The 54,709-nt window shown below is 61.2% G+C and carries 60 protein-coding genes (2 of these 60 only partly in view); 20 read left to right on the top strand and 40 right to left on the bottom strand.

Annotated features, from left to right (window positions below):
• From tolA to ruvA, 10 genes are all read right to left on the bottom strand, one after another.
• A protein-coding gene (gene tolA, locus AB5Y81_RS09270) for a cell envelope integrity protein TolA (protein WP_017765796.1) crosses the window boundary here: on the bottom strand, window positions 1–862 show its 5' portion. It extends 296 nt beyond the left edge of the window; the window shows 862 of its 1,158 coding nt (coding positions 1–862); its start codon is at window positions 860–862; its stop codon lies beyond the left edge, outside the window.
• Between the two features lie 5 nt (window positions 863–867).
• On the bottom strand, window positions 868–1,314 hold the full coding sequence (gene tolR, locus AB5Y81_RS09265; protein ID WP_005304918.1) for a protein TolR: 447 nt from the start codon (window positions 1,312–1,314) through the stop codon (window positions 868–870).
• The gene (tolQ, locus tag AB5Y81_RS09260) at window positions 1,314–2,003 is read right to left on the bottom strand and encodes a protein TolQ (protein WP_005304921.1); all 690 of its coding nucleotides are present in this window, start codon (window positions 2,001–2,003) and stop codon (window positions 1,314–1,316) included. Before tolQ ends, tolR begins: the two co-directional genes overlap by 1 nt.
• Window positions 1,993–2,400, bottom strand: a complete 408-nt coding sequence (gene ybgC / locus AB5Y81_RS09255) for a tol-pal system-associated acyl-CoA thioesterase (RefSeq protein ID WP_005304924.1) — start codon at window positions 2,398–2,400, stop codon at window positions 1,993–1,995. Before ybgC ends, tolQ begins: the two co-directional genes overlap by 11 nt.
• A 105-nt stretch (window positions 2,401–2,505) precedes the next feature.
• On the bottom strand, window positions 2,506–2,817 hold the full coding sequence (locus AB5Y81_RS09250; protein WP_041203211.1) for a cyd operon YbgE family protein: 312 nt from the start codon (window positions 2,815–2,817) through the stop codon (window positions 2,506–2,508).
• Entirely contained in the window at window positions 2,804–2,920 is a 117-nt protein-coding gene (cydX, locus tag AB5Y81_RS09245; protein ID WP_005304933.1) for a cytochrome bd-I oxidase subunit CydX, read from the bottom strand. The genes AB5Y81_RS09250 and cydX overlap by 14 nt, the downstream gene beginning before the upstream one ends.
• 14 nt (window positions 2,921–2,934) lie before the next feature.
• Entirely contained in the window at window positions 2,935–4,071 is a 1,137-nt protein-coding gene (cydB, locus tag AB5Y81_RS09240; RefSeq protein ID WP_279485272.1) for a cytochrome d ubiquinol oxidase subunit II, read from the bottom strand.
• Between the two features lie 12 nt (window positions 4,072–4,083).
• Entirely contained in the window at window positions 4,084–5,640 is a 1,557-nt protein-coding gene (gene cydA / locus AB5Y81_RS09235) for a cytochrome ubiquinol oxidase subunit I (RefSeq protein WP_005304948.1), read from the bottom strand.
• Between the two features lie 935 nt (window positions 5,641–6,575).
• Entirely contained in the window at window positions 6,576–7,586 is a 1,011-nt protein-coding gene (ruvB, locus tag AB5Y81_RS09230) for a Holliday junction branch migration DNA helicase RuvB (RefSeq protein ID WP_005304949.1), read from the bottom strand.
• An 8-nt stretch (window positions 7,587–7,594) separates the two neighbouring features.
• On the bottom strand, window positions 7,595–8,209 hold the full coding sequence (ruvA, locus tag AB5Y81_RS09225; RefSeq protein WP_005304953.1) for a Holliday junction branch migration protein RuvA: 615 nt from the start codon (window positions 8,207–8,209) through the stop codon (window positions 7,595–7,597).
• Window positions 8,210–8,446: 237 nt separating this feature from the next.
• Here ruvA and AB5Y81_RS09220 point away from each other — a divergent pair, with 237 nt between their 5' ends.
• Together AB5Y81_RS09220 and AB5Y81_RS09215 are read left to right on the top strand one after the other, a co-directional pair.
• Window positions 8,447–10,456, top strand: coding sequence for a methyl-accepting chemotaxis protein (locus tag AB5Y81_RS09220; RefSeq protein ID WP_279485271.1), 2,010 nt, complete (start codon window positions 8,447–8,449; stop codon window positions 10,454–10,456).
• 135 nt (window positions 10,457–10,591) lie between these two features.
• A complete protein-coding gene (locus AB5Y81_RS09215) occupies window positions 10,592–12,316 on the top strand; it encodes a proline--tRNA ligase (protein WP_017787582.1) in 1,725 nt (574 codons plus the stop codon).
• 92 nt (window positions 12,317–12,408) lie between these two features.
• On the opposite strand, the gene AB5Y81_RS09210 is transcribed toward AB5Y81_RS09215, so the two are convergent.
• The 3 genes from AB5Y81_RS09210 to AB5Y81_RS09200 all read right to left on the bottom strand — a co-directional run bounded on the left by AB5Y81_RS09210 (window position 12,409) and on the right by AB5Y81_RS09200 (window position 14,318).
• A complete protein-coding gene (locus AB5Y81_RS09210) occupies window positions 12,409–13,089 on the bottom strand; it encodes an SDR family oxidoreductase (protein WP_005304962.1) in 681 nt (226 codons plus the stop codon).
• Between the two features lie 65 nt (window positions 13,090–13,154).
• The gene (locus tag AB5Y81_RS09205; protein WP_010636188.1) at window positions 13,155–13,784 is read right to left on the bottom strand and encodes a TIGR04219 family outer membrane beta-barrel protein; all 630 of its coding nucleotides are present in this window, start codon (window positions 13,782–13,784) and stop codon (window positions 13,155–13,157) included.
• Between the two features lie 93 nt (window positions 13,785–13,877).
• Entirely contained in the window at window positions 13,878–14,318 is a 441-nt protein-coding gene (locus AB5Y81_RS09200) for a copper chaperone PCu(A)C (RefSeq protein ID WP_010636187.1), read from the bottom strand.
• An 89-nt stretch (window positions 14,319–14,407) separates the two neighbouring features.
• On the opposite strand from AB5Y81_RS09200, the gene AB5Y81_RS09195 reads away from it, so the two are divergent.
• Complete coding sequence (locus AB5Y81_RS09195; RefSeq protein ID WP_043171424.1) at window positions 14,408–15,157, top strand: enoyl-CoA hydratase-related protein; 750 nt, start codon at window positions 14,408–14,410, stop codon at window positions 15,155–15,157.
• A gap of 3 nt (window positions 15,158–15,160) precedes the next feature.
• On the opposite strand, the gene AB5Y81_RS09190 is transcribed toward AB5Y81_RS09195, so the two are convergent.
• On the bottom strand, window positions 15,161–15,589 hold the full coding sequence (locus tag AB5Y81_RS09190; RefSeq protein WP_279485270.1) for a DUF2753 family protein: 429 nt from the start codon (window positions 15,587–15,589) through the stop codon (window positions 15,161–15,163).
• A 290-nt stretch (window positions 15,590–15,879) separates the two neighbouring features.
• Between AB5Y81_RS09190 and AB5Y81_RS09185 the strand changes: the two genes are divergently transcribed.
• Window positions 15,880–16,539, top strand: a complete 660-nt coding sequence (locus AB5Y81_RS09185) for a CatB-related O-acetyltransferase (RefSeq protein WP_195879701.1) — start codon at window positions 15,880–15,882, stop codon at window positions 16,537–16,539.
• Between the two features lie 40 nt (window positions 16,540–16,579).
• On the opposite strand, the gene AB5Y81_RS09180 is transcribed toward AB5Y81_RS09185, so the two are convergent.
• Window positions 16,580–17,287, bottom strand: coding sequence for a ParB-like protein (locus AB5Y81_RS09180; RefSeq protein WP_054543487.1), 708 nt, complete (start codon window positions 17,285–17,287; stop codon window positions 16,580–16,582).
• Between the two features lie 172 nt (window positions 17,288–17,459).
• On the opposite strand from AB5Y81_RS09180, the gene AB5Y81_RS09175 reads away from it, so the two are divergent.
• Both AB5Y81_RS09175 and AB5Y81_RS09170 read left to right on the top strand, forming a co-directional pair.
• Window positions 17,460–19,064 carry an ABC transporter substrate-binding protein gene (locus AB5Y81_RS09175; protein ID WP_279485269.1) on the top strand — a complete coding sequence of 535 codons (1,605 nt, stop codon included), beginning with the start codon at window positions 17,460–17,462 and terminating at the stop codon, window positions 19,062–19,064.
• A 120-nt stretch (window positions 19,065–19,184) separates the two neighbouring features.
• Complete coding sequence (locus tag AB5Y81_RS09170; protein ID WP_279462357.1) at window positions 19,185–19,496, top strand: hypothetical protein; 312 nt, start codon at window positions 19,185–19,187, stop codon at window positions 19,494–19,496.
• Between the two features lie 63 nt (window positions 19,497–19,559).
• On the opposite strand, the gene AB5Y81_RS09165 is transcribed toward AB5Y81_RS09170, so the two are convergent.
• From AB5Y81_RS09165 to AB5Y81_RS09145, 5 genes are read right to left on the bottom strand one after another with little or no spacing between them, the layout of a single operon-like run.
• On the bottom strand, window positions 19,560–19,979 hold the full coding sequence (locus tag AB5Y81_RS09165) for a DUF4426 domain-containing protein (RefSeq protein ID WP_005304995.1): 420 nt from the start codon (window positions 19,977–19,979) through the stop codon (window positions 19,560–19,562).
• A gap of 18 nt (window positions 19,980–19,997) precedes the next feature.
• Window positions 19,998–20,297: a DUF167 family protein YggU gene (gene yggU / locus AB5Y81_RS09160; RefSeq protein WP_005304998.1), complete on the bottom strand. Its 300-nt coding sequence runs from the start codon at window positions 20,295–20,297 to the stop codon at window positions 19,998–20,000.
• Window positions 20,297–20,848 carry a YggT family protein gene (locus AB5Y81_RS09155; RefSeq protein WP_279485268.1) on the bottom strand — a complete coding sequence of 184 codons (552 nt, stop codon included), beginning with the start codon at window positions 20,846–20,848 and terminating at the stop codon, window positions 20,297–20,299. The genes yggU and AB5Y81_RS09155 overlap by 1 nt, the downstream gene beginning before the upstream one ends.
• Window positions 20,849–20,888: 40 nt before the next feature.
• Complete coding sequence (gene proC / locus AB5Y81_RS09150; RefSeq protein ID WP_279485267.1) at window positions 20,889–21,713, bottom strand: pyrroline-5-carboxylate reductase; 825 nt, start codon at window positions 21,711–21,713, stop codon at window positions 20,889–20,891.
• Between the two features lie 60 nt (window positions 21,714–21,773).
• Complete coding sequence (locus tag AB5Y81_RS09145; RefSeq protein WP_279462358.1) at window positions 21,774–22,475, bottom strand: YggS family pyridoxal phosphate-dependent enzyme; 702 nt, start codon at window positions 22,473–22,475, stop codon at window positions 21,774–21,776.
• A gap of 39 nt (window positions 22,476–22,514) precedes the next feature.
• On the opposite strand from AB5Y81_RS09145, the gene tapT reads away from it, so the two are divergent.
• From tapT to yaaA, 3 genes are read left to right on the top strand one after another with little or no spacing between them, the layout of a single operon-like run.
• The gene (gene tapT / locus AB5Y81_RS09140) at window positions 22,515–23,549 is read left to right on the top strand and encodes a type IVa pilus ATPase TapT (protein WP_005305010.1); all 1,035 of its coding nucleotides are present in this window, start codon (window positions 22,515–22,517) and stop codon (window positions 23,547–23,549) included.
• Between the two features lie 28 nt (window positions 23,550–23,577).
• On the top strand, window positions 23,578–24,687 hold the full coding sequence (tapU, locus tag AB5Y81_RS09135) for a type IVa pilus ATPase TapU (protein ID WP_010636179.1): 1,110 nt from the start codon (window positions 23,578–23,580) through the stop codon (window positions 24,685–24,687).
• 31 nt (window positions 24,688–24,718) lie between these two features.
• Entirely contained in the window at window positions 24,719–25,492 is a 774-nt protein-coding gene (gene yaaA / locus AB5Y81_RS09130) for a peroxide stress protein YaaA (protein WP_010636178.1), read from the top strand.
• 176 nt (window positions 25,493–25,668) lie between these two features.
• On the opposite strand, the gene srmB is transcribed toward yaaA, so the two are convergent.
• Window positions 25,669–26,892, bottom strand: coding sequence for an ATP-dependent RNA helicase SrmB (gene srmB / locus AB5Y81_RS09125; protein WP_279485266.1), 1,224 nt, complete (start codon window positions 26,890–26,892; stop codon window positions 25,669–25,671).
• A gap of 128 nt (window positions 26,893–27,020) precedes the next feature.
• Between srmB and AB5Y81_RS09120 the strand changes: the two genes are divergently transcribed.
• The 3 genes from AB5Y81_RS09120 (at window position 27,021) to brnQ (AB5Y81_RS09110) (ending at window position 30,897) form a co-directional block, all read left to right on the top strand.
• The gene (locus AB5Y81_RS09120) at window positions 27,021–27,731 is read left to right on the top strand and encodes a tRNA1(Val) (adenine(37)-N6)-methyltransferase (protein ID WP_042007904.1); all 711 of its coding nucleotides are present in this window, start codon (window positions 27,021–27,023) and stop codon (window positions 27,729–27,731) included.
• Window positions 27,732–27,921: 190 nt separating this feature from the next.
• Window positions 27,922–29,229, top strand: coding sequence for a branched-chain amino acid transport system II carrier protein (gene brnQ, locus AB5Y81_RS09115; RefSeq protein WP_005305030.1), 1,308 nt, complete (start codon window positions 27,922–27,924; stop codon window positions 29,227–29,229).
• A gap of 390 nt (window positions 29,230–29,619) precedes the next feature.
• Window positions 29,620–30,897, top strand: coding sequence for a branched-chain amino acid transport system II carrier protein (gene brnQ / locus AB5Y81_RS09110; protein WP_279462361.1), 1,278 nt, complete (start codon window positions 29,620–29,622; stop codon window positions 30,895–30,897).
• 64 nt (window positions 30,898–30,961) lie between these two features.
• On the opposite strand, the gene AB5Y81_RS09105 is transcribed toward brnQ (AB5Y81_RS09110), so the two are convergent.
• Genes AB5Y81_RS09105 through zur form a run of 3 tightly spaced genes read right to left on the bottom strand, consistent with a single transcriptional unit; the run spans window position 30,962 to window position 32,103 of the window.
• Window positions 30,962–31,189: a hypothetical protein gene (locus tag AB5Y81_RS09105; RefSeq protein ID WP_005305036.1), complete on the bottom strand. Its 228-nt coding sequence runs from the start codon at window positions 31,187–31,189 to the stop codon at window positions 30,962–30,964.
• A gap of 4 nt (window positions 31,190–31,193) precedes the next feature.
• On the bottom strand, window positions 31,194–31,655 hold the full coding sequence (locus AB5Y81_RS09100; RefSeq protein ID WP_005305039.1) for a chemotaxis protein CheX: 462 nt from the start codon (window positions 31,653–31,655) through the stop codon (window positions 31,194–31,196).
• Window positions 31,645–32,103, bottom strand: a complete 459-nt coding sequence (gene zur / locus AB5Y81_RS09095) for a zinc uptake transcriptional repressor Zur (protein WP_005305041.1) — start codon at window positions 32,101–32,103, stop codon at window positions 31,645–31,647. The genes AB5Y81_RS09100 and zur overlap by 11 nt, the downstream gene beginning before the upstream one ends.
• A gap of 138 nt (window positions 32,104–32,241) precedes the next feature.
• Between zur and dusA the strand changes: the two genes are divergently transcribed.
• Together dusA and AB5Y81_RS09085 are read left to right on the top strand one after the other, a co-directional pair.
• Window positions 32,242–33,228 (top strand): tRNA dihydrouridine(20/20a) synthase DusA, encoded by a 987-nt coding sequence (gene dusA / locus AB5Y81_RS09090; RefSeq protein ID WP_024943335.1) that lies wholly within the window; start codon window positions 32,242–32,244, stop codon window positions 33,226–33,228.
• A 2-nt stretch (window positions 33,229–33,230) separates the two neighbouring features.
• A complete protein-coding gene (locus AB5Y81_RS09085) occupies window positions 33,231–33,380 on the top strand; it encodes a hypothetical protein (RefSeq protein ID WP_005305049.1) in 150 nt (49 codons plus the stop codon).
• 75 nt (window positions 33,381–33,455) lie between these two features.
• On the opposite strand, the gene AB5Y81_RS09080 is transcribed toward AB5Y81_RS09085, so the two are convergent.
• The 3 genes from AB5Y81_RS09080 to AB5Y81_RS09070 all read right to left on the bottom strand — a co-directional run bounded on the left by AB5Y81_RS09080 (window position 33,456) and on the right by AB5Y81_RS09070 (window position 34,499).
• Window positions 33,456–33,881, bottom strand: coding sequence for a hypothetical protein (locus tag AB5Y81_RS09080; protein ID WP_005305052.1), 426 nt, complete (start codon window positions 33,879–33,881; stop codon window positions 33,456–33,458).
• Window positions 33,882–33,982: 101 nt separating this feature from the next.
• On the bottom strand, window positions 33,983–34,255 hold the full coding sequence (gene hupA / locus AB5Y81_RS09075) for a nucleoid-associated protein HU-alpha (protein ID WP_005305063.1): 273 nt from the start codon (window positions 34,253–34,255) through the stop codon (window positions 33,983–33,985).
• Between the two features lie 58 nt (window positions 34,256–34,313).
• Window positions 34,314–34,499 (bottom strand): hypothetical protein, encoded by a 186-nt coding sequence (locus tag AB5Y81_RS09070; RefSeq protein ID WP_279485265.1) that lies wholly within the window; start codon window positions 34,497–34,499, stop codon window positions 34,314–34,316.
• Window positions 34,500–34,596: 97 nt separating this feature from the next.
• Between AB5Y81_RS09070 and AB5Y81_RS09065 the strand changes: the two genes are divergently transcribed.
• Window positions 34,597–35,082 (top strand): Rsd/AlgQ family anti-sigma factor, encoded by a 486-nt coding sequence (locus AB5Y81_RS09065; protein ID WP_005305066.1) that lies wholly within the window; start codon window positions 34,597–34,599, stop codon window positions 35,080–35,082.
• Between the two features lie 101 nt (window positions 35,083–35,183).
• Window positions 35,184–35,564 carry a PilZ domain-containing protein gene (locus AB5Y81_RS09060; protein WP_005305070.1) on the top strand — a complete coding sequence of 127 codons (381 nt, stop codon included), beginning with the start codon at window positions 35,184–35,186 and terminating at the stop codon, window positions 35,562–35,564.
• 77 nt (window positions 35,565–35,641) lie between these two features.
• Here the strand turns inward: AB5Y81_RS09060 and radA are convergent, their stop codons facing one another.
• Window positions 35,642–37,006 (bottom strand): DNA repair protein RadA, encoded by a 1,365-nt coding sequence (gene radA, locus AB5Y81_RS09055; protein ID WP_005305075.1) that lies wholly within the window; start codon window positions 37,004–37,006, stop codon window positions 35,642–35,644.
• A 100-nt stretch (window positions 37,007–37,106) separates the two neighbouring features.
• Between radA and AB5Y81_RS09050 the strand changes: the two genes are divergently transcribed.
• The gene (locus tag AB5Y81_RS09050; protein ID WP_279485264.1) at window positions 37,107–39,485 is read left to right on the top strand and encodes a PilZ domain-containing protein; all 2,379 of its coding nucleotides are present in this window, start codon (window positions 37,107–37,109) and stop codon (window positions 39,483–39,485) included.
• A gap of 114 nt (window positions 39,486–39,599) precedes the next feature.
• Here AB5Y81_RS09050 and AB5Y81_RS09045 read toward each other — a convergent pair whose 3' ends face one another.
• Window positions 39,600–40,505, bottom strand: coding sequence for an alpha/beta fold hydrolase (locus AB5Y81_RS09045; RefSeq protein ID WP_017765771.1), 906 nt, complete (start codon window positions 40,503–40,505; stop codon window positions 39,600–39,602).
• A 50-nt stretch (window positions 40,506–40,555) separates the two neighbouring features.
• Window positions 40,556–41,566: a phosphoserine phosphatase SerB gene (gene serB, locus AB5Y81_RS09040; protein ID WP_279485263.1), complete on the bottom strand. Its 1,011-nt coding sequence runs from the start codon at window positions 41,564–41,566 to the stop codon at window positions 40,556–40,558.
• Between the two features lie 120 nt (window positions 41,567–41,686).
• Here serB and AB5Y81_RS09035 point away from each other — a divergent pair, with 120 nt between their 5' ends.
• Entirely contained in the window at window positions 41,687–42,295 is a 609-nt protein-coding gene (locus AB5Y81_RS09035) for an AhpA/YtjB family protein (RefSeq protein WP_005305087.1), read from the top strand.
• Between the two features lie 60 nt (window positions 42,296–42,355).
• Window positions 42,356–44,602 (top strand): PAS domain S-box protein, encoded by a 2,247-nt coding sequence (locus AB5Y81_RS09030; RefSeq protein ID WP_279485262.1) that lies wholly within the window; start codon window positions 42,356–42,358, stop codon window positions 44,600–44,602.
• A 69-nt stretch (window positions 44,603–44,671) separates the two neighbouring features.
• Here AB5Y81_RS09030 and deoD read toward each other — a convergent pair whose 3' ends face one another.
• The 7 genes from deoD to AB5Y81_RS08995 all read right to left on the bottom strand — a co-directional run bounded on the left by deoD (window position 44,672) and on the right by AB5Y81_RS08995 (window position 51,866).
• Entirely contained in the window at window positions 44,672–45,388 is a 717-nt protein-coding gene (gene deoD, locus AB5Y81_RS09025) for a purine-nucleoside phosphorylase (RefSeq protein ID WP_279485261.1), read from the bottom strand.
• A gap of 77 nt (window positions 45,389–45,465) precedes the next feature.
• Entirely contained in the window at window positions 45,466–46,674 is a 1,209-nt protein-coding gene (locus AB5Y81_RS09020; protein WP_117405563.1) for a phosphopentomutase, read from the bottom strand.
• Window positions 46,675–46,688: 14 nt separating this feature from the next.
• Window positions 46,689–48,020, bottom strand: a complete 1,332-nt coding sequence (deoA, locus tag AB5Y81_RS09015) for a thymidine phosphorylase (protein WP_123246609.1) — start codon at window positions 48,018–48,020, stop codon at window positions 46,689–46,691.
• Between the two features lie 109 nt (window positions 48,021–48,129).
• Entirely contained in the window at window positions 48,130–48,903 is a 774-nt protein-coding gene (gene deoC, locus AB5Y81_RS09010) for a deoxyribose-phosphate aldolase (RefSeq protein ID WP_123246610.1), read from the bottom strand.
• Window positions 48,904–49,293: 390 nt separating this feature from the next.
• On the bottom strand, window positions 49,294–49,464 hold the full coding sequence (locus tag AB5Y81_RS09005; protein ID WP_005305103.1) for a XapX domain-containing protein: 171 nt from the start codon (window positions 49,462–49,464) through the stop codon (window positions 49,294–49,296).
• A gap of 125 nt (window positions 49,465–49,589) precedes the next feature.
• Entirely contained in the window at window positions 49,590–50,864 is a 1,275-nt protein-coding gene (locus AB5Y81_RS09000; RefSeq protein ID WP_279485260.1) for a NupC/NupG family nucleoside CNT transporter, read from the bottom strand.
• A 213-nt stretch (window positions 50,865–51,077) separates the two neighbouring features.
• Entirely contained in the window at window positions 51,078–51,866 is a 789-nt protein-coding gene (locus tag AB5Y81_RS08995) for a TatD family hydrolase (protein WP_017781074.1), read from the bottom strand.
• A gap of 38 nt (window positions 51,867–51,904) precedes the next feature.
• On the opposite strand from AB5Y81_RS08995, the gene tppF reads away from it, so the two are divergent.
• Window positions 51,905–52,522, top strand: a complete 618-nt coding sequence (gene tppF / locus AB5Y81_RS08990; protein WP_005305113.1) for a type IVa pilus pseudopilin TppF — start codon at window positions 51,905–51,907, stop codon at window positions 52,520–52,522.
• Here tppF and AB5Y81_RS08985 read toward each other — a convergent pair.
• The 3 genes from AB5Y81_RS08985 to rlmD all read right to left on the bottom strand — a co-directional run.
• Entirely contained in the window at window positions 52,491–52,673 is a 183-nt protein-coding gene (locus tag AB5Y81_RS08985; protein ID WP_080631966.1) for a DUF5363 family protein, read from the bottom strand. The two genes, tppF and AB5Y81_RS08985, sit on opposite strands and share 32 nt — an antisense overlap.
• 82 nt (window positions 52,674–52,755) lie before the next feature.
• On the bottom strand, window positions 52,756–53,310 hold the full coding sequence (locus AB5Y81_RS08980) for a GNAT family N-acetyltransferase (RefSeq protein WP_265093365.1): 555 nt from the start codon (window positions 53,308–53,310) through the stop codon (window positions 52,756–52,758).
• A gap of 116 nt (window positions 53,311–53,426) precedes the next feature.
• A protein-coding gene (gene rlmD, locus AB5Y81_RS08975) for a 23S rRNA (uracil(1939)-C(5))-methyltransferase RlmD (RefSeq protein WP_201892660.1) crosses the window boundary here: on the bottom strand, window positions 53,427–54,709 show its 3' portion. The gene runs 70 nt beyond the window's last position; the window shows 1,283 of its 1,353 coding nt (coding positions 71–1,353); its start codon lies off the right edge, out of view; its stop codon occupies window positions 53,427–53,429.

Here is a 54,709-nt window from a genome sequence, read left to right as displayed (position 1 = left end):
GACTGCGGGCATTGGCCTCAGCCGCCAGCTGCTGCTGCATCATGTCTTCCATCTCTTTTTGCAGCTTGGCCTCCTCGGCCGCTTTGCGCTTGCGTTCAGCCGCGATCTTGGCCTGCTTGTCGGCCTCTGCCTTGGCTTTCTTCTCTGCGTCAGCTTTTGCCTTCTTGGCCGCCTCTTCCTTGGCTTTCTTCTCGGCTTCAGCCTTGGCCTTCTGCTCGGCCTCCGCCTTGGCTTTCTTGTCCGCTTCTGCCTTCGCTTTTTTCTCGGCTTCGGCTTTGGCTTTCTTCTCGGCTTCCGCTTTCTTGGCCTTGGCCTCCTCAGCCTTGGCCTTCTCTTCGGCCTCTTTCTTCTCTTGTTCCTTTTTCTTCTTCAGCGCCAGCGCCTTGCTCTCTTCTTCCGCGGCCTTGCGCTCGGCCTCCGCCTTCTTGGCCTTCTGCTCTTCGAGCTTGCGGGCTTCCTCGGCCTTCTGGGCCTTCTCTTCCGCCTGCTTCTGCTCGGCCTGCTTCTTCTGCTTCTCTACTTCGGCCTTGCGGGTGGCCTCCTCGGCCTCCTTGCGCTTGGCCTCTGCAATCCGCAACCGTTCCTGCTGCTGGGCCAGCTCGCGCTTGGCGATGTCCGTGTCTTCCTTATCCTTCTCTTTCTCTACCTTCTGCGGCTTGGGCTGAGCCTTCTGCTGCTGGATCTGCTTGGCCTGCTCGTTGAGGAAGTTCTCGTCGAGCATGACGGCATTGACGATCTGCCCCTTCGACTCGGGTCGCTTCGGTTTGCTGAAGTCGAGCCCGACAAACAGGATGATGCCGATGATCAGGTGCAGCAGAAGCGACGCGATGAGATAACCGGAAATACCACGCTTCACATCCATCTCCGTCAGTTCACCGGATCTGTCATCAGGCCGACCTGAGGCACACCGGCTTTCTTGAGGGCCACCATCAGCAGGATCACCTCTTCGTAGCGCACCGACTTGTCACCGGCCACCACCACGGGGGCGTTCTGGTTGATGGCCAGGTAACCCATGGCCTTCTCGGTGATGTACTGCTGCATCGCCTCGGGCGTCCCGCTCGGGACGGGTTCGTCTTCGGCCTCACCGGCCTTGATGACGTACTCGCCTTCGGTATTGACGCTGACGATGAAGGGCGGCTTGGCATCCTCCGGCAGTTGCTCGGACTCCGCCTGCGGCAGGTCAACCTTGACCCCTTGCGTGATCACGGGCGTCACCGCCATGAAGATGATAAGCAGCACCAGCATGACGTCGATATAGGGAACCACGTTGATCTCGGCCACCTTCTTGCGCCGGATCCGCTGATAGGTTTGCATTACTGATCACCCTGCTGCTGAGCAATTTGACGGTTCAGAATGGTGGTGAACTCGTCCATGAAATTGGCGTAGGCGTTCTCCAGCCGCTCGACCTTGTTGGAGAAGCGGTTGTAGAAGATAACGGCCGGGATGGCGGCAAACAGACCCATGGCGGTGGCGATCAGCGCCTCCGCGATACCGGGGGCCACCATCTGCAGGGTTGCCTGCTGCACCTGACCCAGGGCGATAAAGGCGTTCATGATCCCCCAGACGGTACCAAACAGACCGATATAGGGACTGATGGAGCCGATGGTAGCCAGGATCGGCAGGTTGGACTCGAGATCGTCCACCGCGCGGGAGAGGGAGACGCGCATGGCACGGTAGGTACCGTCCATCACCGCATCCTGACCACGGGCGCCGGCCTTGAGCAGACGGGCATACTCCTTGAAGCCGGAGTAGAAGATGTCTTCCATGCCTTCGATGTCGTCGCGGCGGGAAGAGGACTCCTGGTAGAGACGGTTGAGGTCGACTCCAGACCAGAATCTGTCTTCAAACTGCTCCGATGCGATATTGGCTGCCTTGATGGCCTTGGAGCGCTGGATGATCAGCGCCCAGGAGACGACCGACATGCCCATCAGGGTCATCATGACCAGTTTTACCAACAGGCTGGCTTGCCAAAACAGGCCAATAAACGAAATTTCAGCGTGCACTTAACAGCACTCCCTTCACATTTTCAGGTATTGCAACAGGTTTCATATGCGGATGACTGACACAGGCTATCTGTACCATGGCCTGGGTGATCAGTCGTCCATCAGCCGCCAGTATCCGTTGTGAGAAGCGCATGGAGGCGCGTTTCACTTCGGTCACTTGCGTCAATACAGTCAAAAGCTCATTAAAACGGGCCGCCGAGCGGAAATCGATCTCTGTTCGACTCACCACAAACGCGTACCCGGCGCCCAGCAGGACATCCTGTTCGATGCCGCCAGCACGCAGGAACTCGGTGCGAGCACGTTCCATAAACTTGAGATAATTGGCGTTGTAGACGATGCCCCCGGCATCGGTGTCTTCGTAGTAGACACGCACCGGAAACTCAGAGACTTCCCCCATAACAATCTGTGATCCATACGACAGTCAGATGGGGGGCTATCATAGCGCAGGGCTGAATAGGAAAGAAGCAGGGGGAAGCAGGGAAATCCTGCCTCCCCCCGTTTTTTATGAAAGGAAATAGCCTTGGGTCAGCCAGAGCCCGTACAACAAACTGGGCAAGGCGAGCCAGGGGGAAAACAGCACGCGACCGACGAGGCTGCGGGGATGGAATCCCAGCCCATGCATGACCCCGCAACAGACCGCCCACATCAGCCAGGGCGCCAGCCAGAGGCCATGTTCGCTGGTGTTGGCGGCCACCAGATTGGGGGCCTGTAAAATAGCGACGGCCAACAGGGCCGCCGCTACCAGCATCAACCCCTGCCAGGGTTGGCGCTCCAGGGGAGCAGCCAACCGGGCGAGTCGATCACTTGTTCTCATCGATCTGGCGATCCATGTTCTCGGTGTGTTCCAGCCACAGCGCATTGATGATGCCGAATGCACAAGCCAGCAGCAGACCCAGGATCCAGGTGAAATACCACATATCAGGGCACCTTCTTAGTAGAGCGATTGTTGGTTGTCTTCGATGTGCTTGCTGGTCACCCGGCCGAACATCTTGATGTAGGTCCACAGGGTATAACCCAGCACAATCGGTACGAAGATGGCGGCCGCTACCGTCATCACCCGCAGGGTGTTGAGAGAAGCGGTGGCATCCCACATGGTCAGGCTCAGTGACGGCTCAAGGCTTGAGGGCATCACGAACGGGAACATGGAGAAGCCGGCAGTCAGGATCACGCCGGCAATCGCCAGGGAGGAGCAGGTGAACGCCAGCCAGCCCTTGTTCAGCTTGGCAAACAGCGATGTCAGCAGGCTCATCGCCAGACCCAGCACGGGCGCCGCAACCGTCCAGGGATAGAGGCTGTAGTTGTTCATCCAGGCACCGGCCTGACGCACCACTTCCTTGTTCATCGGATTGGAGACGGCATCGGTCGCGGCGGCCTTGACCACCACATAGCCTTCCATGCCGCTGACCCAGAAACCGGCCAGTGCGAACAGCACCAGGGTCACCAGCGAGCAGATCATGGCGGCGGTGCGGGAGCGGGCCAGCACTTCACCATCGGTCTTCATCATCAGCCAGGTAGCGCCCTGGGTGACCAGCATGAACAGACTCACCAGACCGGCCAGCAGGCCGAACGGATTGAGCAGACCGAAGAAGTTGCCGTGATAGGTCAGCATCATGAACTGGTTGAAGTCGAACGGCACGCCCTGCAACAGGTTGCCGAACGCCACGCCAAACACGATGGGCGGTACCGCGCTACCAACAAACAGCGCCCAGTCCCAGTTGCTGCGCCACTTGGCATCTTCACGCAGGGAGCGGTACTTGAAACCGACCGGGCGGAAGAACAGGGCCATCAGGGTCAGGATCATGGCGATATAGAAGCCGGAAAAGGCTGCCGCATACACCATGGGCCAGGCTGCAAACAGGGCACCACCGGCGGTCACCAGCCAGACCTGGTTCCCTTCCCAGTGCGGGCCCATGGTGTTGAGCATCACCCGACGCTCAACATCTTTCTTGCCGACGAAGGGGAGCAGTGCGCCCACCCCCATATCGAAGCCGTCGGTGATGGCGAAGCCAATCAGCAGGACGCCGACCAGCACCCACCAGACCAGGCGCAACATTTCGTAATCAAACATGGGTTGCTCTCCTTATGCCTTGCTCTGTTCGAAGTGGTACTTGCCGGTCTTCAGGCTGCTTGGGCCCAGACGCGCGTACTTGAACATCAGGTACATCTCGATGATCAGCAGTACGGTGTAGAACAGGCAGATCCCGATAAGGGAGAACCAGATCTCGGAGGCCGGCACGTTGGAGGCCGAGACCGAGGTCGGCAACACTTCGGCGATGGTCCAGGGCTGACGACCGTATTCCGCGACGAACCAGCCACACTCGATGGCGATCCAGGGCAGCGGGATGCCGTACAGCAGCGCCTTGAGCAGCCACTTGCGCTCGCCGATCTTGTGACGGGTACTGTCATAGAAGGCCAGGCCAATCAGCACCAGCATCAGCATGCCGCAGGCAACCATGATGCGGAAGGCGAAGAACAGCGGCAGCACTTGCGGGATGGAGTCATCCACGGCGGCCTTGATCTGCTCGTCGGTGGCATCGGTCACGTTGGAGGTATAGCGCTTGAGCAGCAGACCGTAACCCAGATCCTGCTTCACTTCGTCGAAGCGGGCGCGGGTATCGTCAGACTTGTCGCCGGACTGCAGCTTGGTCAGCAGGTCGTAGGCGGTCATGCCGTTGCGCACGCGCAGCTCGTGCTCGCTCTTCAGATCCTTGAGACCGGTCACCTGGCCGTCCAGCGAACGGGTAGCGATGATGCCAAGGGCATAAGGGATCTTGATGGCGTAGTCGGTGCGCATCTCTTCCTGGTTCGGGATGCCGAACAGGGTAAAGGAGGCTGGCGCAGGTTCGGTGTTCCACTCGGCCTCGATGGCCGCCAGTTTCACCTTCTGCACTTCACCCGTCTCGTAGCCGGACTCGTCACCGAGGATCAGCACGGAGAGGATGGACGCCATGCCGAATGCGGCCGCGATGGCGAAGGAGCGACGGGCGAAGGCCACGTCACGATGCTTGAGCAGGTAATAGGAAGAGATGCCCAGCACGAACATGGCGCCTGTGGTATAGCCTGCCGCCACTGTGTGGACGAACTTCACCTGGGCAACCGGGTTGAACACCAGATCGGCGAAGCTCACCATCTCCATGCGCATGGTTTCGAAGTTGAACTCGGCACCGACCGGGTTCTGCATCCAGCCGTTGGCAACCAGGATCCAGAGCGCGGAGAGGTTGGTCCCGAGCGCCATCAACCAGGTCGCAGCCAGGTGCTGACGCTTGGAGAGCCGATCCCAGCCGAAGAAGAACATACCGACGAAGGTGGATTCCAGGAAGAATGCCATCAGACCTTCAATGGCCAGCGGGGCCCCGAAGATATCGCCGACATAGTGGGAATAGTAGGCCCAGTTGGTACCAAACTGGAACTCCATGGTCAGCCCTGTGGTGACCCCGAGGGCAAAGTTGATACCAAACAACTTGCCCCAGAACTTGGTCATGTCCCGGTAGACAGGGTTGTTGGTCATCACATAGACAGACTCCATGATCGCCAGAATGAAGGCCATTCCGAGCGTCAGGGGCACAAACAGGAAGTGATAAAGGGCCGTCGCAGCGAATTGGAACCGCGATAGGTCTACCACATGCTCAGCAATCATGATGTTTCCTCACCGATTATTGGCACGGCTATTTTAAGTTTTAAGACAAAGCTTCCGTTGGAAGTCCCCGAATTATCGGTCATGTTCCAGTTTTGCACTGACGACCGGATTCGACTGCCACCACATTAACAACAAGGCAATAATAGGGAACAAAAAAAGCTAATGTTTAACAATTGCAAAACAATCAAGCTTGCTTTATTCCTGCCCATAATGACCTGAGTTTTATATCACCTTTATTTGATTGAAATCAATGTAAAACCACCATCAATACATGCCTTTCAAAGGCATTTTCACGACCCTTTCCATTTATTTTAGAGAGCTGGGTCACAAAAAAATAAAAATCGCAAATCATTGATTTAAATCAACTTTAATCTTGAAGCAAATAAGTAATGCTTCTGTTAAAAAACAACTCTCAAGGGTGTTTTCATCATGTTTCCCTCGCTTGTCCCCAGCCAGAATAAAACTAATTAAAAACCAATAAAAACGCATATCCATGCTAATTCGACAAGACCACCAAATGATTAGTTAATCTAATCTGAGATGGGTAATTTTTCTTGTTTGTCCGAGTCCGACAGAGCTCCTACAATGCGCCTCGCAGTGAGGGCATACCCTTGGATACAGGCCGGTCAATCTGGGTTCCCGGTACGTATTCGATGAACATTTCGAACCTGTTTATTGGAATTAAAGATGAAAAAGTTTGTTGCTAAAACCATCCGTTACTACAAGCTTTCGTTCGTTCAGCTCTATCAAATGAACCGACTCTGAGGCCTCGCGACGGCTCACTCTGTTTTTTACCGGTCTGTCTCCAGACGCACTCACTGTCTGTGAACATCCATCCTGAATTGTCTTTGCCCACCGCCTCCGCAGTGGGCTTTTTTTTGCCCGGATAACAAAAAACCGCCCTTGAAGGCGGTTTTTTGTTCAATCAGCTGTTTTTACCCTTCATCTGGCCGTTGCAGGCCAAAATGCGCATAAGCTCTTGGTGTCGCGATCCGCCCTCTTGGTGTACGTTGCAGGAAGCCCTGCTGGATCAGATAGGGTTCGAGCACATCTTCGATGGTGTCCTTCTCCTCGCCGATAGCCGCAGCCAGGTTGTCGAGCCCCACCGGCCCCCCCAGAAACTTGTCTATGACAGCCAACAATAGCTTGCGGTCCATGAAGTCGAACCCTTCGTTATCCACGTCCAGCATGTCCATGGCTCGGGCCGCTATGGGTCCGTCAATCCGGCCATCGGATTTCACCTGGGCAAAATCCCGCACCCGGCGCAACAAACGGTTAGCAATTCGCGGCGTCCCGCGCGAGCGACGCGCCACCTCCAGCGCACCGTCTTCCGTCATGTCGAGCCCGAGGCAACGGGCGCTGCGGGCAACGATGTCGGTCAGATCCCTGACGTTGTAGAACTCGAGGCGCTGCACGATACCGAAGCGATCCCGTAGCGGGCTGGTGAGAGAGCCGGCCCGGGTCGTCGCGCCGATCAGGGTGAAGGGGGGCAGGTCAAGCTTGATGGAGCGAGCCGCCGGCCCCTCACCAATCATGATGTCGAGCTGGTAATCCTCCATCGCCGGGTAGAGAACCTCCTCCACCACAGGGCTGAGGCGGTGGATCTCGTCGATGAACAGCACGTCGTTCGGCTCGAGGTTGGTGAGCAGCGCCGCCAGATCGCCGGCCTTCTCCAGCACGGGACCGGAGGTGGTCTTGATGTTGACCCCCATCTCGTTGGCCACTATGTTGGCCAGCGTCGTCTTGCCAAGCCCGGGCGGGCCGAAGATCAGCAGGTGATCGAGCGCCTCGCCGCGCTGGCGCGCAGCCGCGATGAAGATCTCCATCTGTTCGCAGACCGGATCCTGGCCGGTGTAATCGGCCAGCAGCTTGGGCCGGATGGCCCGATCGATGACTTCTTCCTCACGCCCGCCAGCGGCGGAAATGAGGCGATCCGCTTCAATCATTCTTTACCTCACACCAGGCTGCGCAGCGCTTCACGGATGATATCTTCCACCGACATGCCATCCACCGCGACCTTGCTGACGATCTGGCTGGCCTGCTGCGGCTTGTAGCCGAGCGCCACCAGCGCACTGGCGGCCTCTTCGCTCGAATCTGGCGCCCGCAGGGCACTCTCCTTCGCGGGCAGGGTGATCTCGGCCGGCGAGAAGAGATCGTGGCTGACCCACCCCTTGAGCCTGTCCTTCATCTCCACCACCAGTCGCTCGGCGGTCTTCTTGCCAACCCCTGGCAACTTGACCAGGGAGCTTATCTCCTCGCGCTCGACACTCAGCACGAACTGGGTGGCGGTCATGCCGGAGAGGATGGCCAGCGCCAGCTTGGGGCCGACCCCGTTGGTCTTGATCAGCTCGCGAAACAGCGCCCGCTCCTGCTTGTGATTGAAGCCGTACAGCAGTTGGGCGTCTTCCCGCACCACGAAGTGGGTGTGAATGACCGCTTCCTTGCCGATCTCGGGCAGATCATAGAAGCAGCTCATGGGCATGTGCACCTCATAGCCCACGCCCCCGACCTCCAGCAATACCTCGGGGGGTTGTTTCTCAATGACTACGCCTCTCAAGCGACCAATCACGGCTCTCTCCTCGCCAAACCAGCTATCTGTAAATTGGCTCATAGCATAAAGAATAACTGGATAAGTATCCAGCATAGGGCGGCTGGACCGCAGCGGATTTTCAGCACACTCGCGCGTTCCAAGCCATGCTTGGATCCGAGCCGGGCAACAACTTTATTTTCCATCTGGCATGGCATTTTGTTGCCACTGATAAAACACTAAATTGGGTTTGTTTGGAGCCAAGGAAGGTCCTTAATCATGAAAATCGTCACCACATCGAACCTGGGGCTGGCCATTCTGCTCAGCTGCACGCTGGGCATGGGCGTCGTCGGCTGGTATGGCAGCCAGCGGCTGGCGGATCTGCTCTCCTATGTGCTGGGTGCCGCCTGGCAGACTGCAGACGGCGCCATGGAGGGCTCCATCGAGCTCGGCAACCAGTCGCTCTACATCCAGAAGATGCTCAGAGGCATGTCCCTCGACGAGCAGGAGCTGCAGCAGGCCAGAACCGCCACCACCGACGCCATGCGCCGGGTGGGCGAAGGCCGGCTCATCGATGACGCCGCCATCAACACCATGAACCAGCAGCATCAGGTCTACCAGCAGCAGCAGGAACAGCTGCTGGCGCTCTACCAGACGTTTACCCGCCTCGATCAGGCGCTGCGCGCCAGCTCTGAACGCATGTCCCGCCTCTCGACCCAGCTCGAGGTGGTGGGTGATGGCGCGGTCGAGAGCCTCACCCAGTCACCGGATCAGGCCATCAGCTGGAATGGCGGCCTGGCAACCCGCTGGCACGCGGCCGATGGCGGCATGGAGGCCAATATAGGCTTCCTGCGTCAGCTCTATGCGCTGGAGAAGATGCAGAGCGAAGGGCTCACCCCCGCCATCCAGAACGAGATGGAGGAGGCGACCCGCTTCTACCGGGAGGCGGTCGACGCCATGCTGGCCAGCGGACTGTTTGATGTGCCCGCGGAGGGGGAGTTTGCCGGCCAGTCGCTGGCAACCCAGTATCGGGCGCTGGAAACCGAGGTTCAGCAATTGATGGTGCAGTGGATGGCAGCCCTTGGCGAATATCAACGCCAGCTGACCAGCTATGAGCGCAGCGCCGATCAGCTCAAGAAATTGCTGGTCGACGTGGAGGCAAAGGGCGATGCCACGGTCGAGGATCAGGTTGGTCAGCTCAACACCATCATCAACCATACCAAGAGTCTGATCCTGGGCGGCCTGCTGTTCAGCCTGCTGATCGTGACCCTGTGCGGCTTCTGGCTGGTGCGCGCCATCGTGCGGCCCCTGCTGCAGGTCAATCGGCGCATGCAGGACATCGCAGCCGGTGAAGGGGATCTCAACGCCCGCATCAACCTCAGGCGTGACGACGAAATCGGCTCGCTGGCCGGCAGCGTGGATCGCTTCATCGAGAAGCTGCAGAAGATGATCAGCTCCACCATGGACAACAACCAGCACATCAGCGAGCACGTGCACACCTCGGTCAACCGGGTTCAGGCCATCAGCCAGAGCAGCCGCCAGACGGCCGAACATGCCCAGGCGCTGCACCATGACAGCGAGCAGATGGTGCAGGTGGCCACCACCATCTCGGACAACTGCAGCCTGGCGGCGCAAAATGCCAACGAGGTGCGCCAGCTCACCACCGAGAGCAGTCAGTATGTCTCCTCCGCCAGCGCGGGCATGCAGCGGGTGGTGATGGAGGTGGGCGAATGCGCCACCGCCATCAACGCCCTCAAGGAGCAGGCCAGCCAGATAGGCCAGATCATCTCCACCATCAGCGGCATTTCCGAGCAGACCAATCTGCTGGCGCTCAACGCCGCCATCGAGGCCGCCCGGGCCGGCGAGATGGGCCGCGGCTTTGCGGTGGTGGCCGACGAAGTGCGCACCCTGGCCAATCGCACCGCCTCCTCCAGCGCCGAGATCAACGAGGTGATCAACAGCATCCAGCAGCAGACCGAAACCGCCTACCTGATGATGCAGCGCAACCTGAAGACGGTGGAGTCGGACATGGCGGATTCCGACAACACCAAGCAGATCCTGTTCAAGGTGGAGGGCGCCATCGACCACCTGGCGGACATGGTACAGCAGGTGGCGGATGCCACCGGCCAGCTCTCCCATACCCTGAGCCACACCTCGGACAAGGTCTCCGGCATCAGCCAGCAGGCCCAGACTGGCGAGCAGGAGGCGCAGGAGTGTCTGCAACTGGCCTCCTCTCTCCATCAGGCCAGCCTGCTGCAACAGCGGTTGCTGTCGCAATTTCGGGTCTGACCGCAGCGGGGGCGATGCCCCCGCTTTCTCCCATCGTACGAATTTAGCCCTTGGGCCGCAGGGCCCGTCCTGTTAAAATTCCGCTCTTGAAATTATCCAGGGCCCCGCCGCCCGTCTTAGCTAAGGTCTACCGCGATGCGTACCAGCCAATATCTGCTTTCCACTCTCAAGGAAACCCCGTCCGACGCCGAGATCATCAGCCATCAGCTGATGCTGCGCGCCGGCATGATCCGCAAACTGGCCTCCGGCATGTATGCCTGGCTGCCGTCCGGTCTGCGGGTTCTGAAAAAAATCGAGAACATTGTTCGCGAAGAGATGAACAATGCTGGTGCCATCGAGGTCTCCATGCCGGTGGTTCAGCCCGCCGAGCTGTGGCAGGAGTCCGGCCGCTGGGATGACTACGGTCCCGAGCTGTGCCGTCTGACCGACCGTCACAACCGTCCCTTCGTACTGGGCCCGACCCACGAAGAGGTGATCACCGCGCTGATCCGTTACGAAGTGAACAGCTACAAGCAGTTGCCGCTGAATCTGTACCAGATCCAGACCAAGTTCCGCGACGAAGTTCGTCCCCGTTTCGGCGTGATGCGTGGCCGCGAGTTCCTGATGAAGGACGCCTACTCCTTCCACATCGACAAGGCCTCCCTGGTCGATACCTACGAGAAGATGCACGCCGCCTACTGCAAGGCGTTCACCCGCATGGGTCTGAACTTCCGTCCGGTGCAGGCCGATACCGGCTCCATCGGTGGTACCGGCTCCCACGAATTCCAGGTGCTGGCCGAGAGCGGTGAAGACCTGATCGCCTTCTCCGACAGCTCCGATTACGCCGCCAACATCGAGATGGCCGAGGCGCTGGCGCCGGCTGGCGAGCGCGCCGCTGCCACCGCAGCCCTGACCAAGGTTGCGACCCCGAACGTCCACACCATCGATGAAGTGGCCGCCTTCCTGAGCGTGGCCCCGAGCACCGTCGCCAAGACCCTGCTGGTGCTGGGTGAAGCGGACGAGCACGGCAACCAGGCCGTCATCGCGCTGGTGCTGCGTGGCGACCACGAGCTGAACGAAATCAAGGCCGAGAAGCTGCCGGGTGTCGCCAACCCGCTGACCTTCGCCAATGACGAGCAGATCAAGGCAGCCGCCGGCTGTGATGCTGGCTCTATCGGCCCGGTCGGCTTTGCCGGTCGCATCATCGCCGATCGCAGCGCCGCCCACCTGGCTGACTTCGTCTGTGGCGCCAACGAGACCGGCTTCCACCTGACCGGTGCCAACTGGGATCGCGACATCACCACCTATGAAGTTGCCGACCTGCGCAACGTGGTGGAAGGCGACCCGAGCCCGTGCGGCCAGGGCAAGCTGCTGCTCAAACGCGGCATCGAAGTGGGCCACATCTTCCAGCTGGGTACCAAGTACTCCGAAGCCATGAAGGCGAGCGTGCTGAACGAAGGCGGCAAGTCCGTCACCATGGAGATGGGTTGCTACGGCATCGGGGTTTCCCGCCTGGTGGCTGCCGCCATCGAGCAGAACAACGACCAGTACGGCATCATCTGGCCGGACGCCATCGCCCCGTTCGAAGTGGCCATCGTACCGATGAACATGCACAAGTCCGTGCGCGTCGCCGAGCTGGCCGAGCAGTTCTACGCCGAGCTGAAGGCCGCCGGTGTCGACGTGCTGTTCGACGACCGTAAAGAGCGTCCGGGCGTGATGTTCGCCGACATGGAGCTGCTGGGCGTGCCGCACGGCATCGTCATCGGCGAGCGCGGCATGGACAACGGCGTGGTGGAGTACAAGTGCCGCCGCACCGGCGAGAAGCAGGAAGTGGCCATCAGCGACATCGTCGCCATGCTCAAGGCCAAGCTGGGCCGTTAATCCCGCCCCTTGCAGGTATAAAAAAGCGCGCCGATGGCGCGCTTTTTGTTTCTGTATTCTGACGATGGCAACCGGATGACGGCGGCCTTTTGTCAGGGATTGCGACCGATAAAGAGATCGGTCACGTGGCAGCTGCTTCTGGCTTCCAGTGCATCCAGCATGTAGGCGGCGGCATCTTCCGGGGTCATGAAGCCGCTGCTGTCCACGTGATCCGAGTTGTCCCAGAATTCACTGCGGATCCCGCTCGGATAGAGGTTCACCAGCCGCAGCGGCGAGCCCTTCAGCTCGGCCCGCAAGGATTCGAGAAAGCCGCGCATCCCCCATTTGGAGGCGCAGTAGAGACTCTCGTTGGCCTTGCCCACCTGGGCGGCGGAAGAGAGCACATTGGCCAGCACCCCGCCCTTGTCGCCGATGAGGCGCACCGTCTGCTGGGCCACCAGAATGGTGGAGATGAGATTGCTCTCCACCACCCGGCGGATCTGCTCGGCGGTATAGACGCCGACCGGGCCGAACTCGCCCACGCCGGCGCAATGCAGCACCAGCTCGGGCAGGCCGCCCCACTCCACCGCGGCGGCAAAGGCGACATCCACTTCCTCATGGTGCGCCAGATCGGCGGCAATGCCGATCACCGCCTTGCCGAGCAAGGCTTCCTGCTCCTGCAGCTTCTGATAACGACGCCCCATCATGGAAACCTGATGGCCCCGTTCAACCAGACCTATGGTCAAGGCGCGGCCCAAGCCGGATCCCGCCCCCGTCACTATGATATGACCCATGTTCGTTCCTCGCCGGATGCCGCCATCGGGATGATGAGGGCATCGTCACCAGAGATTGCCAGTATTTAGAAGGTGAATTCGCCGCCGATGAACCAGCCGTCTACCCGCTGGTCAACGCGATCGAAGTCCATGCTCGCATCACGCCAGCCGGCACGCACCTTGAGCGGTACGGTCGCGAACTTGTAGGAGCCACCCAGACGGTAGTCGTAGTTGTCGGCATCCTGCACGCGGGCATCGCCGAAGGCGGCAAAGCCGGTACCCGGGATGCGCAGTTCGGCGCCGGTGTAGGCCATCAGCACGTCCTTGTCATAGGAGTAGTGCTGGGTGTTAAAATCGCCATCGTAGCGACGACCGGTCAGACCCAGGTCGATCTGGAACAGATCGTTGTTGAACAGGCGATAGTAGAGGCTCAGGTCATAGGCCATCAGATCGTTGTTGAGGGCGCCGCCGCTGGTGCCGAAATCGGAGATCTCGAACTTGGCGTTGGGCAGCAGGATGATGCCGTGCTCCAGTTGCAGGTAGCCGCTCCAGTTGTAGTTCTCGTCGTAGCTGCCGTTGGCCCCGACACCGTTGATCTGGCCGCTGCCCTGAGCATTCCATACATCGGCACCGGCGGCAAAACGCCAGTCATCGGCAGCCATGGCAGCCTGGCTGAACAGGGCCAGCACACAACCGGCAATCAAGGTCTTCTTCATCACGTTACTCTCTTGTTGGACTGGAAAGGCCATCATTTTACCCAGAGCGACGGGAATACACAGTGTAAAAAGCTGAACAAGCGTCCATTAATGTCAGTGCTGCATGCCCGCCATGGGTTCAACCGGCTTCACCGGCAGGCTCAGCTCCAGCTGCTGGCCATCATCCATGGTCAGCGTCAGCGGGAAAGGGGTGCCCTGGGAGAGCTCGCGCACCTCGAACAGCATGATGTGGAAGCTGCCGGGCTTGAGCGCCACTTCCCCCTTGGCCGGCACCTCTATGCTCTCGACCTGGCGCATCCTCATCACGCCGTTCTCGTGCAGATGGGTGTGCAACTCGGCGCGGCCCACCTCGGGCGAGGCGGCGGCCACCAGCTTGACCGGCTGGTCTGCATCATTCTTCAGCACCAGGAAGGCGGCGGTGTTGGGCGAGCCCGGCGGCAGCAGGCGCACATAACCGTCGACGGCCTCGACCTTGGCCAGGGCGGGAGCGGCCAGTCCCAGGGCCAGCAGGGAATAGAACGCACGTTTAAACATGGTTGAAATCCTTTTATGATGTTGTTAAACGCAACAAAGCTTACCGCAGCGGTAAGCCTTTGACAGCCAGCAATAACAAGGATTTAGACATGGACCCCATTATCATTGCCGAGCAGCAGGATGGCTTGCTCACCTTAACCCTCAATCGCCCCGACAAGCGCAACGCCCTCAATACCGCCATGTATCGTGCGCTCACCGAGGCATTGCGGCAAGCGACGGCGGATGACGCCATCCATGCCCTGCTCATTCAGGGACAGCCAGACTGCTTCACCGCCGGCAATGATCTGGCCGACTTCATGGGCAAGACGGGACTGGATCCCGACGACCCCATCCTGCAATTTCTGCACACCCTGGCCGACTTCCCCAAACCGGTGATCGCCGCGGTCGGCGGCGCAGCGGTCGGCATCGGCACTACCCTGCTGCTGCACTGCGATCTGGTCTATCTGGCCGACAATGCCCGTCTGCAACTGCCCTTCGTCGAGCTGGGGCTGGTGCCGGAGTTTGCCTCCAGCCTGCTGCTGCCGCGCAGCGTGGGTCACCTGAAGGCAGCGGAGCTGTTGCTGCTGGCCGAAGCCATCGATGCCGACGAGGCGCTGCGGCTCGGGCTCGCCAACCGGGTGCTGACGGCCGAAGCCCTGCTCCCCTTTGCCAGGGAGCAGGGTCTGAAGCTGGCGGCCAAGGCGCCCGGGGCGCTGCAAAAGAGCAAGGCGCTGCTCAAACAGGAGCTCAGGCAGGCGGTGCACTTCGTCATCGATCTGGAGGCGCGCGCCTTCTCCCTCGCCCTGCAGGGGGAAGAGGCGCAGATGCGGATCGCCCAGCGCCTCAAGGGCCGTAAATGATCCTCAGTTGAGGCGAAAACGGCCGATCAGCTCGCAGCCCTGCACCTGGTCCTGCAACTGGATCAGGCGGGCGATGTCTGGATTGGGGTGACGCTTGAGGAAAGAGAGCAGCGCCGCCCGGCAGCAGCCCAGTTCACTGATGAGGGATTCACACTCCCGGTTCGGACACTGGGGCACCAGCGCAGTGACCAGCTCGGAGGCCAGCTTGAGGTAGCGCAGCTCGTAGGCCGGCTCCTCCATGGCGCGCCAGAAATCGGCCAGCCGGTGGCAGGTCGCCACCCGCATGCTGGCCAGTTCATCCAGATCGCCGTCACTCAGTTCATACACCTCGGCGAGGGCCTGTTGATAGAGGCAGATGGCGGTGCCGAGCGCGCCGGCGCCCAGCGCATTTTCAGCCTCCAGCATGTAACGCTGCCAGATTTTATGGGTCATGCCGATCTCCCAGGTTGATGGGTGGGACTTTTATCATGCCCAGTTGAGAATGAATATCAACCCGACATTTTGTGCAGGTTTTGACCAACTGGCGGTGCACGGCTTGGCTCCCGCCCCGGCATGGCTTACCATGGGAACTCATCTTTCAGGATCCCTCTTCCCATGCTGCGACCCCGTTTACCCCAGGCGCTGGGCTGCTCGACCCTGTGCGTGCCCCGCCTGCTGGTCTGGATCTATTAGCTGCACTCCTCGCGTCATCCACCCCTATCCATTTGAACGAGGAAACAGCCATGAAACCCTGCCAACACTGGTCGCAGGTCGAATACCTGCATCTGACGGTGAGCAACCCCAACATCCATCTCAAGGGACGGCACAGCTACTACTCCGGCGCCTGGGACGGCCCCTTTGAAGAGCATGCCGTGCGCTATCTGCACGGCGACCGTTTCAGCCGCAGCCCGGAGACTGGCTGGGAGCCGCTCTGGCACATCGATCAGCTTCACATCGGCGACTATGTGCAAATAGCCGCCGGGGTGAAGATCATCATGGGGGGCAACCAGACCCACAACACGGCCTTCATCAGCACCTATCCGTTTTCAGATGTAGAGGCGCTCCAGCGCAGCTACCGCCCGGCCGGCGACACCCGCATCGGCAACGATGTCTGGCTCGGCATGGACGCCATGATCATGCCGGGGATCACCATCGGCGACGGCGCCATCATAGCGGCACGTGCCCTGGTCAACCAGGATGTACCGCCCTATGCCATGGTGGCCGGTACGCCGGCCAAGGTTATCAAGATGCGCTTTGATGAGGACGAGATTGCCCGTTTGCAGGCGCTGGCCTGGTGGGAGTGGCCAGATGAACAAGTGCAGGCCCTGCTGCCACTGATCCAGCAAGGCGAGGTGGCCCTGCTGGAACAGGCTGCCGCCCGCTGGGGCGAGACCCGATCATGATGCAGCGGGGGGCCATGGCCCCCCGCTTTCATCCTGTCGCTCAGTTGCCGCTATCGGGCTGATTGACCCGGCACTGCTTGCCGGGGTAGCCGGGCAGATCGGCCGCCTTGTTGCTGCACGCCAGCCGCTTGGCCTGATAGAGGCGATCCGCCAGGTTGGCACTGTCGATCGGCAGCCAGTCCATCTGCCGGCCAAGCCAGCTGGCCCAGGCGAACTCGACAAAGTAGACCTGCTCCCGCTTGTCGAAATAGCCCGCATCCTGCAGCAACCCGGCCAGGGTGCGATAGGGGTAGTCGGGTAGCAGGTCGATGCGGCTCGGCAACTGTTCCGGCGTGAGGGGCCGACCCTGCTCGTCCTTGAGCCAGGCCCAATGATTGCCCTGCATCTGGCTCCAGAAGCTGGCCTTGTCCTGCAGCCTGGCGATCACCTTGACCCGAACCTGCTTCACCCCGAGTTGCCACAGCGCCTTGGTCAGATGGTGTCTGTCCACCAGCCAGTAGCCGCCATCGGGTGCGATGACGATGGGGATCTCTTTCTTTTTCATCACCTTGTCGAGCTGTTTTGCGCTCTTGCCCGCCAGCTCGGCCTGGGTGTTGTCGACCTGGATCTGGCCCACGCCCCCCTGGGTGGGGTGCAGCGCGGCGATGTTTGCCTCGCACCAGCTGCCGACCTGGCTCTGCCGCTCGCACGGCGCCAGCGCCCAGGCCCCCTGACTGATGGCCAGGGCCAACAGGATCCATGTTCTCATTGCTCACTCCTCTGCCCAAATGGCGGGTCAAATAAGATGCCGGGGAGTCCCCTCATCCAAGGGACTCATACTGGCGGTCTGACCAGCAAACGGGATATCATGATTTCCCGTCTGTCGGCGACCACTTATCGCCGAGTTTTCTCCCCGCTTCACACTATTTGAAGGATTAACCATGAAAGGATGGAGTCTCCTGCTGGCCCTGCTGGGCAGTGCCTGTGTCCAGGCTGCCGATGTTCCGCCCGGCACCCAGCTCGCCGCCGAGCAGGCCGTCGTTCGTCATCTCAAAGACGAGCCGGCGAGCCTGAGTCCGCTCAAGCTGGTCGGCCTGCCCGAACTGCAGGTGCTGCGGGATCTCTACGAGGGGCTGCTGACCCAGGGGCCGGACGGCAAGGTACTGCCCGGGGTGGCCGCCAGCTGGGACAACCAGGGCAATCAGCGCTTCACCTTCCATCTGCGCCCGGACGCCCGCTGGTCGAACGGCGATCCCGTACAGGCCGCCGACTTCGTCTACGGCTGGCGTAAACTGGTCGATCCCAAAGAGGCCGCCACCTTTGCCTGGTTCGCCCAGCTGACCCGCTTCGACAAGGTGGACGACATAGTGGCCGGCAAGCTGCCCCCCGAGGAACTCGGCGTGAAGGCCCTCGACCAGCATACCCTGCAGGTGACCCTCTCCCAGCCGGTGCCCTACTTCCTGAGCCTGCTGACCCACCCCAGCCTGTCGCCGCTGCATCGCGCCAGCATGGAGCAATACGGCAACCAGTGGACCCAGCCCGGCAAGCTGGTCGGCAACGGCGCCTTCGTGCTGAGTCACCGGGTGGTGAACGAGAAGCTGGAGCTGACCCCCAACCCCTACTACTGGGATCGCGCCCATACCGTGCTGACCAGGGTCACCTTCGTGCCCATCAACCAGGAGAGTGCGGCCACCAACCGCTATCTGGCCGGTGACCTGCACATCACCGAGTCCTTCCCCAAGGAGCAGTATCACAAGCTGATGCAGCAGATCCCGGGCGAGGTCTATACCCCGGATCAGCTCGGCACCTACTACTACGCCTTCAACACCCAGCGCGCCCCTCTCAACGATGTGCGGGTGCGCAAGGCGCTCTCCTACACCATCGATCGGGGCCTCATCGCCAACAAGATCCTGGGTACGGGTGAGAAACCGGCCTATCACTTCACCCCGGACGTGGTCGCCGGCTTCGAGCCCAAGGCCAACCTGCTCTCCAGCAGCAGCCAGCAGGTCCTCGACGACAAGGCCAGAGCCCTGCTCAAGGAGGCGGGCTACGGCCCGGCCAACCCGCTCAAGCTGACCCTGCTCTACAACACGGCCGAGGTGCACAAGAAGATGGCGCTGGCCATCGCCAACCTGTGGAAGCAGAAGCTGGGAGCCCAGGTCGAACTCACCAACCAGGAGTGGAAGAGCTATCTCGACAGCCGTCAGAGCGGCCAGTTCGAGGTGATCCGCTCCTCATGGGTGGCCGATTACAACGATCCATCTGCCTTCCTCGGCCTGTGGGGCTCCCACCACAGCGGCAACATGGCCCGCTTCGCCAACGCCGGCTACGATGCCCTGCTGGCCAAGGCGGCCAACAGTCAGGATCAACGTGAACGGGCTCGCCTGTTCGATGAGGCAGAAGCCATACTGCAGGAGGAGGCGCCGATCGCCCCCATCTATCAGTACACCAACGCCCGGCTGATAAAGCCCTGGCTCAAGGGCTACCCCATCAACAATCCGGAAGACGTGGCCTACAGCCGCCAGCTCTACCTGGTCAAGCACTGATCCTGCCCGGGGCCGGCCATGCCGGCCCCAATCTTCTGTTATCGCCCCCTGTTCATGCTCAAGTTTTCGGCATAAAATGCCGCCCTTTCAGGCAACCACCCCCTCAATCACCGGTTTGTTATGCGTTTTGTATTGATGATCTCTCTGCTGCTGACCCTGCCCGCCCAGGCGGCCAGCGAAACACAGTGCCGCCAGGCCTTCACCGAATGGATGCTGGCCCAGCAGCAACAGTTCAGCGACCGCAAGGCCAGCAAGATGGAACGGCGCAGCGCGGAGCGGGCCATCGACCAGGTGCGCAGCGAGTTCTCGAAGCGGGAGAGCTTCTGCCAGGCCATGGAGTGGGTGGAACACAACCGGGATCAGGATCCTCGTTTCACCCCGCGACTGGGGGAGATCCACGACTTCACCCCGCCGATCGACTCGCCGTCATAAAGTCATAAAAAAGCCCCGAACCTGCGTTCGGGGCTTTTTTTCAGGGCATGGCGGCTGCCGGTATCAGTCGACGTAGAAGGTCTGCTGGAAGGTCAGCGTCTGCTGCTGCCCCTCCCCCATGATCTTCAGAGTGAACTGGTAGGTATCCTCGTTGCGATAGGGCAGCACCGCCAGATAGTAGATGGCGTTGCCCTCCTTGACCTCCTGGAAGGTCAGGTTGCGGATGGTGCCGGTGAGGTTCTTGGCCTCGCCGGTGATCCCTACCGCCTGGGCCACCCCCTGCTTGTTCTGCACCGCGATGTTGACGATGCCGTTGTAGCGACTGCGCTCCAGGCCATAGGCCTTGGCCACCTCGGGGGTGAGGAAGCTGGAGTTGAAGGCGCTGTAGTGCACCTGCCAGGGCCCCAGCTCCTTCATCTGCTCGGCCCGCAGGGGCAAGGTCAGCAACAGTGCCAGCAGGCAGCTTATCCAGGCTGTTTTCATGGTGTCATCCTTCTCGTGTTAACCCTGATTGTCCAGCAGGGCACTGACCTCGGCGGGGATCTGCCTGGGCGCCTCGATGGCGACCGTCTTGTGCCGTCCCAGCTCCCCCCGCACGATGCGAACCTGCCCCTTGGCCACCTTGAACTGCTTGGCCAGATACTTGATCAAGTGGCTGTTGGCCTGACCATCCACCGGCGGCGCCGTGATGGCTACTTTCAACTCTTCTCCGTGCAATCCGACGATCTGATCCCGACTCGCCTTGGGCTGGATCATCAGATGCAATACCAGCTCATCCCCTTCCCGCAGGACGGCTGCCATCAAATCATCCACCACAGCTGGCCGAACAGATCCCCCAACAGATAGTTTATGGCCTGCAGCCCGATAAAGGCGACCAGCACGGAGAGATCCAGCCCGCCCAGCGCCGGCAGAATGCGACGGATGGGGGCCAGGAAGGGCTCGGTCAGCTGGTGCATCACGTACTCGATGGGGTTGCGACCCTGGCTGACCCAGCTCAAGATGGCGCGGATCAGCAGCACCCAGAAGATCATGGAGCCGGCCTTCTTCAGCACAGTCAGCCCAGCAAACAGGCTGAGGGTGAGCCAGTCGGCCAGCAGCACGTTCATGCTCTTGAGCAGCGCCAGCTTGGCGAAGGCGATCAGCAGCGCCAGCAGCACCGAGGCCAGATCCAGCCCGCCCAGCCCGGGAATGACCCGGCGCAGCGGCACCACCAGCGGATTGGTCAGCTTGACCACCATCTGGCTCATGGGGTTGTAGAAGTCGGCACGGGCCCACTGCAGCCAGACGCGCAACAGCACCACCATGAGATAGAGGTCAAAAATCGTGTTAATCAGAAAGTAAGCAGTGTTCATCTGGGCTCCAGGTTGCAACTGAGAGTAACGGAAATCGGGTTCAGAACAGGGTTTCCATTTCGCCGGCCCGGGCAACGGCCGCCTGCATGGCGTGTGCAGTCAGCGGCATCAGCCCCTGCTGCTGGAAAGTCTTGATCGCCTCGGCGGTGGTGCCACCCTTGCTGGTCACCTGCTCGCGCAGGGTCTGCAGCGACAGCTCGGGATTCTGCTCGACCATGGCAGCCGCGCCAAGGACGGTCTGCTGCACCAGCAGGCGGGCCTGCTCGGGGGAGAAGCCCATGGCCTCGGCCTCCTCGGCGATGGCCTGCATGAACAGGAAGAAGTAGGCAGGCGCGCTGCCGGCTGCGGCGATGACGCCGTTGATACCGGACTCCTGCTCCACCCAGAGAGTTTTGCCCACCGCCTGCATCATCTGTTCGGCCAGCTCACGATCGGCCTGCTCGATGCCTGGCGGGGCGTACAGCCCGGTCATGCCCAGCCCCAGCAGAGACGGGGTGTTCGGCATGGTGCGGATGATCCGGCCGTGGCCGCCCGCCATTTCGGCCAGCCGTGCCACCTTGATGCCGGCGGCGATGGAGATGAGCAGCTTGCCCTCCAGCGTGCCCAGCTGTGCCACCAGCGCACTCAGCATGGCCGCCATCAGCTGCGGCTTGACCGCCAGCACGATGACTTCGGCCGCCCGGGCCGCCTCGGCGTTGTCCTGGGTGACGCGAATGCCGTAGTCGCCGGCCAGCGCATCCAGCTTGGGCCGGCTTGGGTTGGCGGCAATGATCCGGTCGGCCGGGTAGCCCGCCTGGACCAGACCGGCAATGATGCTGCGGCTCATGTTGCCTGCCCCGATAAAGGCGAGGGTTCTGTACTGCATCAAACACTCCTGTGATCTGAAAAAGGCAGAGCCCGCATGCACCGCATCACGGGCTCCTGCTCATGAATAGTTGCGGGCACCGAAGATGGCGGTACCGACCCGCACCATGGTGCTGCCGTGGCCGATCGCCAGTTCGAGATCCTCGGTCATCCCCATCGAGAGGGTGTCCACGCCCGGGTATTGTCGCGCAAGCTCGGTGAACAGAGTCTGCATGCGCACCATCTGGGCAGCCAGTACCGCCTCGTCGCTGGTATGCTCCGGAATGGCCATCAGACCGCGCAGCCGCAGCCGCTCGCAGCGGGAGATCAGTTCGGCCAGACGGAAAATCTCTTGTTCCGACGTTCCGGATTTACTGCTCTCTCCGCTAATATTGATTTGCAGACAGACATTTAGCGGCGCGAGCCCGGTCGGGCGCTGGTTGTTGAGGCGTTCGATCAGCTTCTCTCTGTCCACGCTCTGTACCCAGTCGAACCGCTCGGCCACCAGCTTGGACTTGTTCGATTGCAGCGGACCGATAAAGTGCCACTCTATGTCTGTACAGCTCCCTTGCTCACGCAGGGTATCTATCTTGGTGGCCGCTTCCTGGGCGTAGGATTCGCCGAAGCGGCGTTGACCGGCGGCATAGGCCTCGCAAACGGCCTCCAGCGGTTTGGTCTTGCTGACCGCCAGCAGCTGGATGTGATCGCCGCGTCGGCCAGCCCGGCTGGCGGCTTGTACAATACGTTCCTTTACCTGAAGCAGGTGCTCGGCAATCTGGCTCATGTTTCGTTCGTGATCTTGTGATGGGAGAATGACAAATCTATGGATATCACAGAGTTATTGGCTTTCAGTGTAAAACATAAAGCCTCGGATCTACACCTCTCGGCCGGGGTTCCCCCGATGATCAGGGTTGATGGCGAGGTTCGCAAGATCAATTTGCCCGCCCTGGAGCACCGGGAAGTACACGCCCTCATCTATGACATCATGAACGACCACCAGCGCAAGGAACTGGAAGAGAACTTCGAGGTGGACTTCTCGTTCGAGGTGCCGAACCTCGCTCGCTTCCGGGTCAACGCCTTCCAGCAGGCGCGCGGCTCCGGCGCGGTATTTCGGACCATCCCCAGCACAGTGCTGAGCCTGGAAGATCTTGATGCCCCGGAGATCTTTCGCAAGATTGCCGAATACCCGCGCGGCCTGGTGCTGGTGACCGGTCCGACAGGTTCGGGCAAGTCCACTACCTTGGCGGCCATGGTCAACTACATCAACGAGAACTTCCATCACCACATCCTCACCATCGAGGATCCCATCGAATTCGTGCACGAAAACAAACGCTGCCTGGTAAACCAGCGGGAAGTGCACCGCGACACCAAGAGCTTCAGCAACGCCCTGCGCTCGGCGCTGCGGGAAGACCCGGACATCATACTGGTGGGCGAGATGCGCGATCTGGAAACCATTCGTCTGGCCATGACCGCGGCCGAGACCGGTCACCTGGTGTTCGGCACCCTGCACACCTCGTCGGCGGCCAAAACCATAGACCGGATCATCGACGTCTTCCCCGGTGCGGAAAAAGACATGGTGCGCTCCATGCTCTCCGAATCGTTGCGGGCGGTCATCTCCCAGACCCTGCTCAAGCGCATCGGCGGCGGCCGGGTAGCGGCCCACGAGATCATGATGGGTATTCCTGCCGTGCGAAACCTCATACGGGAGGACAAGATCGCCCAGCTCTACTCGGTGATCCAGACCGGGATGACCCACGGCATGCAGACCATGGACCAGAGCCTCAAGCAGCTGGTGAGCCGCGGCATGGTGGCGGCGCTGGATGCCAAGGCTAAGGCGGTCGATCCCAACACCATCTAACCACGACGAATCTAGGGAAGGAGTCGTTATGAATCTGGATGCCCTGCTGACCGAGCTGGTCGCCCGCAAAGGCTCGGATCTGTTCATCACGGTCGGCACGCCGCCGACCCTCAAGGTCAACGGCCACCTGCAGTCACTGGCAGAAGCGCCACTCGACAAGGCAAGGGCACTGGCACTGGTGAAGGAGACCCTGAGCCCGGAGCACTTCGAACGCTACCTGCGCACCAAGGAGGCCAACTACGCCATCCACCGCGAGGAGCTTGGCCGCTTTCGGGTCAGCGCCTTCTGGCAGCAGGAGCTGCCCGGCATGGTACTGCGCCGCATCGAGACCCGCATCCCCACCTTCGACGAGCTGGCACTGCCCCCCATATTGCAGGAGATCGCCCTCGCCAAGCGCGGACTTGTGCTGTTCGTCGGTGCCACCGGCGCCGGCAAGTCCACCACCCAGGCGGCCATGATCGGCTATCGCAACCAGCATGTGGACGGCCACATCCTGACGGTGGAAGATCCGGTGGAGTTCGTGCATCAGCACGGCCGCAGCCTGATCACCCAGCGCGAGGTGGGCATAGACACAGCGTCGTTCGACGTGGCGCTGAAGAGCTCACTGCGTCAGGCGCCGGACGTGATCCTGATCGGCGAAATCCGCAGCCAGGAGACCATGGAGTTTGCCCTGCAGTTCGCCGAGACCGGTCACCTCTGCCTCGCCACCCTGCACGCCAACAACGCCAACCAGGCGCTGGATCGCATCCTGCACCTGGTGCCCCAGGAGAAACACCGTCAGTTCCTGTTTGATCTCTCCTTCAACCTGCGCGCCATCGTGGCCCAGCAACTGCTGCCCAGCCCGGATGGACGGCGTCGTTTTGCCGCCTTCGAGGTGTTGCTCAACACCCCGCTCATCACCGACATCATCCGCAAGGGGGAGATGCACCGGCTCAAGGAGGTGATGACCAAGTCCACCGAACTCGGCATGCAGACCTTCGATCAGGCGCTGTTCGCCCTGTTCTGTGCCGGCCAAATTGGCTACAGTGAGGCCCTTGCCCATGCCGACTCCGCCAACGACCTGCGACTGCTGATCAAGCTGTCGGGCCGAGAACAGCTGGGTTCAGGCACACTCGACAACGTCACCCTGGATGAATGAGGGGCGTGCGTCACCGCTATAAAGGATCGTTATGCTGATTGTGGTTTCCCCGGCCAAGACGCTGGATTACGAGTCGCCGCTGGTGACTTCCCGTTTCACCCAACCCGAGCTGCTGGACCACTCCGCCGAACTGATCGGCCGGGCCCGCCAGTTGAGCCCGGACCAGATCGCCAGCCTGATGAAGATCAGCGACAAGCTGGCCGGCCTCAACGCCGCCCGTTTTGCCGACTGGCAGCCTGATTTCACCCCGGCCAACGCCCGTCAGGCACTGCTGGCTTTCAAGGGGGATGTCTACACGGGGCTGGCGGTGGAAGATTTCAGCGAGGCAGATCTCGACTTCGCCCAGGCCCACCTGCGCATGCTCTCCGGCCTGTACGGGGTGCTGCGTCCACTCGATCTGATGATGCCCTACCGACTGGAGATGGGCATTCGGCTCGACAACGCGCGCGGCAAGGATCTCTACCAGTTCTGGGGCGACATCATCACCCAACACCTGAACAAGGCGCTGGCCGCCCAGGGGGACGAGGTGCTGATCAATCTCGCCTCCGACGAGTACTTCAAGTCGGTACGCCCCAAGGCCCTGCAGGGGCGTATCATCACGCCGGTGTTCAAGGACGAGAAGAACGGCCAGTTCAAGATCATCAGCTTCTACGCCAAGAAGGCGCGCGGCATGATGGCCCGTCACATCATCAAGCACCGACTCACCAAGGTGGAACAGCTGACCGGGTTCAACGCCGACGGCTACTACTTCGTACCGGAAGAGTCCGACGCCAACACCCTGATGTTCAAACGCGCTGAAAATTAATTACGACCCGAGGGAACCAATTTCAGGATCCTCCAGTCTGAATAGGTGAATCCTCTGTTGTAAGCACTTTTTATTGGCCGACGTTTATGCGTCGGCTTTTTTCTGCCCGACATCCGGCCCATCAAACGCCAAAAAGCACAACGGCCATCCGGGGATGGCCGTTGTGGCGGGCAGGCTTACTTCTTTTTCTTCTTGGCAGACTTCTTCTTGTCGTCCTTCGGCTTTTTCTTCTTCACCGGCACCCGCGCCTCCTTGTGCTTGGGACGCAGCTCGTCGATCACCCGGCGCTTGAGGCGCTCTTCGGTGTAGCGTTCGATCTTGGCCACCATGGCCATGTCGTGGGCCTCCACCAGGCTGATGGCGCAACCGCGGTTGCCGGCGCGGCCGGTACGGCCGATACGGTGAACGTAAACATCGGCGCCGTAAGGCATGTCGTAGTTGATGACATGGCTGACGTTGGGCAGGTCGATGCCGCGGGCGGCAACGTCGGTGGCGATAAGGAAAGGCACCTCCCCTTCATGGAACTTGCGGATCGACTCGATGCGCTTGGCCTGCTCCATCTCGCCACGGATCCAGGCGCAGGGCACGCCCACCGCCTGCAGCTGGCCGGAGAGCTCCGCCAGCCGCTCGCGGGTCTTGACGAAGATGATGGCCTTCTGGGTTTCCGGGTTCTTCAGGATGTGCACCAGCAGGGCCAGCTTGTGGGCAGCGTCGTCGGCCAGGTGAACCCACTGGGTGATCGGGCGACGCTCGCTGCGCGGCGGCTCGGCATGCAGCTCAACCGGATCCTTGAGGATCTCGCTGGCGAACTTCTCGAGACCTGCCCCTTCCAGGGTGGCGGAGAAGAGCATGGTGTGCTTGCGATAACGCGCCTCTTCGACGATGCGGTTCACGTCCTTGATGAAGCCCATGTCCAGCATGCGGTCCGCTTCATCCAGCACCAGCACCTCGATGTCGTGGCTCTCGAACTCCTCTTTCTCGATGTACTCGAGCAGACGGCCCGGGGTGGCGACCACTATGTCGGTGGTCTTGGTCAGGGCCGGCAGCTGCTCTTCGTGGCTGACGCCGCCGATGATGGTCTCGATGCTGAGATTGGTGTGGGCCGCCAGCGCCTTGGCGTGAGCGGTCACCTGCAGCGCCAGCTCGCGGGTCGGGGTCAGCACCAGCATGCGGCAGGGGCCCGGCTTGCGGCGCGGGAAGTCCAGCAGATGCTGGAGCGCCGGCAACAGGAAGGCGGCGGTCTTGCCGGTACCGGTCGGGGCGGATGCCAGAATATCGCGGCCGTCCAGGGCTGGCTCCAGCACCATCTGCTGGATGGTGGTGGGGCGGGTGAAACCCATCTCGGCCAAGGCCCGGTTGAGGGCTGGATTCAGGTCGAAATCATCAAAGGACTGGCTCATGGCAATACTCGGTCATTAAGGAAACGGCAGATTATAGGCGATTATGTCGTCGGCTCCTATGGTGACTGTGCCTTAGCCGCTATAATCGCCGACCATTTTCTGCGAGGCGGGTACAGGACGGGAGTCGGATGGCACGAAACAGCGGTTTTACCTTCAAACAGTTTCACGTCGAGCACGATCGCTGCGCCATGAAGGTGGGCACCGACGGCATTCTGCTGGGCGCCTGGGCACCGCTCGGCAAGGCTCGCCGGATCCTCGACATTGGCACCGGCAGCGGCCTCATCGCCCTGATGCTGGCCCAACGCAGCCACGCCGACTGCCGCATCGATGCGGTGGAGCTGGATAAGCATGCGGCGCAGCAGGCCCGCGAGAATGCAGCCGTCTCCCCCTGGCCGCTGCGGGTCACCATCATAGAGAGCGCCATTCAGGGGTATCAGGCCGACCCTTACGATCTCATCGTCGCCAACCCCCCCTACTTTGTGGCGGGCCAGTCATTTCGCGATCCGGCCAGGGCGATGGCCCGCCATACCGGCGCCCTCGACAGCCATGCTCTGCTGGCCGCCTGCGACCGCTTGCTGGCCCCCGATGGCCAGGTCGCACTGGTCGTGCCGACGGCCATGGCCGATGAAATTTTATGCATTTCGGCGGATTTTGATCTGCATGCCGTTTGTTATACAGCTGTTATCACCAGGGCGGGAAAAGAGGCAAATCGTGTTTTATTGCTACTTGGCAGAGGATTAAACAGGTGCGATAGGGGTGAAATTGTGATCCATTCTGCTGAGGGAACCTATTCCGACAGATATATCCAACTAACCAGCCCCTTCTATTTGAAGATGTAAATTTCGTCTTGAACTATTTTTTCACGCCATTATGCTGACTCCTAAACGAGCGCCCGCTCCAGACCAGCTCAAACCACTGGTTGCGATGAAAAAACAAGCGGGGCTCTTTTTTTTACCCCTGAACAACGCCGGTCACCGACCAATAAAAAACTATAACAAGCAATAGTTTACAAGACAGACGAGGTTGAAATTGACGAAATCACTCACATTGTCCGACGTGCTCGGACTGGGCTTCATGACCTTCGCGTTCTATCTGGGCGCCGGTAACATCATCTTCCCGCCGCTGGCCGGCTACATGGCGGGTGAGCACCTCTCTCTGGCCATGCTGGGCTTCCTGGTGACCGCCGTGGGTCTGCCCCTCATCACCATCATTGCCGTCGCCAAGGCCGGCAACGGCTGGGCCGGCATGACCAAGCTGCTGCCGGCCGGCGTGGCCACCGCACTGGCCGTCGCCATCTACATCATCATCGGCCCGGCCTTCGCAGCCCCCCGTACCGGTCTGGTGGCCTACGAGATGGGCCTCAAACCCTTCATCGGCGACATGGGCCAAGCCGGCCTGTTTGCCTACACAGTGCTGTTCTTCGGGGTGGCCATCCTGGTCTCTCTGAATCAGGGCAAGCTGATGGACGCCATCGGCAAATACCTGACTCCGCTGCTGATGCTGTTGCTGCTGACTCTGGCCATCGGTGTATTCGTGGCGCCGCAAGGCTCCATGCCCGTCTCTTCCGGCGACTATCAGAACGGCCCCTTCGTGAAAGGGATCCTGGAAGGCTACAACACCATGGACACCCTGGCGTCCCTGATGTTTGGCGCCCTGATCGTCGACCTGCTGCGCCAGAAAGGCATCCAGGACTACCGTAGCCAGTTCAAGTACCTGGCCATTGCCGGCATCATCTCCGCCATCGGTCTCTCCGTGGTCTATGTCTCCCTGTTCCAGCTGGGCAATACGGCTGCCGGCGTCGCCACCGACGTCAGCAACGGCGGCGCCATCGTCAACGCCTACGTACTGAGCCTGTTCGGCCAGCCGGGTCAGTTCATCCTGGCCGCCATCATCACCCTGGCCTGCTTCACCACCGCCGTGGGTCTGATCTCCGCCTGCTCCGACTTCTTCCACAACCTCACCGGCATGAGCTACAAGAAGCTGGTGGTCTTGCTGGGCGTCATCTGCGCCGTGGTGGCCAACGTGGGTCTGAGCCAGCTCATCAGCCTCTCCATCCCGGTACTGGTCGCCATCTACCCGGTTGCCGTAGCACTGGTACTGGTCACCTTCCTGAAGGGTTACTTCGGTCGTCCGCGCCTGGTGTTCCGTGGCGTGTTGATGGTTGCCTTCCTGTTTGGCTGCCTGGACGGCCTGGGTGCCGCCGGCATGAAGATGGATGCCTTCGCCTTCCTGCCGCTGTTCGACAAGGGCCTGGCCTGGTTGCTGCCGACCCTGCTGGCCTGTGGCCTCGGGATGCTGGTACGCTCCGGCGAGAAACTGGCTGCCGAAGCCGCCTGATTCTCCTGCCCATGTCAAAGAGCCTGCCTTGTGCAGGCTCTTTTGTTTGTGTGCCATCTCGCCCGGCATGGTTTCCTGCCGGCTATGCCATGCTGACCTCCCCTTTCCCGCTCCGCCCTCTCGCTTCCGCCAACTGCAGTTCTATCGGTGATTTATTCTGGTCAACTAAATTGTTTCAAGATATTAATGTGTGATTGAGATCAAATATCTCTTCTTTATGCTCAAGATGGTACTCCTGTGACGATCTTCCGATGGCACAGGAGAGGGAAGCATTGTTATCCGGTTATCTGCCAGGCAGTGGGTGCAATCAACAAGAACAAGCTGATAAGGCAGATGAGGTCAGGTTTGACGAAATCACTGAAGTTGTCCGACATATTCGGACTGGGTTTTATGACGTTTGCGTTCTATCTGGGGGCAGGCAACATCATTTTTCCACCGCTGGCCGGCTTCATGGCCGGTGAGCATCTGCTGGCCGCCATGGTCGGTTTTCTGCTGACGGCGGTGGGTCTGCCTCTGCTGACCCTGGTCGCCGTTGCCAGAGGCAGCGCCGGACAGGGCAGCAGTGGCTGGACGGCGATGACCCGCCATCTGCCGACCTGGGCAGCCACGGCGCTGGCCATTGCCATCTACATCATCATGGGGCCGGCCTTCGCCACCCCCCGTACCGGCCTGGTGGCTTATGAAATGGGGCTCAAGCCCTGGCTGGGTGACGCCGGCCAGCACGGTCTGCTGCTCTACAGCCTGCTCTTCTTCACACTGGTGATCCTGGTATCGCTGAACCGAGGCAGACTGCTGGATGCGGTGGGCAAATACATGACCCCTGTCTTGATGGTGATGCTGCTGATCCTGGCGATCGGGGTCCTGGTTAACCCGCAAGGCACCCAGCCAGAGGCCAGCGGCGACTATACGGATACGCCGCTCATCAAGGGCATGCTGGAGGGGTACAACACCATGGATACCCTCGGATCCCTGATGTTCGGCGCCCTCATCATCGGCCTGCTGCAACGCAGGGGCATCGAGGACTACCCGAGCCAGTTCAAGTACCTGACCATCGCAGGGCTCATCTCGGCGGTTGGTCTCTCGGCGGTCTACATCTCCCTGTTCTACCTCGGCAACAGCGCAGCGGGCGTGGTAACCAGCGTCGACAATGGCGGCGCCATCGTCAACGCCTACGTACTGAGCCTGTTCGGCCACTCCGGTCAGTTAATCCTGGCCGCCATCATCACCCTGGCCTGCTTCACCAGCGCAGTCGGCCTGCTCTGCGCCAGCGCCGACTACTTCCACGGTCTGGCCGGCTGGACATACCGCAAGTGGGTACTGCTGATGGGATGCGTCTCCATCCTGGTGGCCAACGTCGGGCTGAGCCAGCTCATCAGCCTCTCCATTCCGATCCTGGTCGCCATCTATCCGGTCGCCATCGCACTGGTGCTGGTCACTTTTGCACAGGGCCGTTTCGGTCGACCACGGCTGGCGTTTCGCGCCGTGCTGCTGGTGGCTTTTCTGTTCGGCTGCCTGGACGGGCTGGGCGCTGCCGGCATGCAGATGGATGCGTTCGCCTTCCTGCCGCTGTTCGACAAGGGGCTGGCCTGGTTGTTGCCGACCTTGCTGACCTGCGGCCTCGGCATGCTGCAACGCCCCCGCGAGGCGCTGGCGGCAGAAGCCGCTTGACCCGTCAGCCAATAACGAAAGAGGCCAGCATCAGCTGGCCTCTTTCGTTGGGCGGGGTCTGCCGTTACAGCAGCGGATCCGGTTTGGGTTTGCCGGCCAGTCCATACCAGTGGGTCTCAACTCGCCCGGCATGCCACTCAAAGGTTCCCCAGGGCTGTGCTGCCTGCCAACGCGGAAAATTCACGAGCACCCGGTTGTCTTCGTACTTGTAGAGCGAGGTGGTGATCTCGATATCAGAGAGGATAAGCAGCAGGGCCCAGCCGATGAAGAACCATTTCAGCGCTTTCCACATAGGGTTACTCGAAGCAGATTTCGATGGTTGCCCGACCGTAATCTGATTCAAACGGCATCATGATCTTGGTGCCGTCGGCACGATGGGTGATGGTGTGGTTGAGACCGGAGACGATGATGGGAGTCGCCATGTCGAATTCATACCCCTTCTCCCCCAGCATGCGCTTGGCACCGCCGGTCACCATGTTGGTGATCTCGCCCACCATGTCGGTCACCTCTTCATTGATGGTGGCCGGCGCCTCGCCCAGCATGCGGCGCATGATCTCCAGTGCCAGCCCCTTCTCGAAACTGATGGAGAGGGATCCCCGGGTCTGCGGGCCGACCATGCCGATGAGGCCGGAGACATCGCCGCGCGCCAGCTCGTCCATCTTGCGCTTGGGTTTGCCCGGCTTGAGCTCAAGCTGTGCCATGGTGGAGAGCACATTGAGCAGGGAGAGCAGGAACGGGTTTACAAAATCAGCCTTCATGTTGACTTCCTACAGTGGGCGTACAGCGAGCACATTGGCCATGTGCCTCAATCGTCTTATTGGTAATAGTAAAGCCATGCAACTTGGCTTGCTCGGAAAACGCGCCATCGATCGCCGGATCATGCAGCTCAACCACCTCGCCGCACTGGTCACAGATGAGCAACTGCATCGGGTGGGCATGGTCGAAGTGACAGCAGAATATGAAGGCGTTGAGCGACTCCACCTTGTGGGCAAAACCCTGTTCGAGCAGAAAATCGAGCGCCCGATAAACGGTCGGCGGCTTGGCGTGGGCCTCTGTCTGTTGCAACTGGGCCAACAAATCATAGGCGCTGATGGCATTGCCATGGGCAGCCAGCAGCCTGAACACCTGACGTCGGGTAGGGGTGAAGCGGATCCCGCGTTGTTCGCAGAGTCGTTCGGCTCGTTGTAAAAGTTGGTCTTGATTCATGATCACGCAATTACCCTTTTTATTAGCCGGATACTATCACAGGGCCCCCTTTGGCGCGGTGACAAAATTCATTTTCTGGGGCTGCCTCACGTTGTGGTAAAATCCGCCCCCTTTGTTTAGCCAACCCGGATGATTTTTATGCAGGCGCAGCGTTTTTCCATCGCCCCCATGCTGGACTGGACCGATCGGCATTGCCGTTATTTCCATCGTCTGATGACTCGCCAGACATTGCTCTATACCGAGATGGTGACTACCGGCGCCATCATCCACGGCAAGGGTGATTACCTGGGATACAGCGAGCAGGAACATCCCATCTCCCTGCAACTGGGTGGCAGCAATCCGGCCGATCTCGCACGCTGCGCCAAGCTGGCCGAGGAGCGTGGCTATGACGAGGTGAACATCAACGTTGGCTGCCCCTCCGATCGGGTACAGAACGGCCGCTTCGGCGCCTGCCTGATGGGCGAGCCCGCACTGGTGGCCGACTGCGTCAAGGCGATGCGCGATCTGGTCGACATTCCGGTGACGGTGAAGACCCGCATCGGCATCGACGATCAGGACTCCTACGAATTTCTGCAGGCCTTCATCGAACAGGTGCGCGACGCCGGTTGCGATACCTTCATCGTCCATGCCCGCAAGGCCTGGCTGAGCGGTCTGAGCCCCAAAGAAAACCGCGAGATCCCGCCGCTCGACTATCCCCGCGTCTACCGGGTCAAACAGGATTACCCGGACCTCACCATCGCCATCAACGGCGGCGTCACTTCCCTTGAACAGACCCTCGAGCACCTGCAGCACCTGGATGGCGTCATGATGGGGCGCGAGGCCTATCAGAACCCCTACATTCTGGCGCAGGTGGACAATCTAGTATTCGGCCAGAACAACGCCGTGCCGAGTCGCCACGAGGTGGTGCGGATGATGCTGCCCTATATCGAACAGGAGCTGGCCAAGGGCAACTATCTCTCCCACATGACCCGCCACATGTTGGGGCTGTTCCAGAACATGCAGGGGGCTCGCGCCTGGCGCCGTCACCTGAGCGAAAATGCCTGCAAGCCGGGAGCAGATATCCAGGTGGTGCTGGATGCCATGGCCAAGGTGCCGGAATTCGCCGCCACCGAGGCGGCGGAGTAACCATGTACCGCTTCACCGGTTCCTGGCTGCACAAGGCCATCGTCCGGCTCTGCGCCGGTCTGCTCGCCATCCTGGGCGTCAAGCTCAGCGCCTTCTACTTCATCGGCTTGCTCATCGTGCTGGGGTTGCATCGGGATCAACTGCTCGGCTGAACTCCCCCCGCACCGACCAATAAAAAACCGGCAACACTCAGTGTTGCCGGTTTTTTTATGCTGCAGAGAGTGACGCTACTCCCCTTTCTCCACGAACTGCAGCTCGGGCGCCCTGGAGGTCAGCACATCGGCGCAGTAATCCCAGGTCGAGATGCGATAGTGCTGCAGATCCTCGTCCAGGTGCAGGCCGTCCGACTCCTGATGGAACCAGCTGGCAAACCGGGACGGGGTGATGAGCTGGATCTGCTCCTCGATGGCATGACTATCCTTGCCCTCGGCCAGATCGCAATCCTCCATGACCCGCACCGCAAAGATATGTCGGAAATAGACCCGGCACAGGATCTGCGGCGGCAGATCGATGCTGCGAGCCCTGCCCAGCATGATGGTGAGGGAATCGCTCCAGATATCCTGATGAAGTTCGGCCACAACCAGGCCCGGGGGGAGTTGGCGGGACGGAGCCCAAGGTACGGCAACCTGCCGAATGGCATTTTTCTGTTCCATCATCCACCTCACTACAGCGCACGCCATATCTTGAGTGTATCTGAAACAATTTCCGCTGACGATGGCAATAAAAAACCCGGCTGGCGCCGGGTTTTGGGGGATTACTTGACGGCGTCTTTGAGCGCCTTGCCTGCCACAAAGGACGGCACATTCGCGGCTGCAATCTGGATCTCTTTACCAGTTTGCGGATTGCGACCGGTACGGCCAGCGCGATGGTTCACCTTGAAGGTACCAAAACCCACCAACTGCACAGCATCACCTTCTTTCAGGCTCTGGGTAATACCATTGATGATCTCTTCCAGAGCAACTTTGGCCTGAGCTTTGCTCAGATCTGCTTTGGCTGCAATTGCATCGACAAGTTGAGCTTTGTTCATAACATTTCCTTTATGATCGGGCATTTAGCACCGGGCCACTCTATTCAAAAAAAAACACTCAGGCAAAGGCTTTATCAGCCGGATTGGCTTGAATGCTGGGGTTTTCATCAAGATCTGCGGAAATAGTCACATATCTCGCCCCTTCGTGATCGTAATTGACGGGAAGAGGAGAGCAAATGATGGCGCCTTGTAACCAAAACACCACCTGGTGTAACAATATCCCCATGCCCCTATTGACGGTCAACCGGATTTTCCCTAGTTATAGGAAGGTGTCGTCAGTCCATAAAAAGGCCGGAGGCCTGTCACGATAGCACTCCATGCCTATGCCCCACGGAGGGAGTATGTTAACTGAACTGGAACAAACCAAACGCGCATTGGCAGGAAAGCACAGAGCTATCGATGACTGGCTGGACGCCAGACAGGCACTGCTGGTCGAGTACATGCGGCTCGCCGGCTTGAAACCCACCCGCAACAGCAAGCAGCGCTCGCTCCCGGGCCATGTGGAACTGCAAAGTTTCTGCGAACAGCTGGTCGACTACGTCAGCGCCGGCCACTTCGAGATCTACCACCATGTGGTAACCGCTTTCGAACAGGCCAGCGGCGACAAGCTGGAGCTGGCCAAGCGCATCTACCCCCATATCCGCGCCTGCACCGAGTTCGCGCTGGAGTTCAACGACAAGTACAGCAACGCGGACGAGGCCCAGATGCTGCTGCTGGATGAAGACTTGAACCAGCTTGGCCCCGTGCTGGAAGATCGTTTCAAGCAGGAAGATCGGTTGATCAAGGCACTGCAGGTAGTAGAGTCACTCAGCGCCCAACAGGTTTGATATCCAATTTCGGAGCCAGTTCAAGATCCTGATGTGCAAGGTGCATTACACTCTATGTCATGACCTATAGCACCCGTACCTATTGCTGACAGGAGATGAGAATGTCCGAGCGTCGCCGTTTTTCACGGATCCTTTACTTGACCATGGCCGATCTCGTCCAGGGCGATAAAAAATGGCGGACCCAGCTGGTCGATATTTCCCTGCAGGGCGCCCTGCTGATCCGGCCCGATGACTGGGAAAGCAATGACGACAAAGAGTACTCACTCAGCTTCGTGCTGAGCGGCAGTGACATCGAGATCAAGATGCAGGTCATGCTGACCCATGAAGCCAGCAAGAAGCTTGGGTTCTACTGCCACCATATCGATATCGACAGCGCCACCCATCTCAAACGGATGATCGAACTCAACGTCGGCGATGAAGAGTTGCTGCACAGGGAGCTGGAACAGCTGCTGAGCGAGCATCTCGAACACCCCCACCCCTGAGCCACTGCCCCATCACTCAATAAAAAGGAGCGCCCGTTGCGCTCCTTTTTATTGCCCGTCCGCGAACCCTGTTCTGCTTACAGCGCCTCCAGAGCATCGGCCAGCTTCTTGACCGGCACAACTTCCATGCCCTCGATGGGATGCTTGGGGGCATTGGCGTGCGGCACTATGGCACGGCGGAAGCCATGCTTGGCCGCCTCCTGCAGCCGCTCCTGGCCGGACGGCACTGGCCGGATCTCGCCGGACAACCCCACCTCGCCGAACACCACCAGATCCTTGGGCAGGGAGTGATCGCGAAAACTGGAGACCATGGCCAGCAACAGGGCCAGATCCGCACTGGTCTCCTCTACCTTGACTCCGCCGACCACGTTGATGAAGACATCCTGATCCGCCATCTGCAACCCGCCGTGGCGATGCAGCACTGCCAGCAGCATGGCGAGCCGGTTGTGATCCATCCCCACCGCCACCCGACGCGGATTGGAGAGCTGGGAGTAGTCCACCAGCGCCTGCAACTCCACCAGCAGCGGACGCGTGCCCTCCCAGATCACCATCACGATGGAGCCGGGCGCCTGCTCCTCACCGCGACTGAGGAAGATGGCGGAAGGGTTGCTCACTTCCCGCATACCCTGCCCGGTCATGGCGAAGACCCCCAGCTCGTTGACCGCCCCGAAGCGGTTCTTGTGGGAGCGCAGGGTGCGAAAGCGAGAGTCGTGGCTGCCGTCGAGCAGCACGGAACAGTCGATGCAGTGCTCCAGCACCTTGGGACCGGCCAGGGTGCCATCCTTGGTCACGTGGCCCACCATGAAGATGGCGACGTGATTCTGCTTGGCATAGCGGGTCAGCAGGGCGGCCGCTTCCCGCACCTGGGAGACGGACCCCGGCGCCGACTGCACATCCGCCACATGCATCACCTGAATGGAGTCGATGACCATGATCTGCGGCTGCTCCTGCTGGGCAATCAGGCAGATCTGCTCGACCGAGGTCTCCGACAGCATGCGCAGCTTGTCGGTGGGCAGGCCGAGACGCGATGCCCGCATCGCCACCTGCTGCAACGACTCCTCACCGGTGACGTACAGGGTCTTCATCCGCTCGGCCAGGCCACACATGGTCTGCAGCAACAGGGTCGACTTGCCCGCCCCCGGGTTGCCACCGATCAGGATGGCCGACCCCGGCACCACGCCGCCGCCAAGCACCCGATCCAGCTCCTTGAAGCCGGAAGAGAAACGGGGGATCTCGGTGGTGGCGATCTCCGCCAGCGTCTGGACCTGGCTGCCGACGGCGCCGGCATAGCCGCTGTAGCGGGCGCTCTTGCCCGGGGTCACCGAGCCGAGGCGCACCTCGCTGATGGTGTTCCACTCCTTGCACTCACTGCACTGGCCCTGCCAGCGTGTGAAGTCGGCGCCACATTCGGTACAAACATAGGCAGTTTTGTTTTTGGCCATGGATAACTCGGGGACAGGATGAATTCCTGCTTGATATACTTGTTTGCGACCGACAGATCAAACCCAGAATCGGAAAAGTGACTTTCCGTGGCAGGAACACATGGAATCAGAACAACAACAGCACCTGATTGAACAACTTATTCCTCTGCTCAGAGAAAAGGATTTCGATGACATCCTCAATCGCCTGACCCAGGACGAGAACAGCAACAGCCGTTTTCTGATCAAGATGGAGCTCAAACGCAAATGCACCCCCTGCCGCCGGGTCATCGACATGCGCGACGAGCTGGGCGATGAGTGCTTGGTGCACGAGTTCGAAGGGATCACCCATTTCATGCCGGCCGAGGCCATCGGCCTGTTCCAGTCCCAGTGCTACCTCTACAAGGATGACTACACCCTGGGGGTCTACGAAGCGCTGCAATACTGGCAAAAATACCAGCATGGCAAGAACGACGGCCAACTCCAGCCCCCCGTCAGCCCGTTTCGCCAGTACGATGTCAATCCCATCTCCTTTGCCAGCTACTATGGCCGGCGCCAGGAGCGGATGCACTTCAGCTCCCCCGTGGTGATCAAGTTCGCCGATGGCGACAAGCTGTTCGCCAAGAGTTCCGATCTCTCTCTGGGCGGGATCCGGGTTTCGGTGCCCTATCTGCCCAACTACCAGACCGGCGCTCAGGTCGAGGTGTTCTTCACCGGGCTGGAACGGGATCACCCCAATCCCGTCCTGCACCATTCGGTCAGCTACCAGATCCTCGGGGAAGAGAGCAAGGAAGGGAAATACTGGCTCAGGCTGATCAAGACCGGTGAACACCCGGCCTTCGACCAGTTTCTGAACGATTTCATCGAGAGCAACAAGAGCCGCTACCGGGTCAGCGTCGACTACCTGCTCTCCGCGGCCATCATCAAGGGGTATGAGCAGTTCTACCTGCCGCGCATGACCGGCATGCCGCTGTTCTTCGGCTCGGGCGACAGTCCCAGCCTCGAGATCGCCCTGCGCACCGAGAACAACCAGCACATCCTGGAGTATTGGCGCGACGCCAAGAACCGCGACATGCTCGCCAGCCTGTTCTCGGCCACCCGCATGCAGGCCCTGTTGCCGGCGAAGGGAGAATTGAAAGAGACCCTGATCTACTGCTTTACCCACTCGGTGCGCAGCCACCTCTACTTCTTCTCCGCCACCCGGGAGGAGCTGCTGCAAAGCGGCCTGATGTCGCTCTTCTTCCAGGTGGGGGCCCGTCGCCCCAGCTGGCGGGTCTACAAGTTCAGTCTGGAACGCTGCGACCTGCACGAGGCCGATCTGGCCAGTCAGCAGGGCAAGGAGAGCCCCCAGCTGCAGGACATGCTGCTGCAGGAGCGGCTCAAGCAGATAAGCTACGTCGGTCTGCTGCAGCAAGTCGGCCTCGACAGCCAGCGGGAAGAGTTCCAGTTCGACGCCTCCAGCCAGCACAACGCCAACGAGCTGCAGCGCTTCGGTCACGACAGCAGTGCCGCCCCCTTCGAGATCGAGACGCTGCACTATGTCCAGCTGCGCAAGGAGGCTCGCTACATCCACAAGACCGCCGTCGCCATCAAGCACAATGGCCGGGCCTGGCTCGGCTGGACCCGCGACATCTCGGCCCACGGCATGCAAATCGAGCTGGAAGAGCCGTTCGAGGGGGCGAAGGACGACATAGTCACCATCGCCCTGCCGCGCCTGCAGGAACTCTCCAAGAGCATGGATCTGCAACGCCTCCCCTACAGGCTGGTCAGCATCAACCTGACCCGCACCGTGCTGCACCTGTGCATCGAGGGGGATCCCGAGCGCCACACCGGCCGCCAGTTCTTCAAGCTGCTGATCGAGAGCAACCAGAACAAGCTCAAAGCGGCCCAGGAGCAGCGCCGTTATCGCGGCATGGCACGGGCACTGCGCAACATCTATACCCACCACGTCTTCTGCACCCCGGTCTACATCAACAAGCTCAAGGGTGCCCCCAAGCCGGCCTCGGTCGGTCATGCGCCGCAGCCGCGCAGCCTGTCGCGCCTGCTCAAGGCCTGTGCCGAGCAGGGCGATCAGGACAACCTCTACCCGCTATTCCAGGGGGAGTTGCTCAAGCAGCTCATCATGAACCCGCTGCGGGCCATCGAGCGCGAGGATCAACCGCAGGAGGAGGAGGTCTATATCGCCAGTCTGCAGACGGCGACCGGCCTGCCCATCTTCACCAGCCGGCTCGCCAGCAGCTTCCAGAACGTGGCGGAGAAGCGCAGCTTCATCGAGCAGGCACTGCGCCAGGGGGAGTTCTACTCGGTGCTGGTCGGCATCTCCCGTACCGGTCGCCCCGATACCAACTTCATCGCCAACGAGCTGGACTACATCGCCAAGTTCGCCATTCACAAGGCCAAGAAGCTTGAAGAGGAGCTGTGGAGCGTGGTGGGGGTTGGCGAGCTGACCGATACCAGCCAGGCAACGCTGTTCCGGCTCGGCATCACGGCGCCCATCAAGTAAAGAAGAGGGCACCGACTCGAGGCGGCGCTACACCAAGCAGCAAGCAATGGCGGACCCTGGGTCCGCCATTGTTTTTCGCACTCTTGCGGCTACCAGCCCCCCGGGGTTCCCCCATCAGGCCGCCTGCGGGTTGAGCAGCCATTCGAGGATCTGCGGGAAGTGATCCTCCTGCGCCTGAGGTGCAGTCAGCATGTTGATGTGGTCGTAATCGAGCCGGTTGCCGTTGTCCCGGCCGAGCCGGGTATGGCGCGCAGCCGAGCCCATCTCGGCGCTGAAGCGGCGCACGTCGGTCGGGTGACCCAGCACCTTGTCCGCCTTGGCCGAGATCATCCAGAGCGGCGGCCAGTTGACCCGGGCGGCCGCCTCGTCATAGGCGAACCCGTCGCTGGGATCCTGCCAGGGGCCACACTTGACCCAGGGGATAGTCTCCTGCAGGTAGCGCAGCGGCTCGTCATCCGCCCCTATCTTCAATCTGCGCGCAGCCAGGAAGCCGCTGCGGCTGGCCAGCCAGGGGGCCAGCCGGTTCCAGATCAGATCCACCTTCAGCCAACGCTCCGGATTTTGTACCGACACGCCGCGCTTGGTGCCAAAGAACACCAGGCTGGCCACCTGCTCCGCCAGCTCGGGAAAGCGCACCAGGGTCGACGCCATGATGACGCCGCCCCAGGAGTGGGCCATCCAGTGCAGCTTGAAGCCGGCATGACGGGCGGCAATCCAGCGGTGCAGGGCCGGCAGGTCCTCGGTGATGAGCTCATGCTGGCCATGTTCGGCCTGCTCGGCAATGGCCGGCGTGCTGAGCCCCCGCCCGCGCAGATCGGCCACATAGACCTGATAGCCGTGGCGGGCCAGAAAACAGGCCAGCCCCTTGCCCGACTCGGTATAGAAGATGCGGCCGTTCTCGATGGCGCCGTGCACCATCAGGATCGGCTCGCCATGTACCGCAACCCGCGGCTGAATGTGGCGTACGTGCAGCCGATGTTCGCCGCAGGGAATAAACAGGGATTGCTGTAGCAGTTCCATTTTGAGACTACGTCCTCCGTGACGTGGGGTTGAGTCCAGCCCTAGTGGGCTCAGCGCCTATCCCAGCGCTGCTGGCGGCAGGCCAGGGCGCCAAGCAGGCAGATCACCCCTTCCAGATCGTGGTGGTTGAGGGTGGCCGCCGCCTGGGCCCGCACCAGCGGTTTGGCGTGGATGGCGATGCCGAGCCCGGCCACCCCCATCATCTTGAGATCGTTGGCACCATCGCCCACGGCCACGGTCTGGCCAGTGGCGATGCCGTACTCCGCGGCCAGCTGCTGCAGCACCTCGGCCTTGACGGTGGCATCGACGATGCGCCCGCTCACCTTGCCGGTCAGCTGCAGCCCCACCACCGCCAGCTCGTTGGCGAAGATGGCGTCCAACCCCAGCTCCCGCTGCAACTGGCCGGCAAAACGGGTGAAACCACCGGAGGCGATCGCCACCTTCCAGCCAGCCTGCTTGAGAGTGTCGACCATCAGTTGCAGGCCCGGCATCCAGGGCATGTTGGCCGCCACCTCGTCGAGAATGGTGACCGGTGCCCCCTCCAGCAGGGCGACCCTGGCCCGCAGGCTGTCGGAAAACTCCAGCTTGCCCTGCATGGCGGCCGCCGTGACCGCCGCCACCTGCTCGCCGACCCCGGCCAAACGGGCAATCTCGTCGATGCACTCGATGCGGATAGCGGTGGAGTCCATGTCCATCACCAGCAGACCGGGCTCAGCCAGGCTGGGCAGGGCCGGCAGATGACACAGATCGATATCCCACTCCTCCCCCTTGAGCGTCTGTACCAGAGCGGGTGAGAAGCGATCCGTGCCCAGCAGCAGCAGGGGCACCCCGGCCGGCATGGCGGGCGGATAGAGTCGTGCCTGCAGTCCGTGCCGCGCCAGCAACCCGGCCAGCCTGCCGAGATGGTGGCCGCCAAGGGCCCGACCGAACAGCACCAGCCAGCCGTCATCCAGCACACTGGCGGCGGGCAGCAGCGCCTGCGGCGTCGGCTCCCACCAGGGGGCGCCGGACAGGCACTCGGGCCACTCTGAAATCTCTGCAGGCAATTGGGACAACAACATAGGGATAACGCCTTCCTTGGTGATCATGGGGTTAACAAAACTGGCCCAGAGTAGCGTATTGCTTTTTGTACAGGCAAGCGCCAAGATCCCGCCACTCCTTGTCAGCAAAAGGCTCAACGCTTGCGTCATCTCCCCATCAAACGTGTGCTCAGTCTGGGTGCCGGTGTCCTGCTCGGACTCTGGGTACTCGCCGTGCTCATTCACATGCAGGGCGAGAGCCAGGCCTCGCTGCACAGCGAGGCGCGCAACCGGGCCCAGGCACTGGTGGCCTATGCCGCCAGGGACATGAAACGCTGGATCAAGGAGGAGAAAAACAGCGAGCTGGAGCGGCTGGCCCGGGATCTGGCCGCCGAACCCGAGATCCTCGATGTCACCCTCTACGATGCCCGCGGCATTCCCCTCGCCCAGTCGGACAATGCAGTGCCGCTGGACAGCCTGCTGCCCATCGGCGACAACAACAAGTCGGTCCCCGAGCAGGGCAAGGGGCGCATCCAGTTCGTGCAGGAGATCCTGGATGGGGAGCAGACGCTGGGCTATCTGCGCATTACCCTGGAGGAGCAGCAGATGCTGGCGGACAAGGACACCCGGCTCAAGGTGGTGCAGGAGAAACAGCGGCTGATGCTGCTGGTCGCCCTGCTGGCCGGGCTGCTCATCTCCTACGGGGTACGCCGCAACTACATGCGGGTGCGCAAGCACAAGAAGAAAAGCAAACCGGTCGAACCGCAATAAGACGGTGCGACCTCATCGCCTTGTATACAACTCAGGCAATGCCACCAGCAGGAGCGCTGTATGATTGCCCCCCCTCTTCCTCTGGATGAAGAGAGCCGACTGGAACGGCTCCGCATCCTGGGCTTGCTTGACCGCGAGCCTATCGACCAGCTGGATCGCCTGACCCGGCTCATCACCCGCCATTTCTCGCTGCCCATCGCCATGGTCTCGCTGACCGACGTGAACCGGCAGTGGTTTCTCGCCCGCACCGGGGTCACCCTGTGCGAGATCAGCCGGGAGCACTCCTTCTGTGGCCACGCCATCCTTCGCCCCGACATCATGCAGGTGCAGGATGCCAGACTCGACCCGCGCTTTGCCGACAACCCGCTGGTGACGGGCGAGCCCCACGTGGTCTTCTATGCCGGCCGGCCACTGCGGGCGCTGGACGGCGTGGTGCTCGGCACCCTCTGTCTGGTGGATCATGCCGCGCGCCACCTCGACGATGAGGCCTGTCGCGATCTCGACGACTTCGGCCGCCTGGTGGAGAACACCCTGCACGACCTGGAAAGGCGCCATCAGGTACGCAGCCTCAACCAGGTGCTGGAGGACAAGGAGCACCTGTTCACCCTCACCTTCAACCAGTCGTCGGTGGGCATGGCCCTCTCGTCGGTCGAGGGACGCTGGCTGCGGGCCAACCCGGGGCTGGAGCGACTGCTCGGCTACAGCGAACAGGAGATGCTGACGCGAACCTGGCACGCCATGACCCACCCCGAGGATCTGCCGCGCGAGCTGGCCCTGTTCACCGCCCTGCTCGCGGGGCAGAGGCAGGATTACCGGCTGGAGAAGCGGATGATCCGCGCCGATGGCAGCCTGTGCTGGGTCCAGCTCAGTGTGACCCTGTGCCAGAGCCGCACCATGGCTCCCCACATGATCGCCGTCTTTGCCGACCTCACCGAGCGCAAGCAGGTCGAGGCCGAGCTGCTGCAACTGCAGCAGGGGCTCGAGCAGCAGGTGCGTGAGCGCACCCGTGAGCTGTCGAGCACGGTGGAGCAACTGCATGGCGAGATGCGCGAGCGCGGTGCCGTGCAGCAACGCCTCTGGCAGGAGCAACGCCGGCTGCAACACATGCTGGAGCACACCAGCAACGCCTTCCTCGAGCTCGACGAGGCGCTGGTCATTACCGGCTGGAACCCGGCCTCCACCACCCTGCTCGGCTGGCACCCCGAGGAGATGCTGGGACGCACCCTGCCCACCCTGCTCGGCAGCGCTCACCCTCTGCTGGCGCAACTGATCCATCCCGAGCGCGCGCAGCGCCGTCTGGAGTGCGACATCGGCACCCGCAGCGGCCGCCAGGTCCCGGTCGAGGTGAGCGCCGAGCGCTACCAGTTCGACGGCAAGGTGCGCCTCGCCCTGTTCCTGCACGACATCAGCGCCCGCCGCCAGGTGCTGGCGGAAATCGAGCGCGGGCGGGCCCGGTTGCGGGCCATCACCGACGGCCTGCCGGTCACCATCAGCATGGTCTCGCCCGAGGGGCGCTATCTGTTTGCCAACCAGGCCTACTGCCGCTACTTCGGGCTGGATCCCGAGCGAATGCGGGAGATGAGCGTGCGGGAGGTGATCGGCGAGGCGGCCTACGGCCGGGCCATCGCTCATCTGGAGCGGGCCCTCGCCGGCGAGCAGGTGAGCTTCGAGAACCGTTTCGAGCTGCCCATAGGCCCACGGGATCTCAGGATCACCATGATCCCGAGCCGGGGCGACGAGCCAGGGGTCTACATCCTCGGCAGCGACATCACCGAGTTCAAGGCGCTGCAGAACCAGCTGGAGCACGAGGCGGCCCACGACCCCCTCACCGGCCTGCCCAACCGGCGCGCTTTCACCCTGCGCCTCTCCCGGGAGCTGGAGCGGGTGCGTCAGAATGCCGAGACCCTGGGGCTGCTGTTTCTCGATCTCGACGGCTTCAAGCGGATCAACGATCTGCTCGGCCACCACGTCGGCGACGCCCTGCTGCAGCGCTTCGCCAACGTGCTGAGTGCCGAGGTGCGCCCCGGTGACATGGTGGCGCGCCTGGCCGGCGACGAGTTCACCATCATACTGCCGGCCCTGCGCCAGCCGGAGCTGGAGCTGCCCGCACTGTGCGAACGGCTGCTGGCAGCCATGGCGGTACCGGCCGACGTGGCCGGCCACCAGCTGCCCCTCGCCGGCAGCATCGGCGGAGCCATCTGCCATTCGGGCCAGTATTGTCACATCGACGACCTGCTGCACCGGGCCGACAGCGCCATGTACCGGGCCAAACAGGCCGGCAAGGGGCGCTTCGCCCTCGACCTCTGATCTTCCCTCCTTGAAATGCAAAACGGCGGCCCGAGGGCCGCCGTTGTCATTATTCATGCGCGAAGGGGATTACTTGTCGCCCAGCAGGACGGAATCCAGCGCGATTTCGATCATGTCGTTGAAGGTCAGCTGACGCTCTTCAGAGGTGGTCTGCTCACCGGTACGGATATGGTCGGAGACGGTGCAAATGGTCAGTGCGCGAGCACCGTACTCTGCGGCCACACCGTAGATGCCGGCGGCTTCCATCTCGACACCCAGGATGCCGTATTTTTCCATGACGTCGAACATGGAGGGGTCCGGGGTGTAGAACAGGTCGGCGGAGAAGATGTTACCGACGCGCACGGCAACGCCCTTGTTCTTGGCGGCCTGTACGGCATTGGCAACCAGATCGAAGTCGGCGATGGCGGCGAAGTCGTGATCCTTGAAGCGCAGACGGTTCACCTTGGAGTCGGTGCAGGCACCCATGCCGATCACCACGTCACGAAGTTTCACGTCTTCACGCACGGCACCGCAGGAACCGACGCGGATCAGGGTCTTCACGCCGTAATCGGTGATCAGCTCTTTTGCATAGATGGAGCAGGACGGGATGCCCATGCCGTGGCCCATGATGGAGATGCGACGACCCTTGTAGGTGCCGGTGAAACCGAACATGTTGCGCACGTCGCACACCTGTTCGACGTTCTCCAGGAAGGTTTCGGCGATGTACTTGGCGCGCAGGGGGTCGCCCGGCATCAGCACGGTGTCAGCAAAGGCGCCATCTTTCGCATTGATATGAGGAGTTGCCATTCTCTTGATTCCTTCACACTAGGTTGAGTTTTATTGTCTTTATTGGTTGCCCGCCGCCGAGGCGACGGGCGGGTAACTTACAGGAAGCTGGTACCGTACGCCAGTTTGGGCAGACCGTGGTACGCCGCGATGCTCTGGCCGATGTCGGCAAAGGTCTCGCGACGGCCGACGGAACCGGCCTTGACCGACTTGCCGTAGAACAGCACAGGGATGTACTCGCGGGTGTGATCGGTGCCGCTCCAGGTCGGGTCACAGCCGTGGTCGGCGGTCAGCACCACCACGTCGCCATCCTGCATCAGCTCGAACAGCTCCGGCAGGCGGGAGTCGAAGTACTCCAGTGCATCGGCGTAGCCCTTCACGTCGCGACGGTGACCGTAGGAGGAGTCGAAGTCGACGAAGTTGGTGAAGACGATGGTCTGGTCACCGGCAGCTTTCACCTCTTCCAGGGTTCTGTCCCACAGCTCGGTCAGACCCGTGCCCTTCACCTGCTTGGTGATGCCTTGCTGGGCATAGATGTCGGCGATCTTGCCGATGGAGACCACCTGACCGCCCGCTTCCTTCATGTAGTCCAGCACGGTCGGCGCCGGCGGCAGCACGGAGTAGTCGTGACGGTTGCCGGTGCGCTTGAAGTTGCCCTTGCCGCTGCCCACGAACGGACGCGCGATGACGCGGCCGATGTTGTAGGGCTCCAGCAGCTCGCGCACTATGTGGCACAGCTCATAGAGCTTCTCGAGGCCGTAGGTCTCTTCGTGGCAGGCGATCTGGAACACGGAATCGGCGGAGGTGTAGAGGATCGGCTTGCCGGTACGCATGTGCTCTTCGCCCAGATCGTCCAGCACCTGGGTACCGGAGGCGTGGCAGTTACCCAGATAGCCCGGCAGACCGGCCTTCTCGACGATGGCATCCAGCAGCTCCTGCGGGAAGCTGTTGTGGTGATCCTTGAAGTAACCCCACTCGAACAGCACGGGCACGCCGGCAATTTCCCAGTGACCGGACGGGGTGTCCTTGCCGGAGGAGAGCTCCTGGGCAAAGCCGTAGGCACCGACTACCTCGACGTCCTTGTTCAGGCCGGCCGGGAAGGTGCCGCTGGCGAGTTCACCCGCGTGGCCCAGACCCAACTTGCTGAGGTTCGGCAGATTGAGGGCGCCACGGCCCTCGAGTTCGCCGGCGGCACAGGCCTTGGCGATATGGCCAAGGGTATTGGCGCCCACATCGCCGAACTTGTCGGCGTCGGCGGCTGCGCCAATGCCGAAAGAGTCCATCATCAGAATAAAGGTACGTTTCATGGGACTTCCCCTTGTTACAAATCAGCCAGACCGATGCGACGGTAAACCTCGGGCAACGCCTCCGGTTGGGTATCACCGATCTTGACGGCAGCCTGCACCATGCTGGCGGCCTGAGCAAATTGCTCTTCAGTTTGAGCGTGGATCAGGGCGAGCGGCTTGTCTGCCTCGACGCTTTGACCCAGGCGGATAAAGTCGGTCAGACCGACGGCATAATCAAGCTTGTCACCGGCAGCGCGACGGCCACCGCCCATGGCGACCACGGCCAGACCCAGTTCACGGGTGTCCATGGAGGTCACGAAACCGCTGTTGGCGGCATAGACGGGGCGCACGATGGCGGCTTTGGGCAGGTGATGATCGTAGCGCTCCATGAAGTCGCTCGGGCCACCGAGGCCGGTCACCATGCGACCGAAGATCTCCGCCGCCTTGCCGTTGTCCAGCACCGCCTGCAGTTTGCGGCGGGCATCGCTGTCGTCGCTGGCCAGGCCGGCGGAGATCAGCATCTCGGCGCACAGCGCCATGGTGACGGCATGGATGCGCGGGTTGCGGTATTCACCGGTCAGGTAGCGCACCGCTTCGCGCACTTCCACCGCGTTGCCGGCGCTGGAGGCCAGCACCTGGTTCATGTCGGTCAGCAGGGCCGAGGTGCGGCAGCCGGCGCCGTTGGCCACCGCAACTATGCTCTTGGCCAGCTCCTCGGATGCTTCAAAGGTCGGCATGAAGGCACCGGAGCCCACTTTCACGTCCATCACCAGCGCTTCCAGCCCGGAGGCGAGCTTCTTGGAGAGGATGGAGCCGGTGATCATGGCGATAGATTCGACGGTGGCGGTGATGTCGCGTACCGCATAGATACGCTTGTCGGCCGGGGCGAGATCGCCAGTCTGGCCGATGATGGCGACACCCGCCTCTTTCACCACTTTCAGGAAACGATCGTTGTCGACCGAGGTCTGGTAGCCGGGGATGGCATCCAGCTTGTCCAGGGTACCGCCGGTGTGGCCCAGGCCACGGCCGGAGATCATCGGCACGAAACCGCCGCAGGCAGCGACCATGGGGCCAAGCATCAGGGAGACGACGTCACCCACGCCGCCGGTAGAGTGTTTGTCGACGATGGGGCCGCCCAGATTGAGGTGGTCCCAGGTCAGTACCATGCCGGAATCGCGCATGGCGCAGGTCAGGGCAACCCGCTCATCCATGGTCATGTCTTTGAAGTAGACCGCCATCGCCAGTGCCGCAATCTGGCCCTCGCCGATGGTGTTGTTGGTAATGCCCTGAACGAAAAATTGAATCTCTTGGGTACTGAGCGCTTCACCGTTGCGCTTCTTGCGAATGATTTCTTGAGGCAAAAACATCTTTCATTCCCTCCGCCATTGCTGGCGTTACACAAGTCTGAATCCTTGCCCGCACCCCACACGGGTGGGGCACAACAGGGCGGACCAGGTCCGCCCTCTCATCAACCTTTTAGTAACCGCTGGTGTTGGCCGGCTTGTCGCCATGCCCCAGCGTGGCCAGCAGACTGGCCAGCAGGCTGGATGCACCAAAGCGGAAGGTGCGGGCGGATACCCAGTCCTTGCCGAGGATCTCTTCGGCCATGGCCAGGTACTCACCCGCCACGGCGGCGTCTTTCACGCCACCGGCCGGCTTGAAACCCACTTTCGGGTTCTTGGCCTTGATCACTTCCATCATGATGCGGGCAGCGATCGGGGTCGCATTGACCGGCACCTTGCCGGTGGAGGTCTTGATGAAGTCGGCACCGGCGTCGATGGAGATTTCGGAGGCGCGACGGATCAGCGCTTCCTCTTTCAGCTCGCCAGTCTCGATGATCACTTTCAGCAGAACGTTGGCGCCACAGGCTCCCTTACAAGCTTTGACCAGATCGAAGCCGACCTGTTCATTGCCGGCCATGAAGGCGCGGTACGGGAACACCACGTCCACTTCGTCGGCACCGTAGGCCACAGCGGCGCGGGTTTCGGCCACGGCGATCTCGATGTCGTCGTTGCCGTGCGGGAAGTTGGTCACGGTCGCAATGCGCACGTCGGCAGCGCCGATCTCACGCAGAGTCTTGCGAGCGATGGGGATGAAACGGGGGTAGATGCAGACGGCGGCGGTCAGGCCGGCCGGAGACTTGGCCTTGCGGCACAGGTCGATCACCTTCTGATCGGTGTCGTCATCGTTCAGGGTGGTCAGGTCCATCAGATTCAGGGCGCGCTGGGCGGCCAGTTTCAGATCAGTCATTCTGTTCTCCAAAGTCTCGATGTAGTCCGAATTCCAGGGCATGGTGCTGCCTGTCGCAACGCAACCGGCAAGACGCGACTCCCGGAAAAACGGGAATGGAATTGCAGCGCAACTGCACGGGCAATAGGCTGCAAATAAGGCAAGAGCCCTGTCACTTTCTTACAAAAGTGCGGACTTGGTTCCATGAAGACTTGAGAAAGGCAGACAAGGTCTGACCCGACTTCCCAATCAATTCCATTTGACCGCCAACACCCGATTTCATCGGGCATTAGTCAATGCCAGCACCCTGCTGGCAATGCCTATTTCAGCCGAGATACCCCTTGTTTGCAAGCCGGATTTGCCATTTTCAGAGGTACCTCACATCTGGCAAATCCGGTACTGGAAAGTGCGTTAAGAGAAGAAACGGGTGAGTATCCAGGAGTATGCCAGGCCTCCCAGGTAGACTCCAACGATCCCCATCACCCCGGACAGTACGGGGGGCGCCGGGATCGGCAATTTGAGGAAAGAAAACAACAAGCCAACGATAAAGCCGGCTGCCATCGCCAGTAGCACTTCATTCATATAACCTCCGATTTGACTCATTTTATTATTAGTTTAGAAAGGAAAACGGTTGTCACCGCTCCATACACGAACGCCACGGCAGATGCCGTGGCGTTCGTGGTTATACCCTGTCAGTCAGGCTGATATTACATGCCGGACAGCGCCAGGAAGAAGCCTGCGATGGTCGCAGACATCAGGTTGGACAGAGAGCCGGCCAGTACGGCTTTCAGACCAAATTTCGCAATGGTGCCGCGACGGTTCGGTGCCATGGAGCCCAGACCACCCAGCAGGATGGCAACGGAGGACAGGTTGGCGAAACCGCACAGGGCGAAGGAGATGATGGCCTTGGTGTGGTCGGACATGGCCACGCCATTGATCAGCACTTCATCCTTCAGGTACGGGGCGAAGTTCAGGTAGGCCACGAACTCGTTGACCACCAGCTTCTGGCCGATGAAGGAACCGGCTACGACTGCTTCACTCCAGGGCACACCGATCAGGAAGGCCAGCGGGGAGAAGATCCAGCCCAGCAGCAGTTCCAGGGAGAGTTGCGGATAACCGAACCAGCCACCCACACCGGAGAAGATGCCGTTGATCATAGCGATCAGACCGATGAAGGCCAGCAGCATGGCGCCGACGTTCAGGGCCAGTTGCAGACCGGCAGAGGCACCGGCGGCGGCGGCATCGATCACGTTGGCAGGCTTGTCTTCCAGATCGCCATCGGCATTGCTCTCGTCGTAGCTCGGGGTCTCGGTTTCCGGCACCAGCAGCTTGGCGAACAGCAGACCACCCGGGGCAGCCATGAAGGAGGCGGCGATCAGGTATTCCATCTTGACGCCCATGGAGGCGTAACCGGCCAGTACGGAGCCGGCGACGGAAGCCAGGCCACCACACATGACGGCGAACAGCTCGGAGTCGGTCATCTTGGAGATGAAGGGACGCACAACCAGCGGCGCTTCAGTCTGACCCACGAAGATGTTGGCAGTGGCGGAGAGGGATTCGGTACGGGAAGTGCCCAGTACTTTCTGCAGGCCACCACCCAGCAGTTTGATGACCCACTGCATGATGCCCAGGTAATAGAGAACGGCGATCAGGGAGGAGAAGAAGATGATGACCGGCAGTACGCGGAAGGCGAAGATGAAGCCGCCACCACCGAACACTTCGAACATCTTGTTGCTGACCAGACCACCGAACAGGAATTCGATGCCGTTCTGGCCATAACCGATGACGCTGGAAACAGCATCGGATACACCCACCAGGATGTCACGACCAACCGGGACGTACAGCACGAAGGCACCCAGGCCAGCTTGGATTGCAAAGGCACCGGTAACGGTGCGCACTCTTATTGCTTTGCGATTGCTGGAGAACAGCACCGCGATAAGGACGAGCGTTGCCATCCCTACCAGACCCATTATTAGATTCATTATTTACACTTCCTCTTTAGTAGCACCTTCCAGCTTGTTAACAACTTGTATCTCAAAGCCATCAATCAAGGGTGCGCATTATACTAATTACGGTGCGACAAAGTAGAACGCTGGTCACATTTTATAAGCATGAAATGCGCTAGAGGTCGTCAAATTAGACCGCAAACGATTTTTACTCCCCCCATTTTTTATCATGTCGCTAGCAACAGTTAATCAGGTGTTAATTTTCGACTTGCCCAACTGGAAGGTATGCAGAGTGGATTCATGTAACACCGAGGCAACATGTGCCAGCGGTTGCTGCCGCAAATCGGCCAGCAGTTGCGCAATGATTGGCAGATTGGCGGGGGTGTTGGGCGCCCCTTGCTGACCCTGCAGCGGCATGTCGGGGGCGTCCGTTTCCAGCAGCAGGGCCTCCAGCGGCATGTCGCGCACCGCCTCCCGGGTCTTGTTGGCCCGCTCAAAGCTGATGACCCCGCCGATGCCGAGCCGAAATCCCAATTGCCAGAACGCTTCTGCCTGCTGCAGGGAGCCGCTGAAGGCGTGGATGACGCCCCCGCAGGCAGGGCGCAGACGTCTGAGGATCTTGGCCACCGTGTCGTTGGCACGCACCGAATGGACAATAAGGGGCAACTCATGCTCCTTGGCCAGTTCGACCTGGGCCTCGAACATCTCGAGCTGTCCCTCCTGCGGCACGTGGGAGCGCAGATCCAGCCCGCATTCGCCCACCGCCACCAACCCGCGGGGGCGCTCCGCCAGCCGTTGCTGCAACCGGGTCAGCACCGCCGGCGTCTGACCGCCCACATACCAGGGGTGCACGCCAAGGGCATAGGAGATGCCGTCATGTTCTGCCGCCAGCGCCATCACCCGGCCCCAGTTTTCCTCTCCCACCGCGGGAATGATATACTCGCCCACCCCCAGCTGACGGCACTCGGCCAGCAGCGCCGCCCGATCGGAATCGAAGACCGGAAAATCGAGATGGCAATGGGTGTCGATCAATTGCATGTCACTCACCTGTTTGTCGTAATTAATGGGTCCATATCATGATGAAACGCACAAGCCACGGCTTTACCCTGATAGAACTGGTGCTGGTCATCATAGTGCTGGGGATCCTGGCCGTGACCGCCCTGCCCCGCTTCATCAATCTCAAGGATGACGCATTAAAGAGCACGGTCGCGGCAACGGCGGCCAGCTTTGCCAGCGCGGTCCAGCTGGCTCATGCCGGCTGGGCGGTCAAGGCGCAGGATCAGGCGCTCTACAATCTCGGCAGCATGGGGCAACGCAATCTCGACATCAACCGCTATGGCTGGCCCGCCGGCACGGATGAAGATCAGGGGCGCAAGGGGATCGACGAACCCTATGTCGCAGGTCAGGGCGACTACATCTCGGTGAGCAACCAGTCAGACTGCCGTCTGCTGTTTCAGGGGCTGCTGGACAGCAGCTACACCGTCGCCTCGGTCGATCAGGATCCCGATCAGCAACTCAACGCCGACTACCTGTCCAGCGAACTGACCGCCAACCAGATAGATGAAGAGGGAGAGCCGCACAGCAACTGCCGCTACACCCTGCGCGACTCCATCGGCCGCTTCCCCGCCTATCCCGACGGTCTCTCCTTCGACTACAACAGCGTCACTGGTGCCGTGACCCGCAATTTCCAGTGAGCGGATCCGACTCGGCTTGCGGCTCTGCCTGCGGCGCCTCATCCTGTTCCCGGCGCACCGGCACGCAGCAGCGCCGGTTCTCCGGCGTGAGCCCCCACTCCTCGCACCAGCCATCGTAGCGAGCCAGCCAGCGTAGCAAGATACCTTTCATCCGCGCGTTCTCCTCTTCATCAAGTCGACGGTTGCTCCGTCATATCCCCGCTCGCCGCCAGGAGCAAGCCGGGCCCGCCGCATCATGGCGCCCCGGGTGACAGCAGCAACCCCATGCGGATCTCGTCCACGTAGCCATCGTCCAGCCGATAGGCCTGTCGCCGCAACCCCTCGTCCCGGAAGCCGCACTTGCGATAGAGGGCGTGCGCCACCTCGTTGTGGGCCATCACCCCCAGCTCCAGCCGCTGGATCCCTAGCTCGCCGGCGGCCGCGATCAGGGTGCGCAGTAACCGCTCACCCCATCCCAACCCGCGTGCACTCGACCGCAACCCCATCACCACCAGGGCGCAGTGGCGGTTGCGCGCCAGGCCACCGCCGATGAGCACAGCAAAGCCCTGCACCTCCCCGGCCAGCACCAGCAGCCACATGGCCTGATTGGGAGCCGCCGCCATGGCCTCGAGCCGCTGGCGCTGCCCCTCGATGTCCGAGGGGCGCTCCCCCGCCTCATACAGCATGAAGCGGGTTTCCCTGTCCAGTTGCCCAAAGAAGTGATCCAGCGCCGCCGCATCCTCCACACTCGCCAAACGAATCATCACCCTCGCACTCCCTGCCTGGTAGCGACGCCGATCTACGGCCATAAAAAAACGACNCGTTTTTATCAGAGCCATCTGGCTAATTCAATTCACCCCTTGGCGGGCAGGCTTAGACGAGCAACCGCTTCGACGTCCATGACTCGAGTGAGAACCAGCGACAATCAGGCCTTGGCAGGCAGGCTCAGGCGGGCGACAGCCTCGACGTGCATCGAGTGCGGGAACATGTCCACCGGCTGCACCTCGTCCAGCACGAAGCCCTGCTTGACCAGCCAGGCGAGATCGCGGGCCAGGGTCTGCGGGTTGCAGGAGACATAGACCAGCCGGCGCGGCGCCATGGCCACCAGGGTCTGCAATACCGCCTTGTCGCAGCCCTTGCGCGGCGGATCCATCACCACTACGTCGGCGCTCACCCCTTCGGCGTGCAGGGCGGGCATCAGCTGCTCCGCCTTGCCGACGTGGAACTCGGTCTGCTCGATGCCGTTGAGGGCCGCATTGCGGCGGGCGTCGCTGATGGCGCTCTCCACCGACTCAATCCCCACCACCTTGGCGGCCTTGCCGGCCAGGAACAGGGAGATGGTGCCGATACCGCAATAGATGTCGAACACCGTCTCGTTGCCGGTCAGCTCGCAATACTCCAGTGCCTTGGAGTAGAGCACGTCGGTCTGGCTCGGGTTGTTCTGGAAGAAGGAGAGCGGCGAGATCTCGAATTCGAGCTCGTGGATCTTGTCGCGGATCACCCCGCTGCCCAGCAGCACCCGGTTGTTGTCACCCAGAATGCGGTTGGTGCGCGCCTCGTTGATGTTCTGCACCAGGGTAGTGACCGGCAGATCCTGCAGGGCCGCCAGCAGCTCGGCTTCGAACGGCAGCTCCTCGCCCAGAGTCACCAGCACCACCATCAGCTCGCCGCTCTTGAACCCCTTGCGGGTCATCAGGTTGCGCACGCAGCCGGTGTGGGCCACTTCGTCATAAGCCGCGATGTCATGCTCGCGCATCCAGTTGCGCACCCTGGCGTTCAGCTCCACGTGCAGAGAATCTTGCACCGCGCAGTCATCGGCGGTGATGAGATCGTGGGAGTGCTTGCGGTAGAAGCCGATCTCGGCGCCGGCCTCGCAGCCACGCACCGCGTACTGCGCCTTGTTGCGATAGGCGAACGGCGTCTCCATGCCGAGGATGGGATTGACCACGGCCTCACCCAGCCCGACCTGCTCCAGAGCGCTCTGCACCAAGCTCTGTTTGAGCTTGAGCTGGGCCGGATAGGCCAGCGGGCGCACCTGGCAACCGCCGCATTCTGTGTTGGGGCAGAAGTCGGCGACCCGGTCGGCGGAGGGCTGGAGCAGCTCGGCCACCTTGCCGTGCAGGTAGTTGGGCTTCACCTCGGTCAGTTCGACCAACGCCTGCTCACCCGGCAGCAGACCTTCGACAAACAGGGGGCGGTCGAACAGGC

Source organism: Aeromonas sp. s2 (genome assembly GCF_040907935.1).
GTDB lineage: Bacteria > Pseudomonadota > Gammaproteobacteria > Enterobacterales > Aeromonadaceae > Aeromonas > Aeromonas dhakensis.
Note: the sequence above shows the minus strand (reverse complement) of the source record. Positions and strands in the feature narration are given on the sequence as shown.

Bases quoted from the DNA above. Each gene is read 5' to 3' on its own strand.
- AB5Y81_RS09165 (WP_005304995.1), bottom strand. From the start codon at position 19,979: ATGAAAACAGCCTGGATAAGCTGCCTGCTGGCACTGTTGCTGACCTTG.
- ybgC (WP_005304924.1), bottom strand. From the start codon at position 2,400: ATGGGGGAAGTCTCTGAGTTTCCGGTGCGTGTCTACTACGAAGACACC.
- AB5Y81_RS09030 (WP_279485262.1), top strand. From the start codon at position 42,356: ATGATTGCCCCCCCTCTTCCTCTGGATGAAGAGAGCCGACTGGAACGG.
- AB5Y81_RS09020 (WP_117405563.1), bottom strand. From the start codon at position 46,674: ATGAAACGTACCTTTATTCTGATGATGGACTCTTTCGGCATTGGCGCA.
- AB5Y81_RS09185 (WP_195879701.1), top strand. From the start codon at position 15,880: ATGAAACCCTGCCAACACTGGTCGCAGGTCGAATACCTGCATCTGACG.
- cydA (WP_005304948.1), bottom strand. From the start codon at position 5,640: ATGATTGCTGAGCATGTGGTAGACCTATCGCGGTTCCAATTCGCTGCG.
- AB5Y81_RS09145 (WP_279462358.1), bottom strand. From the start codon at position 22,475: ATGAGCCAGATTGCCGAGCACCTGCTTCAGGTAAAGGAACGTATTGTA.
- AB5Y81_RS08980 (WP_265093365.1), bottom strand. From the start codon at position 53,310: ATGGCCGTAGATCGGCGTCGCTACCAGGCAGGGAGTGCGAGGGTGATG.
- AB5Y81_RS09170 (WP_279462357.1), top strand. From the start codon at position 19,185: ATGCGTTTTGTATTGATGATCTCTCTGCTGCTGACCCTGCCCGCCCAG.
- deoD (WP_279485261.1), bottom strand. From the start codon at position 45,388: ATGGCAACTCCTCATATCAATGCGAAAGATGGCGCCTTTGCTGACACC.
- AB5Y81_RS09190 (WP_279485270.1), bottom strand. From the start codon at position 15,589: ATGACCCATAAAATCTGGCAGCGTTACATGCTGGAGGCTGAAAATGCG.
- cydX (WP_005304933.1), bottom strand. From the start codon at position 2,920: ATGTGGTATTTCACCTGGATCCTGGGTCTGCTGCTGGCTTGTGCATTC.
- tolR (WP_005304918.1), bottom strand. From the start codon at position 1,314: ATGCAAACCTATCAGCGGATCCGGCGCAAGAAGGTGGCCGAGATCAAC.
- AB5Y81_RS09005 (WP_005305103.1), bottom strand. From the start codon at position 49,464: ATGAATGAAGTGCTACTGGCGATGGCAGCCGGCTTTATCGTTGGCTTG.
- dusA (WP_024943335.1), top strand. From the start codon at position 32,242: ATGCAGGCGCAGCGTTTTTCCATCGCCCCCATGCTGGACTGGACCGAT.
- AB5Y81_RS09175 (WP_279485269.1), top strand. From the start codon at position 17,460: ATGAAAGGATGGAGTCTCCTGCTGGCCCTGCTGGGCAGTGCCTGTGTC.
- AB5Y81_RS09210 (WP_005304962.1), bottom strand. From the start codon at position 13,089: ATGGGTCATATCATAGTGACGGGGGCGGGATCCGGCTTGGGCCGCGCC.
- AB5Y81_RS09120 (WP_042007904.1), top strand. From the start codon at position 27,021: ATGGCACGAAACAGCGGTTTTACCTTCAAACAGTTTCACGTCGAGCAC.
- AB5Y81_RS09065 (WP_005305066.1), top strand. From the start codon at position 34,597: ATGTTAACTGAACTGGAACAAACCAAACGCGCATTGGCAGGAAAGCAC.
- AB5Y81_RS09200 (WP_010636187.1), bottom strand. From the start codon at position 14,318: ATGTTTAAACGTGCGTTCTATTCCCTGCTGGCCCTGGGACTGGCCGCT.
- AB5Y81_RS09215 (WP_017787582.1), top strand. From the start codon at position 10,592: ATGCGTACCAGCCAATATCTGCTTTCCACTCTCAAGGAAACCCCGTCC.
- deoC (WP_123246610.1), bottom strand. From the start codon at position 48,903: ATGACTGATCTGAAACTGGCCGCCCAGCGCGCCCTGAATCTGATGGAC.
- tppF (WP_005305113.1), top strand. From the start codon at position 51,905: ATGATGAAACGCACAAGCCACGGCTTTACCCTGATAGAACTGGTGCTG.
- AB5Y81_RS09105 (WP_005305036.1), bottom strand. From the start codon at position 31,189: ATGTGGAAAGCGCTGAAATGGTTCTTCATCGGCTGGGCCCTGCTGCTT.
- AB5Y81_RS09000 (WP_279485260.1), bottom strand. From the start codon at position 50,864: ATGAATCTAATAATGGGTCTGGTAGGGATGGCAACGCTCGTCCTTATC.
- tapT (WP_005305010.1), top strand. From the start codon at position 22,515: ATGGATATCACAGAGTTATTGGCTTTCAGTGTAAAACATAAAGCCTCG.
- AB5Y81_RS09060 (WP_005305070.1), top strand. From the start codon at position 35,184: ATGTCCGAGCGTCGCCGTTTTTCACGGATCCTTTACTTGACCATGGCC.
- yaaA (WP_010636178.1), top strand. From the start codon at position 24,719: ATGCTGATTGTGGTTTCCCCGGCCAAGACGCTGGATTACGAGTCGCCG.
- AB5Y81_RS09050 (WP_279485264.1), top strand. From the start codon at position 37,107: ATGGAATCAGAACAACAACAGCACCTGATTGAACAACTTATTCCTCTG.
- tapU (WP_010636179.1), top strand. From the start codon at position 23,578: ATGAATCTGGATGCCCTGCTGACCGAGCTGGTCGCCCGCAAAGGCTCG.
- AB5Y81_RS09155 (WP_279485268.1), bottom strand. From the start codon at position 20,848: ATGAACACTGCTTACTTTCTGATTAACACGATTTTTGACCTCTATCTC.
- brnQ (WP_279462361.1), top strand. From the start codon at position 29,620: ATGACGTTTGCGTTCTATCTGGGGGCAGGCAACATCATTTTTCCACCG.
- AB5Y81_RS09220 (WP_279485271.1), top strand. From the start codon at position 8,447: ATGAAAATCGTCACCACATCGAACCTGGGGCTGGCCATTCTGCTCAGC.
- serB (WP_279485263.1), bottom strand. From the start codon at position 41,566: ATGTTGTTGTCCCAATTGCCTGCAGAGATTTCAGAGTGGCCCGAGTGC.
- AB5Y81_RS08995 (WP_017781074.1), bottom strand. From the start codon at position 51,866: ATGCAATTGATCGACACCCATTGCCATCTCGATTTTCCGGTCTTCGAT.
- proC (WP_279485267.1), bottom strand. From the start codon at position 21,713: ATGCAGTACAGAACCCTCGCCTTTATCGGGGCAGGCAACATGAGCCGC.
- yggU (WP_005304998.1), bottom strand. From the start codon at position 20,297: ATGGCAGCCGTCCTGCGGGAAGGGGATGAGCTGGTATTGCATCTGATG.
- zur (WP_005305041.1), bottom strand. From the start codon at position 32,103: ATGAATCAAGACCAACTTTTACAACGAGCCGAACGACTCTGCGAACAA.
- hupA (WP_005305063.1), bottom strand. From the start codon at position 34,255: ATGAACAAAGCTCAACTTGTCGATGCAATTGCAGCCAAAGCAGATCTG.
- radA (WP_005305075.1), bottom strand. From the start codon at position 37,006: ATGGCCAAAAACAAAACTGCCTATGTTTGTACCGAATGTGGCGCCGAC.
- AB5Y81_RS09080 (WP_005305052.1), bottom strand. From the start codon at position 33,881: ATGGAACAGAAAAATGCCATTCGGCAGGTTGCCGTACCTTGGGCTCCG.
- AB5Y81_RS09180 (WP_054543487.1), bottom strand. From the start codon at position 17,287: ATGAGAACATGGATCCTGTTGGCCCTGGCCATCAGTCAGGGGGCCTGG.
- AB5Y81_RS09085 (WP_005305049.1), top strand. From the start codon at position 33,231: ATGTACCGCTTCACCGGTTCCTGGCTGCACAAGGCCATCGTCCGGCTC.
- AB5Y81_RS09250 (WP_041203211.1), bottom strand. From the start codon at position 2,817: ATGAGAACAAGTGATCGACTCGCCCGGTTGGCTGCTCCCCTGGAGCGC.
- AB5Y81_RS09045 (WP_017765771.1), bottom strand. From the start codon at position 40,505: ATGGAACTGCTACAGCAATCCCTGTTTATTCCCTGCGGCGAACATCGG.
- AB5Y81_RS09100 (WP_005305039.1), bottom strand. From the start codon at position 31,655: ATGAAGGCTGATTTTGTAAACCCGTTCCTGCTCTCCCTGCTCAATGTG.
- deoA (WP_123246609.1), bottom strand. From the start codon at position 48,020: ATGTTTTTGCCTCAAGAAATCATTCGCAAGAAGCGCAACGGTGAAGCG.
- AB5Y81_RS09205 (WP_010636188.1), bottom strand. From the start codon at position 13,784: ATGAAGAAGACCTTGATTGCCGGTTGTGTGCTGGCCCTGTTCAGCCAG.
- srmB (WP_279485266.1), bottom strand. From the start codon at position 26,892: ATGAGCCAGTCCTTTGATGATTTCGACCTGAATCCAGCCCTCAACCGG.
- AB5Y81_RS09195 (WP_043171424.1), top strand. From the start codon at position 14,408: ATGGACCCCATTATCATTGCCGAGCAGCAGGATGGCTTGCTCACCTTA.
- ruvB (WP_005304949.1), bottom strand. From the start codon at position 7,586: ATGATTGAAGCGGATCGCCTCATTTCCGCCGCTGGCGGGCGTGAGGAA.
- AB5Y81_RS08985 (WP_080631966.1), bottom strand. From the start codon at position 52,673: ATGAAAGGTATCTTGCTACGCTGGCTGGCTCGCTACGATGGCTGGTGC.
- cydB (WP_279485272.1), bottom strand. From the start codon at position 4,071: ATGTTTGATTACGAAATGTTGCGCCTGGTCTGGTGGGTGCTGGTCGGC.